This is a genomic window from Planococcus sp. TJ-302 (genome assembly GCF_058268455.1).
In genome coordinates this window covers 1,324,530-1,382,200 of the sequence record NZ_JBZDOI010000001.1, presented here as the reverse complement: position 1 = coordinate 1,382,200, position 57,671 = coordinate 1,324,530, and the positions used below count along the sequence as shown (strand labels likewise).

General features: G+C 45.1%; 51 protein-coding genes (2 of these 51 cut by a window edge). 39 read left to right on the top strand and 12 right to left on the bottom strand.

Annotated features, from left to right (window positions below; all coding sequences use genetic code 11):
• Positions 1-278, bottom strand: the 5' portion of a protein-coding gene (locus tag AC4EHB_RS06910; RefSeq protein WP_490981022.1) for a neutral zinc metallopeptidase. It extends 622 nt beyond the left edge of the window; only the first 278 of its 900 coding nucleotides appear in the window; its start codon is at positions 276-278; its stop codon lies off the left edge, out of view.
• Positions 279-376: 98 nt separating this feature from the next.
• The gene (locus AC4EHB_RS06905; RefSeq protein ID WP_490981021.1) at positions 377-841 is read right to left on the bottom strand and encodes a hypothetical protein; all 465 of its coding nucleotides are present in this window, start codon (positions 839-841) and stop codon (positions 377-379) included.
• A gap of 877 nt (positions 842-1,718) precedes the next feature.
• On the opposite strand from AC4EHB_RS06905, the gene AC4EHB_RS06900 reads away from it, so the two are divergent.
• The 8 genes from AC4EHB_RS06900 to AC4EHB_RS06865 all read left to right on the top strand — a co-directional run bounded on the left by AC4EHB_RS06900 (position 1,719) and on the right by AC4EHB_RS06865 (position 9,723).
• Positions 1,719-1,871 carry a hypothetical protein gene (locus AC4EHB_RS06900; RefSeq protein ID WP_490981020.1) on the top strand — a complete coding sequence of 51 codons (153 nt, stop codon included), beginning with the start codon at positions 1,719-1,721 and terminating at the stop codon, positions 1,869-1,871.
• Between the two features lie 166 nt (positions 1,872-2,037).
• The gene (locus AC4EHB_RS06895) at positions 2,038-2,802 is read left to right on the top strand and encodes an alpha/beta hydrolase (protein WP_490981019.1); all 765 of its coding nucleotides are present in this window, start codon (positions 2,038-2,040) and stop codon (positions 2,800-2,802) included.
• Between the two features lie 329 nt (positions 2,803-3,131).
• Positions 3,132-3,794, top strand: coding sequence for a GntR family transcriptional regulator (locus tag AC4EHB_RS06890; protein ID WP_490974832.1), 663 nt, complete (start codon positions 3,132-3,134; stop codon positions 3,792-3,794).
• Positions 3,795-4,030: 236 nt separating this feature from the next.
• A complete protein-coding gene (locus tag AC4EHB_RS06885) occupies positions 4,031-5,113 on the top strand; it encodes an isocitrate/isopropylmalate dehydrogenase family protein (protein ID WP_490974831.1) in 1,083 nt (360 codons plus the stop codon).
• A 73-nt stretch (positions 5,114-5,186) separates the two neighbouring features.
• Positions 5,187-6,233, top strand: a complete 1,047-nt coding sequence (locus tag AC4EHB_RS06880; RefSeq protein ID WP_490981018.1) for a tripartite tricarboxylate transporter substrate binding protein — start codon at positions 5,187-5,189, stop codon at positions 6,231-6,233.
• Between the two features lie 66 nt (positions 6,234-6,299).
• Positions 6,300-6,761 carry a tripartite tricarboxylate transporter TctB family protein gene (locus AC4EHB_RS06875; RefSeq protein WP_490974829.1) on the top strand — a complete coding sequence of 154 codons (462 nt, stop codon included), beginning with the start codon at positions 6,300-6,302 and terminating at the stop codon, positions 6,759-6,761.
• A 10-nt stretch (positions 6,762-6,771) separates the two neighbouring features.
• Entirely contained in the window at positions 6,772-8,301 is a 1,530-nt protein-coding gene (locus AC4EHB_RS06870) for a tripartite tricarboxylate transporter permease (protein WP_490974828.1), read from the top strand.
• 30 nt (positions 8,302-8,331) lie between these two features.
• On the top strand, positions 8,332-9,723 hold the full coding sequence (locus AC4EHB_RS06865) for an SLC13 family permease (protein ID WP_490974827.1): 1,392 nt from the start codon (positions 8,332-8,334) through the stop codon (positions 9,721-9,723).
• A 478-nt stretch (positions 9,724-10,201) separates the two neighbouring features.
• Here the strand turns inward: AC4EHB_RS06865 and AC4EHB_RS06860 are convergent, their stop codons facing one another.
• On the bottom strand, positions 10,202-11,116 hold the full coding sequence (locus AC4EHB_RS06860; RefSeq protein ID WP_490981017.1) for an iron-hydroxamate ABC transporter substrate-binding protein: 915 nt from the start codon (positions 11,114-11,116) through the stop codon (positions 10,202-10,204).
• A 799-nt stretch (positions 11,117-11,915) separates the two neighbouring features.
• Between AC4EHB_RS06860 and AC4EHB_RS06855 the strand changes: the two genes are divergently transcribed.
• From AC4EHB_RS06855 to galU, 4 genes are all read left to right on the top strand, one after another.
• Positions 11,916-12,317 carry a hypothetical protein gene (locus AC4EHB_RS06855; RefSeq protein ID WP_490974825.1) on the top strand — a complete coding sequence of 134 codons (402 nt, stop codon included), beginning with the start codon at positions 11,916-11,918 and terminating at the stop codon, positions 12,315-12,317.
• Positions 12,318-12,371: 54 nt separating this feature from the next.
• Positions 12,372-12,734, top strand: a complete 363-nt coding sequence (locus AC4EHB_RS06850) for a hypothetical protein (RefSeq protein ID WP_490974824.1) — start codon at positions 12,372-12,374, stop codon at positions 12,732-12,734.
• A gap of 170 nt (positions 12,735-12,904) precedes the next feature.
• The gene (locus AC4EHB_RS06845; RefSeq protein WP_490974823.1) at positions 12,905-13,060 is read left to right on the top strand and encodes a hypothetical protein; all 156 of its coding nucleotides are present in this window, start codon (positions 12,905-12,907) and stop codon (positions 13,058-13,060) included.
• A gap of 434 nt (positions 13,061-13,494) precedes the next feature.
• Positions 13,495-14,373, top strand: a complete 879-nt coding sequence (gene galU, locus AC4EHB_RS06840) for a UTP--glucose-1-phosphate uridylyltransferase GalU (RefSeq protein ID WP_490981016.1) — start codon at positions 13,495-13,497, stop codon at positions 14,371-14,373.
• A 305-nt stretch (positions 14,374-14,678) separates the two neighbouring features.
• Here galU and AC4EHB_RS06835 read toward each other — a convergent pair whose 3' ends face one another.
• Entirely contained in the window at positions 14,679-16,214 is a 1,536-nt protein-coding gene (locus AC4EHB_RS06835; RefSeq protein ID WP_490981015.1) for a glucosyltransferase domain-containing protein, read from the bottom strand.
• A gap of 395 nt (positions 16,215-16,609) precedes the next feature.
• On the opposite strand from AC4EHB_RS06835, the gene AC4EHB_RS06830 reads away from it, so the two are divergent.
• Entirely contained in the window at positions 16,610-17,578 is a 969-nt protein-coding gene (locus AC4EHB_RS06830; protein ID WP_490975632.1) for a glycosyltransferase family 2 protein, read from the top strand.
• A gap of 115 nt (positions 17,579-17,693) precedes the next feature.
• Here AC4EHB_RS06830 and AC4EHB_RS06825 read toward each other — a convergent pair whose 3' ends face one another.
• Positions 17,694-18,086: a GtrA family protein gene (locus AC4EHB_RS06825; RefSeq protein ID WP_490981014.1), complete on the bottom strand. Its 393-nt coding sequence runs from the start codon at positions 18,084-18,086 to the stop codon at positions 17,694-17,696.
• Positions 18,087-18,521: 435 nt separating this feature from the next.
• Here AC4EHB_RS06825 and AC4EHB_RS06820 point away from each other — a divergent pair, with 435 nt between their 5' ends.
• The gene (locus tag AC4EHB_RS06820; protein ID WP_490981013.1) at positions 18,522-19,427 is read left to right on the top strand and encodes an AEC family transporter; all 906 of its coding nucleotides are present in this window, start codon (positions 18,522-18,524) and stop codon (positions 19,425-19,427) included.
• A gap of 56 nt (positions 19,428-19,483) precedes the next feature.
• Here AC4EHB_RS06820 and AC4EHB_RS06815 read toward each other — a convergent pair whose 3' ends face one another.
• Positions 19,484-20,308: an aldo/keto reductase gene (locus AC4EHB_RS06815; protein ID WP_490981012.1), complete on the bottom strand. Its 825-nt coding sequence runs from the start codon at positions 20,306-20,308 to the stop codon at positions 19,484-19,486.
• 226 nt (positions 20,309-20,534) lie between these two features.
• Between AC4EHB_RS06815 and AC4EHB_RS06810 the strand changes: the two genes are divergently transcribed.
• The 3 genes from AC4EHB_RS06810 (at position 20,535) to AC4EHB_RS06800 (ending at position 24,359) form a co-directional block, all read left to right on the top strand.
• Positions 20,535-21,530: a GNAT family N-acetyltransferase gene (locus AC4EHB_RS06810; RefSeq protein WP_490981011.1), complete on the top strand. Its 996-nt coding sequence runs from the start codon at positions 20,535-20,537 to the stop codon at positions 21,528-21,530.
• A 158-nt stretch (positions 21,531-21,688) separates the two neighbouring features.
• On the top strand, positions 21,689-22,666 hold the full coding sequence (locus AC4EHB_RS06805; protein WP_490975631.1) for a N(5)-(carboxyethyl)ornithine synthase: 978 nt from the start codon (positions 21,689-21,691) through the stop codon (positions 22,664-22,666).
• 163 nt (positions 22,667-22,829) lie between these two features.
• Positions 22,830-24,359 carry a glycosyl hydrolase family 28-related protein gene (locus AC4EHB_RS06800; RefSeq protein ID WP_490981010.1) on the top strand — a complete coding sequence of 510 codons (1,530 nt, stop codon included), beginning with the start codon at positions 22,830-22,832 and terminating at the stop codon, positions 24,357-24,359.
• A gap of 55 nt (positions 24,360-24,414) precedes the next feature.
• Here AC4EHB_RS06800 and AC4EHB_RS06795 read toward each other — a convergent pair whose 3' ends face one another.
• Positions 24,415-24,819, bottom strand: a complete 405-nt coding sequence (locus tag AC4EHB_RS06795) for a DUF2512 family protein (RefSeq protein ID WP_490974815.1) — start codon at positions 24,817-24,819, stop codon at positions 24,415-24,417.
• 226 nt (positions 24,820-25,045) lie between these two features.
• Between AC4EHB_RS06795 and AC4EHB_RS06790 the strand changes: the two genes are divergently transcribed.
• The 3 genes from AC4EHB_RS06790 (at position 25,046) to AC4EHB_RS06780 (ending at position 29,460) form a co-directional block, all read left to right on the top strand.
• Positions 25,046-26,581, top strand: coding sequence for a Na/Pi cotransporter family protein (locus AC4EHB_RS06790; RefSeq protein WP_490981009.1), 1,536 nt, complete (start codon positions 25,046-25,048; stop codon positions 26,579-26,581).
• 116 nt (positions 26,582-26,697) lie between these two features.
• Positions 26,698-27,888, top strand: coding sequence for a MalY/PatB family protein (locus AC4EHB_RS06785; RefSeq protein WP_490981008.1), 1,191 nt, complete (start codon positions 26,698-26,700; stop codon positions 27,886-27,888).
• Positions 27,889-28,008: 120 nt separating this feature from the next.
• Complete coding sequence (locus tag AC4EHB_RS06780; protein WP_490981007.1) at positions 28,009-29,460, top strand: amidase family protein; 1,452 nt, start codon at positions 28,009-28,011, stop codon at positions 29,458-29,460.
• Positions 29,461-29,507: 47 nt separating this feature from the next.
• On the opposite strand, the gene AC4EHB_RS06775 is transcribed toward AC4EHB_RS06780, so the two are convergent.
• A complete protein-coding gene (locus AC4EHB_RS06775) occupies positions 29,508-30,866 on the bottom strand; it encodes a hypothetical protein (RefSeq protein WP_490981006.1) in 1,359 nt (452 codons plus the stop codon).
• A 435-nt stretch (positions 30,867-31,301) separates the two neighbouring features.
• Here AC4EHB_RS06775 and AC4EHB_RS06770 point away from each other — a divergent pair, with 435 nt between their 5' ends.
• The 4 genes from AC4EHB_RS06770 to AC4EHB_RS06755 all read left to right on the top strand — a co-directional run bounded on the left by AC4EHB_RS06770 (position 31,302) and on the right by AC4EHB_RS06755 (position 35,748).
• Complete coding sequence (locus AC4EHB_RS06770; RefSeq protein WP_490981005.1) at positions 31,302-32,360, top strand: S-layer homology domain-containing protein; 1,059 nt, start codon at positions 31,302-31,304, stop codon at positions 32,358-32,360.
• 164 nt (positions 32,361-32,524) lie between these two features.
• The gene (locus AC4EHB_RS06765; RefSeq protein WP_490981004.1) at positions 32,525-33,628 is read left to right on the top strand and encodes a D-alanyl-D-alanine carboxypeptidase family protein; all 1,104 of its coding nucleotides are present in this window, start codon (positions 32,525-32,527) and stop codon (positions 33,626-33,628) included.
• Positions 33,629-33,762: 134 nt separating this feature from the next.
• The gene (locus tag AC4EHB_RS06760) at positions 33,763-34,125 is read left to right on the top strand and encodes a hypothetical protein (protein WP_490974804.1); all 363 of its coding nucleotides are present in this window, start codon (positions 33,763-33,765) and stop codon (positions 34,123-34,125) included.
• Between the two features lie 84 nt (positions 34,126-34,209).
• Positions 34,210-35,748 (top strand): right-handed parallel beta-helix repeat-containing protein, encoded by a 1,539-nt coding sequence (locus AC4EHB_RS06755; protein WP_490981003.1) that lies wholly within the window; start codon positions 34,210-34,212, stop codon positions 35,746-35,748.
• Positions 35,749-35,799: 51 nt separating this feature from the next.
• Here AC4EHB_RS06755 and AC4EHB_RS06750 read toward each other — a convergent pair whose 3' ends face one another.
• The gene (locus AC4EHB_RS06750) at positions 35,800-37,521 is read right to left on the bottom strand and encodes a choice-of-anchor I family protein (RefSeq protein ID WP_490981002.1); all 1,722 of its coding nucleotides are present in this window, start codon (positions 37,519-37,521) and stop codon (positions 35,800-35,802) included.
• Between the two features lie 184 nt (positions 37,522-37,705).
• Positions 37,706-39,238, bottom strand: coding sequence for a C40 family peptidase (locus tag AC4EHB_RS06745; RefSeq protein WP_490981001.1), 1,533 nt, complete (start codon positions 39,236-39,238; stop codon positions 37,706-37,708).
• Between the two features lie 866 nt (positions 39,239-40,104).
• On the opposite strand from AC4EHB_RS06745, the gene AC4EHB_RS06740 reads away from it, so the two are divergent.
• The 5 genes from AC4EHB_RS06740 (at position 40,105) to AC4EHB_RS06720 (ending at position 44,283) form a co-directional block, all read left to right on the top strand.
• Entirely contained in the window at positions 40,105-40,794 is a 690-nt protein-coding gene (locus AC4EHB_RS06740; protein WP_490974800.1) for a glycosyltransferase family 2 protein, read from the top strand.
• Between the two features lie 10 nt (positions 40,795-40,804).
• A complete protein-coding gene (locus tag AC4EHB_RS06735; protein ID WP_490974799.1) occupies positions 40,805-41,164 on the top strand; it encodes a DUF2304 domain-containing protein in 360 nt (119 codons plus the stop codon).
• Position 41,165: 1 nt separating this feature from the next.
• Positions 41,166-41,531 carry an EamA family transporter gene (locus tag AC4EHB_RS06730; protein ID WP_490974798.1) on the top strand — a complete coding sequence of 122 codons (366 nt, stop codon included), beginning with the start codon at positions 41,166-41,168 and terminating at the stop codon, positions 41,529-41,531.
• A 31-nt stretch (positions 41,532-41,562) separates the two neighbouring features.
• Entirely contained in the window at positions 41,563-42,867 is a 1,305-nt protein-coding gene (locus tag AC4EHB_RS06725; RefSeq protein ID WP_490981000.1) for a glycosyltransferase family 39 protein, read from the top strand.
• Between the two features lie 342 nt (positions 42,868-43,209).
• Complete coding sequence (locus tag AC4EHB_RS06720) at positions 43,210-44,283, top strand: S-layer homology domain-containing protein (protein ID WP_490980999.1); 1,074 nt, start codon at positions 43,210-43,212, stop codon at positions 44,281-44,283.
• 75 nt (positions 44,284-44,358) lie between these two features.
• Here AC4EHB_RS06720 and AC4EHB_RS06715 read toward each other — a convergent pair whose 3' ends face one another.
• Complete coding sequence (locus AC4EHB_RS06715; RefSeq protein WP_490980998.1) at positions 44,359-45,390, bottom strand: acyltransferase; 1,032 nt, start codon at positions 45,388-45,390, stop codon at positions 44,359-44,361.
• 322 nt (positions 45,391-45,712) lie between these two features.
• On the opposite strand from AC4EHB_RS06715, the gene AC4EHB_RS06710 reads away from it, so the two are divergent.
• The 10 genes from AC4EHB_RS06710 (at position 45,713) to AC4EHB_RS06665 (ending at position 57,422) form a co-directional block, all read left to right on the top strand.
• A complete protein-coding gene (locus AC4EHB_RS06710; protein ID WP_490974794.1) occupies positions 45,713-46,939 on the top strand; it encodes a nucleotide sugar dehydrogenase in 1,227 nt (408 codons plus the stop codon).
• 168 nt (positions 46,940-47,107) lie between these two features.
• A complete protein-coding gene (locus AC4EHB_RS06705; protein WP_490981497.1) occupies positions 47,108-48,568 on the top strand; it encodes an MBOAT family O-acyltransferase in 1,461 nt (486 codons plus the stop codon).
• Between the two features lie 12 nt (positions 48,569-48,580).
• On the top strand, positions 48,581-49,621 hold the full coding sequence (locus AC4EHB_RS06700; RefSeq protein WP_490974793.1) for a hypothetical protein: 1,041 nt from the start codon (positions 48,581-48,583) through the stop codon (positions 49,619-49,621).
• 241 nt (positions 49,622-49,862) lie between these two features.
• Positions 49,863-51,959, top strand: a complete 2,097-nt coding sequence (locus AC4EHB_RS06695) for a S8 family serine peptidase (protein ID WP_490980997.1) — start codon at positions 49,863-49,865, stop codon at positions 51,957-51,959.
• A gap of 205 nt (positions 51,960-52,164) precedes the next feature.
• A complete protein-coding gene (locus tag AC4EHB_RS06690) occupies positions 52,165-52,338 on the top strand; it encodes a hypothetical protein (RefSeq protein WP_490980996.1) in 174 nt (57 codons plus the stop codon).
• Between the two features lie 292 nt (positions 52,339-52,630).
• On the top strand, positions 52,631-53,782 hold the full coding sequence (locus tag AC4EHB_RS06685; protein ID WP_490974790.1) for an HD domain-containing phosphohydrolase: 1,152 nt from the start codon (positions 52,631-52,633) through the stop codon (positions 53,780-53,782).
• On the top strand, positions 53,779-54,123 hold the full coding sequence (locus AC4EHB_RS06680; protein WP_490980995.1) for a DUF3307 domain-containing protein: 345 nt from the start codon (positions 53,779-53,781) through the stop codon (positions 54,121-54,123). The genes AC4EHB_RS06685 and AC4EHB_RS06680 overlap by 4 nt, the downstream gene beginning before the upstream one ends.
• Positions 54,124-54,134: 11 nt before the next feature.
• A complete protein-coding gene (locus AC4EHB_RS06675; protein ID WP_490980994.1) occupies positions 54,135-55,964 on the top strand; it encodes an adenylate/guanylate cyclase domain-containing protein in 1,830 nt (609 codons plus the stop codon).
• Between the two features lie 143 nt (positions 55,965-56,107).
• Positions 56,108-56,599, top strand: coding sequence for a VanZ family protein (locus AC4EHB_RS06670; protein ID WP_490980993.1), 492 nt, complete (start codon positions 56,108-56,110; stop codon positions 56,597-56,599).
• Positions 56,600-56,927: 328 nt separating this feature from the next.
• Positions 56,928-57,422, top strand: a complete 495-nt coding sequence (locus AC4EHB_RS06665; RefSeq protein ID WP_490980992.1) for a hypothetical protein — start codon at positions 56,928-56,930, stop codon at positions 57,420-57,422.
• A 50-nt stretch (positions 57,423-57,472) separates the two neighbouring features.
• Here the strand turns inward: AC4EHB_RS06665 and AC4EHB_RS06660 are convergent, their stop codons facing one another.
• A protein-coding gene (locus AC4EHB_RS06660; RefSeq protein WP_490980991.1) for a DUF6904 family protein crosses the window boundary here: on the bottom strand, positions 57,473-57,671 show its 3' portion. It continues 533 nt past the right edge of the window; 199 of the gene's 732 nt are visible here — the last part of the coding sequence; its start codon lies off the right edge, out of view; it ends in the stop codon at positions 57,473-57,475.

The window sequence follows — 57,671 nt, the reverse complement described above, 5'->3', positions numbered from 1 at the left end:
ATCACGTAAGTCATATAGTCTTCCATGGTGTAAGTGGTGACATCAGTTTCAAAACCCGATCTTAATTCTTCTCCGGGTGCAGCAGGTTCCGCTTTTGGCAAGTTAAATTCTTGCGGTTCTTCGACACTTTCGGTTTTCAATTCCTGCTTGGTGGTAACTGGCTCCCGCGTTTGCGGCTCTTCGGTCATGAGGTATGCAGGGCCTTGAATGGTATTGCATTGTGACAATAACATCATCATGGTGCCGGTAATAAGAATTTTGAAAAACTCATTCAGCATCATGAGCCTCTCCTTTCTTACATGGAGCAATGGTTCTTTGCAGACAATGGATTAGCTGGTTTCTCTATTTAGCAGTGCTCTTTCCTTGATATCGCATGTTAGATGGAGCATGAATTTGCAGCCGGTACCGAATGTACATGGCCATTGCTTTCCCATTTCATCACGTTCAATACCGTATAGGTACCTGAAGGCAAATTGTAGAACGGCATGAAAATCATTTGCCCATGTGTAGTGGCGCTGCGCCAACCTGGGTTTATTCCTTGGTTTAAGCCATAGGGTGTTACGTAAGCATAAGCAGGAAAAGTTTTAGCTTCTCGGACTTTGATAAATAGGGAACCGTTCCATTGATAAAGAACGGGCTTCCAATGGACAACATCATCTTCTCGCCCCCACCACGCAGTTGCGTGATTCGGTGGGAATGCTTTAACGACATATTGGCCTGTATGCTGGATATATTCACAGGAAATCGCGCGCACGGAATGGGGAGGGGTGTTATCTCCATTGTCATGCGCCAAAATAGATGCGGCTGAAAAAGCACCTAATAATATTAGTGTAAGCAGCAAGAGAAATAGGCTCCTTCGGATGAGCTTCATGGGTCGTCACCTTCTTAGTTATATTTTTTCTTCGAAGGGGCAAATAGACAGGATGAATGTATGGAATCAATGGATGTTTTGATTAACGCAGTCCTCCTTCCTCGATAATAATGGGCAGACGGGCAGAATTTCAGCGTGTGCAGGAAAAGTGTCTTGTTTGCCACCAGATGATTATTGGTGTGTAAAGTTAAAGAGCGCAGGGTTCTTATTCAGAAAGAAGCCAGCTTTTCGGGTTGTAGAGCTATGTATAAGACTTTAAGCACATTTATTATACGATTTTATAGATAAAATATCAATAAATTATTTAAAAATTCAGATAATTACTTATGTTGATTTACTGTTTTACTTCCGTTTGTAGCATCAGTAGGGTGGAAGAGTTAATCAAACGTCTGCTTTTTTGTTTTTTGCTGGCTTTGGAAAATATTATGCCCCTCAAGGGAAGTAAATGAAAATATTGGAGATAAAGCTGATTAAGTCTTCGATATTATAGTAGACTCGCATGCTTATTATTGGCAGCAGCTCTACATCTCATTATTTGCTGGTAAGATTTATGAATTCTGTTTTGAAAACGATCCAGTTTGTGTCCTGACATAGAGAGGCAGATAGAATGGCGAAACAAGAAATCCTTCATGAAAGATGTATGGTCTATCGATATGCTTATTATTCTGACTGCGTATAATGTAAGGAGGCCATATGAATAGGATACTGCCTGTAAATGTGCTGCGAACGGCGTGATTTCATTGGCGTTGCGCATATAAAATATGTATTCATCGGATTCAATAGAAATTAAGCCAGTTCGAGCTACCTGGGAGATCTGACTGCTGCGCAAAAATGGATTTACTTGGCCGTGGCCGGCATGCTGCTTTTCGGGGCGAAAGCGGTTGTAGAACTTAATTTTCAGCGCTTGCTGACAGACGGGCGGTTGGCGAAGGCGCCGGTAGTTATTTCAGTGGTTTCGACGGCATGGTTTTTGTATACGATGAATGAATATTTGATGTAGCAGTATTACATGGACTCAAAAGAAACGTGGGGCTTGAGGTAGAGAAAATATTACGCTGAATTTTAAAACCTAGTTGACAAGTTGGTTTTAAATGGTGTCTACTATTAATAACCTTTTACGTTATGCCAAGTTGCTGAATGGAAGGTGGGATGGGAGGGGAAAACAGATGGATAAACAATTGTATCCTGTCATTCAAGGGGCCGAGTCGTTTTTATTGGAAGGCAATAGAGTCGGGGTTTTGATGTGCCACGGCTTTTTAGGGACTCCGCAGAGCATGAGCGATTTGGGTCAGGCGATTGCTGCCCACGGCTATACCGTGTCTTGTCCAAGGCTTCCTGGGCACGGCACGCATTTCAAGGACCTTGAACGCTTTTCCTCAAGCGATTGGTTTGCGCGGGTGGAAAAAGCGTATGCGGAATTAAAAAAAAGCTGTTCTACCATTTTTGTCATAGGGCAATCCATGGGCGGCACCTTGACCTTGGATTTGGCGAGCCGCTACGGTGATATAACCGGCATTATACTGTTGAATCCAGCAATCGATATTCCTGCCTTCGAAGTTTACCGCGAAAAGCCTGCACGCGGCTATGTCGATGAAGGCAAACCGGATATCAAGAAGACAGATGCGGTCGAAATCACGTATAGTGAAGCGCCGATTCGGGCGTATCAAGAATTATTGCGCTACATGGATTCGGTTGAAGGGAAGCTCGGCCGTATCCATTGCCCGGTCGTGGCTTTTCAGTCGCTGGAAGATCACGTCGTCCCGCCGAGCAATACCAATTTTATTTTGGACAAAGTCCAATCAGAGACGAAGCGTAAATACGAGCTGCAAAATTCGTACCATATTGCTTCGATGGACCACGACTTGGAATTCATCATCGAAAAGTCGATTGGGTTTATAACAGAAAGAGTGAGGCTCTCCAAGAAAGTATGAACAACTGCTCTACATACGTGTAAGTGGAATGGATAATTTACTTTCCGGTATGCCGCGCAAAGTTAGGACAAAAATTAATCTTTAAATACATATACCCCATGAAATAGAGCGCACCTTCAATTGAATTGGAAGTGCGTTCTTTTTTCATGGGGTGTTAATGGCAGCATTAAAAGTCCGGAAATAGTCGAGTAAAACCCTTTGCTTTTAAATAGCGTCTCCTATATAGTGACAATAACGGTATACCAAAATGGTTTTTATTTATCTTTTATTGGTGTTATTTAAAGGCACTGAGAGTAGTTTTTATCTATTAAAGAATAGAGGTGAAAAAGATGAAGAAAGATCTTGTATTCAATAATTTACGGGAAACGATTTTAAGCGGCTATTTTCGTCCCGGTGAAAACTTAAGTGAAAGAGAAATTGCTGAAATGTTGGGGGTCAGCCGGACACCTGTCCGGGAAGCTTTTCAACAGCTGGAAAAAGAAGGATTGGTCATTTACACACCCAAAAAAGGGGTCGCCGTCCCATCGTTTTCTTCTCAACAACTAAAAGACCTTTATAGTGTTAGAGAATACATGGAAGGGTTATCCTCGAGATTGCTTGCCGAGAAGCAGGATAAAAGTTTTGTAGAGGAAATGCGGGAAAATGTGAGGCTGGCTTCGAAAGAAGATGATGTAAAAAAACAGTCAGAAATAAACGGACATTTCCATCATTTAATGGCGGATAATACAGAAAATCTCTATTTAATCAGCATATTTCAAAACTTGCATTCAAAAATAAGTTTGATACGTTCTACTTCGCTATCTCATCAAAACCGGCTCAAAACAAATCTCAAAGAGCATTTGCAGATTTGTGATGCTATTGAAAGCGGAGATCCTGATTTAGCGGAACAAGTTGCCAGAGCCCATATCCGAAGCAGTATGAAATCTGCTCTCTCCGTTATAGAAAGCGATTCTCTTATACAACGCATACAGATTGACTATGAAGCAAAATAGAATAATCCTTAAACACTTCCGCCGCAAAATTAGCGCAAAGCTATTATTTGTAGCGGAGGTGTTTTTATTTTGGAGAAATTTCAATATAAATTAATCAGAAAAATCTAAATTGGTGAAAATTTATGTTGTTTTTTATAATTGTTAGGTGTATAACTAAATTATTGGTACACCATAACGGTATACCAAAATGGTGTGCCGCCATAAATTGGTGTGAAAGCAGAGGAGGAGTGGAGTAAATGCAGTATAAACTTGGGGTTTTAAAAGGTGATGACATTGGGCTTGAAGTAGTCCCGGCAGCAGTAAAAGTAATGAAAGAAGCATTGGCCAATTTTCCAGAAGTCGATGTAGAATGGGTGGAATTGCCGATTGGGCATACATCTTATATGGAAAGTGGAGAAACTTTCCCACAGGAGACACAAGACAAGCTGAAAGAATTGACGGGGTGGATCTTAGGACCGATCGGACATATGGCTTATCCGAAAGATGATCCGAAAGCGATCAATCCTCATCCGATTATTCGGAAAGTGTTTGATCTGCACAGCAATGTCCGACCAAGCAAATCATTCAACAATGTCCAATCGATTCATAAAGATGTGGATTTGGTCGTTGTCCGAGAAAACAATGAAGGATTTCAGCCAGATCGAAATATGTTCGCCGGCACAGGTGAATTTATGCCAAATCCAGACTTGGCGATGTCGGTTCGTGTGATTTCAAGAAGAAACTCAACAGCGGTGGCAGAATCTGCGTTTGAGTTGGCGATGCAGAGAAGAAAAAAAGTGACGGCTATCCATAAAGACACCGTATACAAATTGGGATGCGGCTTGTTTGTAGAATGTTGCAGAAATGTAGCAAAAAACTATCCCGAAGTTGAATTTGATGAATTGATTGTAGATTCTGCAGCAGCTGCTTTGGTTATGAAGCCTCAAAAATTCGATGTGCTGGTAACAACGAATATGTTCGGCGACATCTTATCGGATTTAACTTCGGGCCTAGTGGGCGGCTTAGGAATGGCGCCTGGACTTAGCATCGGCAGTGAGTATTCAATGGCACAAGCAACACATGGTTCAGCACCGGATATTGCCGGAAAGCAATTGGCGAATCCTTACGCCATGATTTTGTCAGGGAAAATGCTGCTGGAGTGGTTGGCGATTAAATACGATGACCAAGCAATGCTACAAGCCGCACAAGCGATTGAAAAAGCGGTTTCGGAAGTTATCGTCGAAGGAATTATGACACCTGATATGGGCGGAAGCGCTACTACGGATGAAATGACCGAAGCGATTTGCAATCAGTTGAGCAAGAAAATAACTATCTCTTAAGACAAAAATGTAAGCGTTTACTTTAAAGGGGTTTTATCGTTTTAAAAAATCATACAAAGGGGTGTATAAAATTATGGCATTGAAAAAGTGGTTACCGGTGTTGCTGTCAGTATCTGTGGTTATGGGGTTAAGCGGATGTGGAGAAGAGGCATCAAGCGTGGCTGATGCGGATTCAGGTGAGAAAAGTGGAGAAACGGCTACAGTTGATTTCCCGACACAACCGATAACGGCAGTAGTACCTAACTCAGCGGGTGGTGGCAACGATGCTGCAGCAAGAACATTATCCAAATTAATGTCGCAATTGGAATTGGTTACAGAGCCGATTACGGTGCAAAACAAACCGGGCGGCGGCCAGGCTGTCGGCATGGCTGAATTTGCAACAAAGTACAATAAAGACTCGCATAGCCTTTATGTCGGTTCACCTCCAACGATCATTAATAATCTCAGAAATGAAGGAAACAGCCCTTATGGCTATAAAGATGTGACGCCGTTAGGGATGATTTACAGTGATATTGCGATATTAGCAGTGAAAAAGGATTCGAAATACAAAGATTTAAAATCATTTGTGGCGGATTTGAAAGCAAATCCTGAAGCAATTTCCATCGTCGGCGGATCGGGCCCTGGCTCACAAGATCATTTGACTGTTATGCTGCTTGCAGATAAATCAGGGATCGATCCTAAAAAAGTGAAATATATCGGCTACGATGGCAGCGGGGACGCGTTAACTTCCTTGCTTGGTGAAAATGGCGATGCACTGACAACTGATTTGTCGGGCATTACTGAATTTGTGAAATCCGGAGATGTTCGAATCTTGGCTGTAGCTTCACCGGAGCGGCTAAGCGGTGACTTGGCAGATGTGCCGACTTACACAGAGCAAGGCGTGGATTTAGTCTATTACAACTGGAGAGGAATTTTCGGGCCGAAAGATTTGGATCCAAACATCGTCGGTTTTTGGGATGAGAACTTAAAAGCCTTGACGGAATCACAGGAATTTAAAGATGAAATCGCCGCTAGTGGTTTTGTACCGGGATATTTGGACTCTACAGAATTCGCCACATACTTAGAAGAACAGGAAGTTATGTTTAAAGAGATTTTGGGCAAGCTTGATATGTTGAAATAAAGAGTAGAGAGAAAAAAGGAGAAAGAAATTTCTCCTTTTTGCCTCTTTGAGAAAGGGGGATGTTTTGTGAATAAAAACTTTGACCGCTATGCTGGAGTTCTATTTCTGGCTGTTGCTTCTTTTTTTATCATTGAAAGCCAAAAAATCAATACTGCTTCGTATGGAAGTTCAGTGGGGCCAAATATTTTCCCGCTTGGAATAGGAATTCTTTTGGGCATCTTGAGCCTTCGGCTTATCTATGAAACCTTTAGCTACCAAAAAGACGAAATGGAAAAAGAAAAATTGAATTACAAAAGATTTGGCATTATTTTAGGGGCGGCCGTTCTGTATTGCTTGTTCCTGGAGGATGTGGGCTACACGGTTACGACATTCCTTTTCTTACTAATCGGGTTCCAAGCGATGAAAAAAGGGAAGTTGCTGGCATCCATTGCAATTGCTGCATCATTTTCATTAGGTGTTTTCTTTGTTTTTAATAATTTACTCAATGTCCCTCTCCCATCATCTTCTAGTTGGCTGGGCATACTGTAGGAGGTCATTTATGAATACTTTTGATTTTTTGATGCAAGGCTTTGCCGTAGCGTTTCAATGGCAAAATATTCTTTTCGCTTTTGCAGGCGTGCTGATTGGGACAGCCGTCGGCGTATTGCCAGGTATCGGGCCGATGAACGGAGTTGCGTTGCTTTTACCAGTCACAGCATCTCTGACAGCAGGGTTAAGCCCTGATAATGCGGCGGCTAGTGCGTTGATTTTACTAGCTGGAATTTACTACGGAGCCATGTACGGCGGATCTACTACATCCATCCTCTTGAATACACCTGGAGAGTCGGCATCGGTCATGACGACTTTAGATGGTTACCAGATGGCTAAAAATGGCAGAGCGGGTGCGGCGTTGGCCATTTCGGCCATCGGTTCTTTCGTGGCTGGCATTGTAGCATTGATCGGGTTGATTTTACTGGCAAAACCTTTATCGCTCATTGCCATTCGTTTTGGACCTGCAGAATATTTTGCACTTATGGTGCTGGGCCTGCTTGCGGTAAGCGGACTTGTTGGAAAATCGATGACAAAAGCATTGATGATGATGATGCTTGGGCTAGCTTTAGGAACTGTCGGAATAGATGCGGTTTCGGGTTCCGCTCGTTTCACGTTTGATATTCCGGTTCTGTACTCGGGATTAGCATTCTTGACAATTGCAGTCGGGCTTTTTGCTCTAGGAGAAGTATTTAAAACTACTTTGGAAAAAGACTCGACAGATGCACCGATTGCAAAAATCACGCGGGTAATGCCGACAAAACAAGATATGAAAGATTCTGCTTTCCCAATCGCTCGTTCTTCTGTGCTCGGTTTCTTCATCGGGGTTTTGCCAGGAGCAGGAGCGACAATCGCTTCCTCATTTTCCTATGTAATGGAAAAGAAATTGAGCAAAAATCCAGAGAAGTTTGGGAAAGGTGCGATTGAAGGAGTAGCGGCACCTGAAACGGCCAACAATGCTGCCGCCGGCGGTGCGCTTATTCCGCTTCTGACACTCGGCATTCCGGGTTCTGGAACAACTGCTATTATGATGGGTGCTTTTATCATGTACAATATCCAACCGGGTCCGTTATTGTTTCAAAACCATCCCAACGTCGTATGGGGATTGATCGCCAGTATGTTTGTCGGCAACTTGATGCTGCTGGTTTTAAATATGCCATTGGTTAAAATCTTTGCAAAACTTATCGATACACCGGTCAAGTATCTAATGCCGCTGATCATCGCTTTCTCGGTATTTGGAGTATACGCTGTTCAATTCACTACTTTCGATCTGATGCTTTTACTGGTTGCGGGTGTGTTTGGTTATTTTCTATCGAAAAATGATTTCCCATTGCCTCCATTGGTGTTAGCGCTTGTGCTAGGGCCAATGCTGGAAAATAACTTGATGAGAGCTTTAACTCTTTCAAACGGAGATTATATGATTTTCGTTGAAAAACCGATGGCAGCAGTATTTCTGGTGATTGCTGGCCTATGGCTTGCAGTGCCTTTGTTCTTGAAAAACAAAAACAATAAGATCAAAAAGGCATTGGTTGAGAATTAATGCGCCATCCTTCTTTGGGAAGTGATTAAGTTGTACCAACTCGTATTCGCTTCTTTGAATGTTTTTGCGATTTTGCTGTTTTCTGTTCTGGTTCCTGGACCGCATGCGGAAATGTTAATTATTTTAACGTTTGCGCTTACTGGTTGGAGCATGAAGCTATTGCCTTCTTCTGTTGTTTCACTAGCCATCATTGTTTTGATTCCGATTTTGGGTTTAGGAACATTTGAAGAAAGTTTATCAGGATTCAGTAAACCGTTTGTTTGGTTGTTGGTATCAGCATTCATCTTCGCAGCAGCAATGGAAAAAACAGGAATCGGCAAAAGAGTCGCTTTTAACCTGCTCCATTTTGCAAAAGGCAACACGAAGCGGACCGTCCCTTTTCTGTTTTTGGTGCTGATCGTACTAGGTTTTTTCATCCCTACTGCAGCTGGACGCACTTCGACAATCATTCCGGTTTGTTTGGGAATGATCGGAGTCGTAAAAGACAAACAGCAGGCAATGAATTTTGCCAAAACCATCATGATAGGTGCCACCTTCACATCCGGTTTTATCTGTTGGGCACTTCTGACGGGGTCGAATTCTTCCATTTACGCGGTAGCGGCCATTCAGACGACAATCGGCTATAAATGGAATTATCTCAATTGGCTCGTCTGCAGCTTTCCCATAATGCTTGTCGTGGTCGGGTGTTTGTGGCTTGTATTGAAAAAACTGTTTCCGATAGATGATGAAGCTGTACCAAAAGACGACAGCTTCATCAAAAACGAATTGGCAGCACTCGGGAAAATGACCGCTGCTGAGTTGAGGATCATGGTTTTAGGAATCCTTGTCTTGGTCAGTTGGACGACAGAGCCTTATCACGGTCTTTCAGTGCCGCTGACTGCTTTGATCGGTTCGATCATTACCTGTCTGCCGAAAGTCGGTGTTCAAAAATGGAAAGAGGTATCTCCTGTCATTTCATGGGATGCCGTCATTCTTTTCGGAGCGGGCTTTGCAATTGCTGATGCGATTCAGAGAAATGGAACAGCTTCTTGGCTCGCTATGCAAATAACGGAATTCATCCCGACAGCGAGTCCATTCTGGGCAGCTCTTTTTATCTTGGTCCTGGTCTTGTTCATGCGGTTGGGATTTGCTGAAATGCTGGCTATCACCGCCACCATTTTGCCGATCACGCTAAGCCTTGCAGAAATGTGGCAGATTAATCCGCTGTGGCTTGCTCAGGTTATGCTAATCGCTTGTTCTTTTGGGTTGTTTTTTCCTTTTCAGTCCACATCCAATTTACTTACCTTCAGTTATGGGTATTACACAGAGAAAAACTTACTTCACACCGGATTATTGCTCGCGCCGATGGTGATTGTCATCGTGTTGCTCAGCGCAATGTATTATTGGCCGTTGGTTGGTTTGGATTCTGAATTGCCGAAGTGACAGGCTGGCCTGTAATGTGATTTTCTCTGGAGAGAATCGTTTCATTGACCTCTTTTGAAGCATACTGAAAAACACCTCCATATTGTGGTTGTTACTACATAGCAGTGACCAAAGAGTATGAGACAAGTAAAGACACCTTTCGTTGAAAAACGGGTATGAAAAAACCAGTAAATCAACATGGAGGTGTTTTTTCTGTGGCTACAAGAGCCTGTTATCCAGTAGAAGTCAAAATGAAGGCGATTAAGATGAGGCTGGCCGGGATATCGGTCAAAATCGTCATGGAGTAATTAAATATTAAAAGCTATTCCCAGCCGAAGAATTGGATGAAATGGCACTGGGAAGATGTGCATCATCGGTTGCACCAGCCGATAGGCAACTAGTATAAATACGACAAATAAAAAAGAAAAAAGCCGTTGCCAGGAATCTTTGAGATTCAAGCAACGGCTTTATGCGTCTAGGAAGTTAAAACGATATCAAATTATTTACCCAAAAACCCATCTTCAAAAATCGTCAGTAGGTGATCAAGCGTAATCGGATCGCTATAAGTGGATTCCAAAGTGTTGATTTCAATGACTTGATTGTTTTTGACGGCAGGAATGTTTTTCCAGACATCGGTTTCCATAAAGGAATTGTCCGCGTCCGGGTTTTTGCTCAAGACGACGTAATCTCCAGCAAATTCTGGCAGGACTTCTGTTGAGAAGGTGTAGACGCCGGCTTCAAGAGCGAGCTCTTTTACTTTTTCAGGCATGTTCAAGCCCATTGCTTGGTACAGAATTTCCGTACCGCGGGCGTAATTGTCGCCAAAGACGTAAAATTCCTTGTTGCCGCTTTCGATGACAGAAACCGTAGCTTCGTCGCCGATTTTCGTGCGGATCGCTTCGCCGGCAGTGGCAGCGCGTTCTTTAAAATCATCGACCCATTGCTGCGCTTCGGCTTCTTTGTTGAGGAGTTTACCGATTTCGACTTGCTGGGTGAGGTAATCGAGTTTGCCCCATGTGTAAACGACAGTGGGAGCGATTTCGCTTAGCTTGTCGATGTTCTTCATCTGGGAGCCGGTGATGATCAAATCGGGATCTAGCTCTATGATTTTCTCGAGGTTGTCTTCCGACACGACTTCAACTCCTTCGAGTTGTTCTTGGAAAAGAGGATTGGCATTGGTCCATTCGTCGATGCCGACGATGTTCGCGTCCAAAGCCAATGCGTTAGGGCCGTTCGTCAGCGAGATAACCCGTTGTGGATCTTTTGGAACTTCAACCGGACCAGTTTCTGACTCGTACGTGAAGGTTTCCGAATCTTTTTGGGCTGTGCTGCTTTCGGCTGCAGACTTATCGGTGCCGCAAGCGCCAAGGATCAGCACGGCCAATAATAGGAATGCTATGTATAGATTTTTCAAGATGATGTTCTCCTTTTCTCGGTAGGCTTTTATGGGTGGAGCGGTAGTAAGGGGGTGACAGTAATCAATAATGATAATCATTTTCAATTACTGTCTTTATTAGAGTACGGTTATTGAGAATGATTGTCAATGAGAAAGTGTGAAGGAATGAAGCCAACTCACCAAAGCGGCAAATGTGGGAATGAAGTGGAAGAGAAGTTCGGGTTTGATATGTATTTCTGATCGAAGTATTCTTTCACGCTGGCAGAAGGAGTGAAGATTTTTTGGATTGATGCTGCCATTTTTGGCACATCGATTGAAATTTCTTTTTAAAAACTATTATTTCAAAGTCTTTTTTGCGAAAAGAGTAAGGGCTAGACAGAAGAAGAAGATGCATGAATTTCCACATCTTCTTATCTTTTATCAAAACCAGTTTCATCGTGGTTAAAAGTATATAAGAAAAACAATAAAGATTTCTGAATTAAAAGAATATTCTATAACCCTTTACATATTTTAGCCTATACTATAGGTTTATGGTATTGGTAAACGAAAAAATGATAGTAAATTTTAGTGTGGAACAGAAGAAAATGAGTAGTTTTAGAAAGAATATTACAAAATTTATTTTTGAATAATCTGAATAATTGTTTTCGTTAGTTTATTTTCAGAAAACCAAGTGAATAGAATAGCTCCATTTGAGAAATTCAAATCGCATTTATTTCTATGGGGATAATTGGTTTTTAGAAATAATCATTATGAAAATCGCAGTTAATGGATTGGCACGCCAGCAAATTTGTTGGAGAGAGTGGAAGGGGTGTTTAAAGTGGTAGAAACAGGTTCACAGGCAGTAACTGCTGAGAAAACAATCAAATTTATGGGCACTGAAGTGGAAATGGATACAGAATTTTGGCAGCTCAAAAAGAAACGTATGATTAAATCTCAAAAAAGTCCTGGTATGTGTGTCAACTGGTCACTCGACTTAACAGTTTCTTTTAGATTGCTTCTTGATGTCCAAGAGTCTGTTAATGAGGCTGAAGTCTTTCTTCTTCCCGAAGAACTGCCGATTTTTACACGGGCACTTATCGAGCATCCTATTTTACTTCCCATCAGTTATTCGCAGCAACTTTCAATGGAGCGCGGAATGCATTGCATTCGATTAACATCTCAGGAACCTTTCAAAGATTTTGCTGAACGCCTTTCCGAAGCGCTCCATACACTCGGATAAAAGAAAGGAGCGGGATGTCACACGATAATTGGTGTTTAGAGGAGAGAAGCGAATATGGAACAGATGGAGCATTTGCCTCAAAAATCGGTTGGCTATTTTTTTCTTAGATCCAAAGATGTGCATGTTGAAAATGGAGTTGCTTTCATCACATTCTTTGCTCGCCTGACAAGAGAAACTTCCTTTAAAAAAGAGGGAGTGGAACAGACCCGGATTCAGCCCGTATGGGTGGGCATAGAAGAGGTTTTGATGGGGAACGCATCTGAAAAGGCTAAAGCCATGCCGAACTGCATGCAACGATATGAACTTACACCCAACGTCTTCTATACCGTATATCAGTTATCGAAAAATTGTCCTGCTGAGCTATTTTACATCACGCCCTATCACCTGAAATTCACACACAGGAAATTCATTACTTGAAATCGCATCTTTGATTAGACGAACAGCAGCAAGTGGAATCCATATTAAATCGTTTTTTATTAATCAAATCAGAATTTGAACTAATTGCGCTTTTACTCTGCATGGAAGCAGAAAAGAACGTCTGTATAAATAGAGTGTTGTAAGAAACAATTCTGAGGAGGATGAAACGGATGACTGCTATTATTAAAGAAGAAACAAGAATGGAAGAGCATACTAAAACATATTTGGAAATGTACCAGGAATTCCTGGAAGGCTATAAGCAATTCAAAATGGAAAAAGCGGTTGTATACACTACAACAGCGAAGGGCGAACGTATCGTGGATTGACACTGTGTCGGAGACGAGTCTGTTTGTAAGCTACAATACGCAAAAAAAAAAACCGCTGCCGGGAATCTTTGTGATTCCCGGCAGCGGTTTTCGCATGTACATGGGGAAAGTGGAGGAGTAATGAATGTACACAACGTAGGGAGCATCTCGGGGAAATACGAAAATTATATGGGACTGGAAAAGAGAATAAAGCTGGAATCAATTTTTATATCCATTGTGCTTTAATTATTTCTGGTATTTTCTTTCAAGAGAGCAGCAAGTGAATTGTGCCGTTCCCTGAGAGGAAAAATACGACTTTGATAAATTGTTTTATGATTTAGATGCTCTGTAATTTATAAGTATGCTATAATCATTTCAATTAATGTAAAAATATGTAGATTATTCATGGAGATAAAATCACATTAGATTTTCAAAATTTATAAGTAGGTGAAAAAATGCAAGTAAAGAAAGCAATCATTCCAGCTGCAGGTCTGGGAACACGATTCCTGCCAGCAACAAAAGCAATGCCGAAAGAAATGCTGCCAATCGTAGACAAACCAACCATCCAGTACATAGTGGAAGAAGCGATTGCTTCCGGCATTGAAGATATTATTATTGTGACGGGTAAAGGTAAACGAGCCATTGAAGACCATTTCGATCATGCATTTGAACTGGAAGAAGCATTACGTGAAAAAGGCAAGATGGATATGTTGGACTCCGTTTTGAAAACATCGAAAGTCGAAATTCATTACATTCGCCAAAAGCAGCCACTTGGTCTAGGACATGCCATTTGGTCCGCCCGCAAATTCATCGGTGACGAGCCATTTGCTGTTCTATTAGGCGATGATATTGTAGAGAATGAAGAGCCTTGTTTGGCACAATTGATGCATCAGTTTGACCAGACAGGCAATAGTGTCATTGGTGTTCAGCAGGTAGCACCTAAAGACACCAATCGGTATGGAATTATTGATCCTATTTCAGTCGAAGGCAAGTTAATTGAAGTCAAACGTTTTGTCGAAAAACCGGCCGCCGGAACAGCACCTTCAAACTATGCGATTATGGGTAGATATATCTTAACCCCAGAAATTTTTGATTTCTTAGGGGAGCATCACTTGGGTGCTGGTGGAGAAATCCAGCTTACTGACGCGATCCAGAAACTGAATGAGATCCAGTCAGTGTATGCATATGAATTCGAAGGAAGACGGTTTGATGTCGGTGAGAAGTTTGGATTTATCGAGACGACGATTGAATTTGCGTTAAAGCGCCCAGAGTTGAAAGAACAGTTGCTGGAGTTGTTTGAGAAGAAGCTGCAGGAATCTTATTCGAATAAATAGTAAGGCCTTGAGGACAACTAAATTTAGTTGTCCTTTTTTGCTAGTTGAAAAAAGCTTAGTAGTTGAATATAAAATGTTTTTTTGATTTATAGGAGTGGTTAAATGAAAATCATGGCGAAGATAACCAAGATGTGGAGTTCTTATGAAATGCGCCGCTCTCTGAAAAACGGAATTGAGCGAGCACTTTCTTATAGTTATTCTTGAAGTGAAAATAACAAAAAACTTTACTTAACAACTACATAAAACTGCCTTGCCTTAGTTAAGATAGCTAACAAGGACAAGGCAGTTTACATTGCTACAAAGCTTTATTCGCTTAGCTTAATAATGATAGTGTCTTCGATCAGCTGAACCGAACTGGCTGCTGGCCAAATATCCATCTCATTATATAAGTTGCTTAATTTGATTTTTTCAAGCTCTTCTTCAGTAGCTAAACCATATGAAATCCCGATATAATTTATCATCATTCTCTTGTAATGAGCCGGGTAAGCCAAGAACCTGTTTCCCAGCATGCCGGTCATGTCAGGGACATTTTCCGGAACTTCTGTGGTACCAACATTAGAGTCCATGGATATTCTGCCCAAAACGGCAATTTTCGATGCTTCATTAAACCCATCGGTTTGTTCGATCCTGTAAACTACACGATTCAAAAATGCAGAAGACTTTTCATACTTTAAATTCATATTAAAATATGAAATATTGGCAATCAAGGCGAAATTGAAAATAATAAGCGCCGAAATTAAAACTGTACTCCATGAAATGGCCGGAGAGATTAATTTTTGGCTTGTGTAATTGTCGTAAAAAATAACAGGAAGTAAGTAAAAGCTTATGAGCGTTAGAACCATGAGCATATGATAACTGACGTTAGAAGAAACGAAATATAAACTATAAGCTGCTAAAGGCAAACTAAGTAACAAAATGATCGCAATTAATATCATCGGTATGCGGCGGAAAAGTCTATTATTGAAAACAAACCAGATAAAGCCGATCACAATCAAGGCGAAAACCAAGACATTCAATACCTCAAATAGATTGACGGGCATTTCGGTAACATATCCACGAAAGAAGAATTCTTTGAAGGAATCATTGATCAGTGTCAAGCGTTCGGATAACGTGCTTGAAGTACTGCCGACTTCTTTCAACCCTTGGTAATCTGAAATTTCTCCAGCAAAGAAGTTTGTATATACATAAAATGTAATGCCGTATAATCCCATTCCAATTACCGTTAACGCGATAAATCGGAGAATGTAAACCATTAGTTTTTTAAATGTGACTTGATGGCAAAGGATTTCACTAATTAGAAATACCATGCCTAAAGTTAATAGAAAAGGCAGGTTGGCTTGATATACACCGACACTTAGATAAAAAAGCAACGCACCTGGCAGAAAACCGTATGTATACTTTTTGGTGATCAGTAACGCGAGAATGGTCAATAGCGATGCAACCATATATCCATCAGCTGTAAACATATAAGAAAAAGTTGATGTGACAGTAGGGAAGGTGACGAGCAGACCAGCAGTTAAAATAATAGAAATACTCTTTTTTAAGTTGAATAATTCTGTTAGGGCAACAGTAGCCAGTGCTAAGTATAAAATAGAAAGTGCTCCGTTCACCCATTGCAAATCAAAATATGAACTGATGCCACTAAATGGTGCCAGAAAGAAGCGGCCAAGACCAAATTTCATCTGTGGGCTGTAAATATTGAGTAATCCGTCATGATTTGGTAAAGCGTTCGTAAATATATACACATGCGTTAGGAAACCAATTACAATGGATGCAAAAAAAGCCACTTTCCATTGAGGTTTTATCATTTGGCCCCATTTAAGAATAAGTTGTTCTGGCATCATTTTCTCCTTTTTAAGTAGTAATTTCACTTTCTAAAAAATTGTAAATATCGGTGGATGAAAATTTTTTAATGTTCAAGCCGCTCATGTGTTCAGCATCTTCTTTAAAAAAATTAAACGAGATAAGCGAACGTTCATTTGAGGTAATTCGACGACAGAGCTGCGCATCGTTCAATATCAGGTTGCTTTAAGCGGTCTAATATTTTAACTCGAATTCTTGAAACAACATCAACATCCCTTATGTCTTTCCTTTTTAAAAACCTTTAAAATTATATCATAAAAAAATGTTGTATGGGATTTTTATTCCAATTTATGGAGCGATAGTATGAGTATTTTATCTTTATATGGTATTATAATTACATAAAATATAATATTTACAAAGTGGGTGAATCCAAATAAAGAAATTAATTACAATTCTTATTCCGGCATATAACGAAGAAGAAGTACTGAATCCGCTTCTGCATCGATTAAAAGCTGTCACGTCCAAGTTATCAAATTATCATTTTGAATTTTTATTTGTCAACGATGGAAGTTCCGATCGAACACTTGAAATGTTAAAAAAGTTGGCACTGACGCATTCGGAAATTTCCTATATCAATTTGTCGAGAAATTTTGGCAAGGAAGTCGCCATGTTGGCAGGGTTTGACCATGTCAATGGAGACGCAGTTATTATTATAGACGCAGATTTACAAGATCCTCCTGAACTTATCCCAAAAATGATCCGGTATTGGGAGAAAGGTTATGACGATGTTTTTGCGAAAAGAAATACAAGAGCGGGAGAGACCTGGTTTAAAAAATGGTCATCTAATTCCTATTACAAAATTCTAGAAAAAGTTTCTAATATCCCCATCCAAAATAATACGGGAGATTTCCGGTTATTAGACCGTAAATGTTTAGAGGCGTTGAAACAGATACGCGAATCTCAGCGTTATACGAAAGGCATGTTCAGTTGGATCGGTTTTAATAAAAAGGAATTATTATTTGATAGAGAACCGAGGGCGGCGGGTACTACTAAATGGAATTATCCTAAACTCTTTAACCTAGCCATTGATGGCATAACTTCCTCCACGGTAGCTCCGTTGCGGATTTCTTCATTTTTCGGAATTGTCATTTCTATTTGTGCACTGTTATTCATGCTCTTCATTTTTATCCGGACATTATTATTTGGAGGATCTGTTCCCGGCTATCCTTCATTAATGACAGTCATTTTGTTTTTGGGTGGAATTCAGTTGATATCGTTGGGTATAATCGGAGAATATTTAGGCAAGGTTTTTAATGAAACAAAAAAGCGGCCGGTTTATTTGGTTGATGAATATTATTCGCCGCTTGCTTTAAGAAAAAATGAAAAGCAACGGAATGGGTAATAAATGAAAAGAAGACCGGCTGAGTGAAATCTATGATTTCTCAGCCGGTCTTCTTTTTCAATTACATTCGATTTTTAGCAAAGATTAGTTGTAATCCATCTTTGACATCCGTTGTTCAAGTGCTATGTTCCGGTTTTAATATTTTTTTTGAAATAACAAAGGTAAACGGAATAGCGATCAGAGTGGCGATTAAAGGAGAAATCGTTTCATTTACCCCTAGTAACTCCACAAGCGCATAAATACTTAAAGTAGAAACAAAAATGTTTACCACATAAGTTAAAGGGAACTTTAGAAATTTCATTAAAGAAGGCCGCGATTTATAAGTGAAATACGCATTCAGAAAGAAAGAGCCTACCATGCTAATTAAAAAAGCTGAAATATGAGCTGCTAAATAGCTGATGGAAAAAACATAGAAAAAAAGAAGATATAGAATATAGTAATTGAGCGTGTTGAAGCCACCAACTAATGCAAAACGAAAAACTTCATTGCTTAAAAGTTTACTTACCATAGTATCTTGCTCCAGCCTCTAATAGAATTGTGATAAACACCTTCCTAATGGTGACTGATATCAATGGATTTTGCAAGGGGATAAAAACTTCTGTTTTATAATCTTTCTTGTCTTTTCTATAAACCTGGTATTATCCATCTGCACTTAAAAAGCGTTCTCTGATAGAGAAACGTTCCTTTTATTTATCATGAATAATGCGAATAAAAAGAGTCGTGAATTTTTTCAGCGATTGCCAAGATTTCAAAATGCGGCGGCCTGTGTCAGTCCCTATTGCTTCCGCTTCGTTCCTTTTTAAATACGGATTTTTACAACCTGGAATGTTCCAGCATTTAAAATATCCCTGAAATCTAGTATTCCTCACAACCTTTTTGTAGAATTGACGGATAAGGAAAGAGCGGTGACGCCTTCCTATAATAACAACGGATGTGAATGCAGTTGGTTCTTACTGAAATATTAAATGTGGTGTTGCCGGTATTCCTGTTGCTGGCTGTCGGTTTTATCGTTGGCAAAACGATGTCAATCAATTCGAAGTCGGTGTCGGATTTGTCGATTTACGTCTTCAGCCCCGCACTGTTCTTTTATTCGGTTTCGACTTCCGAGATGGATTTAGACGATTTTGGCCGGATCGTTGTTTTTTCGTTTACGCTGTTTATCATCTTCGCGTTGTTCGTATGGCTAGCGGGCAAGCTTTTCAAATGGGAAGGGGCTTATCAAAACACCTTGATGCTGGCGAGCGGATTTCCGAATGCGGGGAATTACGGACTGCCGATCATCCTCTTTGCATTTGGCGAAGCAGGGCTGGCAATTGGCATCATCTACCTTGTCATGCAATCCTTCTTGATGAATTCGGCAGGAGTGTTCTACGCATCAAACCACCGCCATGCGCCAAAAAAGGACATCTTCCTGACGGTCGTGCGGATGCCGGCGTTTATCGCTATTTTGCTTGCGCTGTTTTTGAAAATTACTGGAATCCCAGTGCCGGCTGCGATTGAAAGCGCGGCGGGCTTGCTTGGGCAGGCGTCAATCCCGGTGATGCTGACGCTTCTTGGCATTACATTGGCATCGGTCCAGCTGAAAAACGTCGCCACGTTTATCGGCACAGCGGTGCTGTTTAAGCTGATTGTGTTTCCTGCGCTTGCATTCGTGCTGGTGCAGCTTTTATATCCGGCAGACACGCTGGAAGCGAAAGTGTTGTTGGTCGCTGCTGCAACACCAACTGCGGCGACAACGACGCTATTGGCCATCAAATTCAATATGAATCCGGATTTGGTGTCGAGTGCAATGTTCATCAGCACATTAGCGAGCATTGTGACGATTCCGATATTGCTGCTGGTGCTGTAACCTCGGCAAGCTAAAAGAAAGCCCATTCCAATTGGAATGGGCTTTCTTTTATGTTACTAGCGTACGTTCATTTCGTTTGGATGTGCGCCTTTGCGGCGGTCTTTGTTCAATGCATGAATTTTTTCCATGTCGTCAGCCGACAGCTCGAAATCGAAGAGCTGGAAGTTTTCGGCAATGCGGGACGGCGTAACGGATTTCGGAATCGCAATGGTGCCGTTCTGCAAATGCCAACGCAGCACGACTTGTGCCGGTGACTTGCTGTGGGCATCGGCAATTTTCATCACAGTTGGGTCCTGCAGCACTTCGCCGCCTTGGTCAAGCGGGCTCCACGCTTCTACGAAAATATCGTGCTGTGCGCAAAATTCCTTCAGCTCAGTCTGTGCCAAGTAAGGATGGCATTCGACTTGGTTCAAGACAGGCGCAACGTCGCATTCTTCAAGCAAGCGCTCAAGGTGTTCGATTTCAAAATTGCAGACGCCGATCGCTTTGACTTTGCCGTCTTTATAAAGCTTTTCAAGCGCTTTATATGTATCGACGTATTGGCCGAAATCCGGCGTTGGCCAGTGGATCAAGTACAGATCAACATAGTCGAGTCCCAAACGTTCCAGGCTTTCCTCGAAAGCGCGCAATGTGCTGTCGTATCCTTGGTCGCTGTTCCACACTTTTGTGGTGATGAACAATTCTTCGCGCGGCACGGAAGATTCCTTCAATGCTTGCCCGACGCCTTGTTCATTTTTGTAAATCATCGCGGTATCAATCGAGCGGTAGCCGGCTTTCAACGCTTCTGTAACCGCATCGGCTGCTTCGTTGTCCGGCACTTGCCAAACCCCATAGCCAAGCTGTGGCATTTTTAATCCATTATTTAACGTTACAAATTCCATTCAGCAGATCCCCTTTTTCAAATAAGTTTACTTGTTCAGTAGATACCCTTCGAAGCAATGCCTTAACCCTTCGGTTTACGAATAAATTCAATGAAAGGAATTATTTTTCCAATTTAACTTCGATTTAACCTACGTTTTCTATTATGAAGTTAACAAACAAACAGGTCACGCAAAGTGATTCCAAAGCGCACGCTCTCTATTTCAACGATGAAAAGGGGTTATGGCAATGGACGATCTACAATTTGCCCAACGTTACGGGCAGCTAGTTGAATCAATAGGCGGCGGCGAAATCGCCGTCTATGAATTCCATAATGAAGTGGGTACGGTGCGCAGCATTTTCCTCAAGCGGGAGATTCCGATTGCCATCGATGCCCAAACTTATTTTGAAGCGGTGACGCCTTGCGCTTATGGCGGCCCCGTTATTTTAGCGTGCAAAGAAGGCCGACGCTGGGAACTCGCCGCTGCGTTTGAGCGGGCGTTCCGTAAGTATTGCCTGGAGCAAAACATCATCAGCGAACAGGTGTATTTCGATCCGGAACTCGGCAATGCGGCTGATTTTGCGGGCTGTTACGAAACGGAATTCATCGGCGAAACCGCGGCGATCGACCTCCGCGTCAAAAATCCGGTTTGCGACGAATTTTCGGAAGGCGGCAAAAAGATGCTGTTCAAAGCGCTTGAATACGGTGTGGATGCGCGTGTGACTGCTGGCCCGTCCAACGCGGCTCGGTTTGCCGAGCTGTATTTATCGCTTGCGGGCCAACAAAATCCGCGAGGCCGTAACTTGGACCGGTACCTGCTCACCAATTGCATCGAAAAGCTGGGGCCGCATCTTGTTGTCACAGAAGCGGTCTTTAAAGAACGCACCATTGCAATGTCCTTGAGTCTTTTTACCGGAGGTGTGCTGCAGCCGGAACTAACTGCGGCGCTGCCGAGCTTCTCCCATCTGTCGCCGGAGCACGTGCTGCAATACGGCCTCACGTGCTGGGGCAAACAACACGGCGCGTCATTTATCCACCTTGGAGGCATCACTCGCGATGATGCGGGCTTCGCTTTGAATGAGCAGTTCAGCCGCAACACGCGCTTTGAGTCTTGGGCCGGCCGGAAAATTTGGAACCAGGAAGCCTATGACAAACTTTTCGCCGCGGTAGAAGGTGTCCCTGGTTTTGAAGGAATGCCGCCGCTTGAATGGCTAACAGCGCCGCTTGGATTCTCTTTCACTTAAAGATAAGGAAGAACATCAATCCGCTGCCACAATAAATAATATCTAAATATGCCTGATTTTCACCGGTCATGGTATGATTTAGAGAGAGGCTGGTTCATGCAGCGGCGTAATTCGCCGTAGCTGCCGTCTGATCGGATTTAAGTTGAAGCGGAGGGTTTATTATTTACACATTAGGATTTGTCATCAGCCATAAAAACAACGAAAAGCGCCGGGCGATTTTGCCGAAGGATATGTCGGGCATCAAGTTCCCTGAACGCTTGTATTTTGAACAAGGCTACGGCGAAGCACTCGGCATAGCGGACGAAGAATACGCTGCACACGGCGTCCATATCGTATCGCGCGAACGCGCATTGGAATGCGAAGCGATCGTCGACGTGAAGCTCGGCGACGCCGATTACTTTGACCAAATCACTGAAGGCAAATTATTGATCGGCTGGGCGCACGCTGTTCAGGACATCCGTTTTACTGACGCAGTGCTTGCAGGCAAGCACACGGTTATCGCGTGGGAAGAAATGTTCGAAGGCGGGCGCTATATTTTCTACCGCAACCGTGAAGTAGCAGGCGAAGCAGCCATTCTGCAAGCTTACCAATATGCCGGCAAAATGCCGTACGAAACGAGAGTCGCGATTCTTGGCAACGGCCATACCGCCAAAGGGGCTATACGCATTCTCCACGGACTTGGCGCGGAAGTTGATGTGTTCGGGCGCAGGCTCGAATCGCTGTTCCGTGAGAAAATGACCGAATACGATGTTCTCGTAAACTGCGTTATGTGGGACACGAAGCGCACAGACCGCATCATCTACAAAGAAGACTTGAAGCGCTTGAAAAAAGGCGCCATGATTGTTGATGTCAGCTGCGATCCGGAACTGGAAATCGAAACGTCACGCCCGTCGACGATCGACAACCCGGTCTACACGGTCGATGGCATCATCCATTACACAGTCGACAACACGCCGGCAATGTTCCCGCACACCGTCACAAAAGTGCTGAGCGAAGGCTTTTGGAGCATGCTCGATGACTTGACGGAAGGCAATTGGTCCGACATGGTCAAAGAAGCAGTCGTCATCGAAAACGGCCGCATTATCGATCACCACATCACCGAGTTCAGAGAAGCACGCGGCTTGTTGGTGAAATGAATCAAAGTAAACTCCCGCACCGGAAATTGGTGCGGGAGTTTTTTGGATAGGATAGGATTGGATTCAAAGCGAGCTATCGCATGGAACAATGTTTTTTTTTATTGTATGTTTTCTGAAAAATAGATAGTCTTATTTTAAGCAAAATCTATTAGGGAGGAATTCCATGGCTTTCAGACCGAAACAACGCAAACTTTTTGGCAACCAACCCAGTCCGGGTAATTTGGATACGCGAAGTGATGTCAGCGCAGTCGACGCAGTTTATAATGTGAAGTCTTTTGGTGCTGGAGGAGACGGGGAAGCGGATGATTGGGGCGCGCTTCAAGATGCAATTGATTTTATCTACGGCAATCCAGGCGGCGGGACATTGTTTTTTCCGCCAGGCCTGTATCGGATCAGCCGGCCGCTTGAAGTGCCGGAAAGGGATTCGGAAAACACCGTTTCCTGGATCGGCCAAAGCCCGAAATCAACAGTGATTGCACCTTCTGCACCGATGCCTTATGTGGTTCGTATGCGGGGAAGCGATGGAATGATCGAAGGCATCAAATTCCGGGGGACGGACCCGATGAACGGTTACGCACAGCACGCCAAAGTCTGTATGCTCGCTACGGATATCCGGAACAAGGCGTTTTCGAATGCGGCGTTTGTCTGGGGAGCGGTCCATGGGCTTCAGATTACAGGGGAAGGCAATAACAATCTATGCGTGTTCGACCGGCTGTGTCAGTTTTCACAGAACGGAATTGTCATTAAAGGCACCGACGCAAGAGGTGAGGCAGATACGGTGACGTTTAAGGATTTCAATCCACAAATGAACGATGTCCACGTCGGCGCTTATTTAAAGATCGGCACCGGCAAAGGTTCGGTCTACCATGTCGATACAGTATGTTCAGGGAGCATTACGGTGTCTCCTGACTTGAAAACTCCTCTCCAGCAGGGAACGGATTATGCAATCCACATCGGCTGTGGCCTCCAAACCGACCGCGGCAGCGACAATAACGTCTACGGCATTTACGACTGCCATTTCGTCGGCAATGCCGGTGCCGGTCTCATGGTGCGCGGGCTGTACGGCCATCACATCCAAGGCGGCAATTTCGATGCGAATGGCATCACCGGCATCCATATCGGTTCCGGCATGATCAATACGACGCCTGCCTATTCCAATACAATCAACCATTCTTACTTCGAGTCAAATGGCTACGCGAATATAATTCTCGACTACCCGTCCGGTTTAACTATTCTTGAGCCGCTGCTTGCGGAACCGGTCGATGGGACAGCGGGTGATATCGACTCGATTACTTCATTGCGCGGCTATTACTTCGATTATGATACAACAAGCATCACTTATAATGGCCGGCACTACGGCTATGTTGCAGAAACGGATTGCGGCAAACCTTTTTCGATGGAAGAAACTTCCCAGGTGGCAATAAACCGTCCTGCCGGCGCAAAGAACCCGGCTGTCATTGGGCTGCCGCCTGCGCCGAAGCATCAATTCAAGGAAAAGCTCGAGATTTTTGTCGAAGACAGCGGCGGCCAGCCGGTGCAGTTGATGTGCGAATATGCTTCCGTCAATAAACAGCCGGGGAACTTGGGGGTATTGGTTCCCGGTGGAGTCGGGTATGTGATTTCAGCTTATTACAGCAAAAAGAGTTCTTCATGGATGGTGTCGCACACGATACCGATAGCTTATGAAAAATAAACCAAAAAAGTCCGATCCAGATTTTCTGGAACGGGCTTTTTAGCAGGCATGGGAGTCAGCGGCTCCGGACAGGAGTGTTGTACCCTGGCATGATGCTGCGGTCGACATATTTGTGGAAAAACCATTCACCGCCGGCAAGGATCAAAGCGGACAACAGCGCAGGCACCAGCAATTCTTCACTTGTGCTGCCAAGAATCCGGCCGATGAGCCAAATCAGCAAGAACGCGACGGTGAAATCAATGAAGGTCGCGATGGAATTGCGCGTTTTCTGGTCGGCTGGATTGCCAGCATGCAGGAAGATAAACAAGTCACCCATAACATAGGACAACGCTGTCAGCGCGAGGCTGATGAGCAGTGTGTCGACGACGGGCACATCAAAAATCCATGCCAGCACAATCAGCAGAACCGCCGTAATCATGACGAATTTTACAATAAAGCCTATCAGCAGTTTCATGTTCATAAACTGGCCTCCTTCGCAATATATTCTTAGTAGGAATTTACCCGTTCTGCAAGAAACTAAGCGGAACTAGAGCGTATAATGGCAACTACATCGCGCCGTGTTGCTCATGTTTTTATTATCATATCAATATTCTTCGTTAAAAAGAAAGAATTTTCAGTTAAAAGTTGTTTTTTTATCACCGGTTTGTTTTACACTAGGGGAGAGGGAACGGCGGGAGGTGAAAGCCATGGAGATGGCGGCTGCGCTTATCGGGGGCATCGGCTTGTTTGTGCTTGGCATGGGAATGATGACAGGGGCGTTGAAAGAGCTGGCGGGCGAGTTCATCAAAGCTTGGATGAATCGAATTGCCGGCGGGACCGGCCGCGCTATTTTTTCCGGCACTCTCATCACCGCCATTATCCAGTCGTCAACAGCAGTGACGCTTTTGACGATCGGCTTTGTCAGCGCGGGCTTGCTGCCGTTCCGGCAATCAATCGGCGTCATCATGGGGGCGAACATCGGCAGTACGAGCACCGGATGGCTGGTGTCGCTCATTGGCTTCAAAGTGGATCTGTTGTCGTGGGCACTGCCGATTGTCGGCATCGGCGTCTTGGCACAGACGGTCTTTAAAAAGCGTCCAGCAGCCTATGGTACAGTCGTTGCGGGATTCGGCCTGTTGTTTCTTGGCGTCGGGGTATTGCAGACGGGCATGGTGGATTTGCAGGCAACAGTGTCGTTCGAAGGCATGACGAACATCTTTTTACTGATCGCTGTCGGCACGTTGATGACGGTCATCATGCAGTCGTCATCGGTCGCAGTTGCGACGACCTTGACAGCCTTGTTTTCTGGTGTCATCGTCTTTGAACAAGCCGTCTATCTGGTCATTGGCCAGAACATCGGCACGACCTTGACGGCAGTATTGGCTGCAATCGGTGCAGGCACTGCAGCGAAACGGGCGGGGCTGACGCACGTGCTGTTCAATCTAGGGACGGCGGTTCTTGCGGTTTTGCTTTCCCCGTTATTGATTTGGACGACACGTGCGCTTAGCACAGCGCTTTTCGGCACATTTGACGCAGCGGTCGGCATCGCGATTTTCCATACGCTGTTCAATGTGCTGGGAGTCGCGGTTTTTGCAGCAGTGCTGCCGTGGTTTGTCCAGCTGCTTGAATGGCTGGTTCCGGACAAAGGCGATCCCTTGCTGCATCATTTGGATGCTCCAGTAGCTGGCATCCCGGAAGTCGCACTCGAAGCGGCGCAGCGCACCATCCAGCTGATTTTAGCGAAGCTGTTCGGACTCGCGCGCGGTGCACTCGCAGACGGCGATACCGATGCAGACCAGATTGCCCATCTGCACGATGCAGCGATGCAAGTTCGTACATTCCTGGCAAAAATCGAAACGATGTCGCCTGTTGTGTTCAACCGCCACGTGCAAATTCTGCACGCGCTCGACCACATCGACCGGCTGCTGCAGGTGCTCAGTGAACCTTCCGCTAATGGCGCGGACCGTCTCCACCCCGGGCTTGCCGAGCGCTGGCTGCCGTTGATGGAAGACGCTGAACAGCGCATTTTGAATGATAAAGCTATGCCGAAACTGATCAAAGAGCTCGGCGAAGCATCAGCGGCGATGGCGAGCCACCGCAAAGTCCGGCGCGATGAATACTTTGTGCGCGCAGCGAAATCCGGCGAAGAGTTGGATCTCGTGCTGAAAAAAGTCGAGGCGCTGTTGTGGTACGACGGCGTGCTCTATCATTTCTGGCGTGCGGTGGCGCGGCTGGGGGGATAACTCGATTTCTCGCTTCTGAATTAATTCCCCCAGCAGGCAAGCCGGAAATCGGGATTTAAGAAAGCATTTGCGTTACGATGGATGGAGAAGCCATTTAAAGGAAAGGGTGTTTATAAATGAACTATAATTTCGATGAGTTTGTTAATAGAAGAGGTACATATTCTTTGAAATGGGACGGAGCAGACATCATCAAGCAGTTCGGCATCACGGATCGCTACGATGAGGATACGATTCCGTTGTTCACGGCGGACATGGATTTGCCGGTGCCGCAGCCGCTCATCGACGCACTGCATAAAACGGTCGATCACCGGATTTTCGGCTATTCGGTATTCCCGGACGAATATTTCCAGGCAATCCAGCATTGGTTCAGCAAGCGCCACGATTGGAAGATCGAGAAAGAACAAATCATTTTCAGCCCAGGCACGGTTCACGCCCTGAATGTTGCGGTAAAAGCGTTCACCAATCCAGGCGACGGCGTCATCATTCAGCGCCCGGTTTATCCACCTTTCACTTCGGCGGTTGAAGGCAACGACCGAAAAGTGGTCAATAACGCATTGATTGCCGACGACAATAATTATTACACGGTGGATTTTGAAGATTTGGAAAACAAGGCGAAGGAAGAAGACACGACAATGTTCATCTTGTGTAACCCGCACAATCCGACTGGACGCGTGTTCACAGAAGATGAGCTAGTGAAGATGGCGGATATTTGCCGCCGCTACAATGTGGTCATTGTCGCGGATGAAATCCATGGGGATTTGGTGCGCAAAGAGCAGACATTCCTGCCGATGGCGAAGGTTGTCGAAGACAGCAGCCACATCATCACATTGACGGCTATCAACAAAACGTTCAATGTCGCCGGCCTGCATTGCACAAATGCCGTTATTACCGACGAACAGCTGCGCGTCAAGTTCAGTACCGAAATGGGCTTCCAACTGTCATCGCCATTCGCGATTGCTGCGTTGATTTCCGTTTACAATGACGGCGACGAATGGCTGGAGCAGCTGAAAGACTATATCGACGGTACAATGCAGTTCACGCAAAAGTTTTTGGCGGAGCATATGCCGAAAGTAAAAACCTTTATTCCAGAAGGTACTTACATCATGTGGCTCGATTTCAGTGGCTACGGCATTTCGGCTGAGGAAATCCACGACCGCATCTACAATAAAGCGAACGTTATCCTCGAAGACGGCACAATGTTTGGGGAAGAAGGCGAGCTGTATCAGCGCATATGCACTCCGTCACCTCGCCCATTGATCAAAGAGGCGTTGGAACGCATTGCGAAGGAATTTGAAGACTTGAAGTGATTGGTTGATCATACCTGCGAATAAAAAATGCTTCAGCAAAGGATATACATTTGCCTGAATGGGGTACACTTTTAAAGTGGACCCCATTCGGGTTTTTTGATAGCAAAAGGAGCTGACAATATGGAAAAAACGACATTTAATATAGAAGAAGCAACGATAGAAAGAATCCAGGAGGCATTTGCCGCAGAGCAATTGACATCAGTGGAGTTGGTCCAGTTGTATCTGGACCGCATCGAACAATTTGACAAGAATGGACCAAAAATCAACTCGGTGCTGACGGTGAATCCCGATGCGCTGAAAATCGCTGAAGAGTTGGACGCTATCCGCGGGCAGGCTGGACAAGGCCCATTATACGGCATCCCGGTGCTAGTGAAAGATAATATCGACACGACGGATGATATGCCGACCACCGCAGGGACCATCGCTCTGCAGGAGAATTACGCAATGGTGGACTCTTTTGTGGCAGCGCAATTGAGAGCGGCTGGTGCGATCATTTTAGGAAAAACCAATTTGAGCGAATGGGCGTATTTCATGGCGGAAAATGGCATAAGCGGTTATAGCGCGCTCGGCGGCCAAGTACAAAATCCATACGGCCGTGGAAAATTTGAAGCAGGACGTGTTGGAGGATCGAGTTCAGGCACTGGCGCAGCGATTGCGTCGAATCTGGCAGCTGCTGGCATCGGTACGGAAACGTCCGGCTCTATTCTCAGCCCGGCGAGTGCCAATTCGATCGTCGGCATTAAACCTACAGTCGGATTAATCAGCCGCACCGGGATCATCCCGATTGCGGAAAGCCAGGATACGGCTGGACCGATGGCGCGCACCGTTGCAGATGCAGCAGTCGTTCTGGGGATTCTTGCCGGCTTTGACAAAGAAGATCCGAAGACGCTTGAAAGTGATGGCAACGCATTGGCGGATTACACGCTGCATCTGCAAAAAGACGCGCTGCGCGGGGCGCGCATCGGTATTGACCGCACATTCCTGAGCGCTGCGGATTCGGAAGAGCGTAAGGTCATGGAAACAGCGATCGCCGACATGGAAGCGCAAGGGGCCATCATCGAAGACGTGTTGATGCCGCGTCCTGAATTCGAATCGGAAGTTTTGTGGTATGAGTTCAAGCGGGGAATCGACAATTACCTCAGCAAAACGCCGGATAAGGTGCCAGTGAAATCGCTTGCCGACGTCATCGAATTCAACAAGCAAGATCCTGAATCCCGGATGATGTTCGGGCAAGCGGAACTGGAAAAAGCGCATGGTTTGACTGATGACCCTACAGACGCCCGCTACATGGAACACCGGGAAACCGATGTGCGCCAGTCGACGGCAGAAGGCATCGACGCCGTCATGGCAGCGCATAATTTGGACGCTTTGCTGTTCGAGAACAACCACGGCGCAGCGATGCCAGCGAAAGCGGGCTACCCATCCATCACAGTGCCTGCAGGGTATACCGGAACAGGCATGCCAGTCGGTGTAACGTTCAGCGGCTTGGCGTGGAGCGAAGCGAAATTAATCAGCCTCGCGTATGCATATGAACAGGCGACGAAAAAGCGCATTGCGCCTGTGTTTGAATAAAAATCATCCCAGCAACAGCCGCTCTCAGAACGTGAGAGCGGCTGTTTTTATTGCCTCAAAAGATACAAAATGACGATGGCCGCATAGCAAATGATCCACAGCATCAATGCGAAACCGGCGTTGTGTTTCAAACTGATTTCAAAGGGACTCTGCCGGCTGAGTGCGGCAAGCAGCAGATTCAGTCCGGAAAACGGCGAGATGAGTGTTGTTGCCATCCAGCTCGCAAGCAGGCCGAGGCTCAAATAGAAATGGTCATCGGCAAACAGCGGCGAATCGCTTAACGTGATTGCCAAGATTGTGGCAGTGATCACAGGATGGAGCCCAAGGAGCGCTGGGATGACCATGAGCGCTAGCATCAAAGGAACCAAGAGTAGGACGCTTGTAATGTTCAAGGCATCGAGCAATGCCACGATCCACTCGTCAGCGCCGTTGTTGAGGAGCGCAGTGCCAAATGCACCAGCGATGATGAACAGCGACAATTCGTTGCCCATGCCAGGAACGCGCGCGTCGAAGAAGGTCTGATAATTGCGGATGAGCTGCTGCCGAGTCGAGAAAAACAGCGACCACACAAATGACATAACGATGGCGACGAGCGGGATGACCGTCAGCACCGACAAACCGGTCGCTTTTTCGCTGACCATGATAATGGCCGTGATCAAGCCCACTATCACAGCGAGTTCGGCAACTTTCTGCTTCGCTCGGTGCAATTTCAAAGGGTCAGGCAGCGGTGTGTTCCGCGGTATAGGTTCCGTAGATTTTCTCTCTAGCAGATAGCCGCAAAGCATGATGAATAAAGTCAGCCCGATGCCGACTGGAAAAAGCTGCGTCCACGTGACATCAAAATACGACAGGACAAGCCCGACCGAGATGAAATAAGGCGACCATAAGAAAGCCAGGACAAATCCGCGCACCATCGCCTTAATCCGCAGTATTGTGTACGGCTGGAATGTTGGCGTATCCGTCAGCTGGTAGAGGATCGGAATAGAGCCGATGTTCATGACGCCTCCGATGCTGCCGGCGGTCAAGGTCGAAAACAGATACAGGTGGTCTGTCTTTTTAATATAGTAGGAAAAAATGACTTCTATGTATGTCAGGTAATTGCCTTGCCGAATCGGAATCGCAAGCAGCGGCACGAAGATGAAAATGGCGAGGACGTTTGCATTCGTCTGCAAGCCGATGAAAAATGCGTACAGGCCATCTTTGCTGATGTCCATTGCGAGTGCCCCGACTGTCAGCATGAGGATCAGCACTTTTGGTACCCGTTTCAAATAAGGGAAAAAAGACAAGAGCGCAATCAATGCAAATAGGCTGACGAACGCAGAAGCATAAGGGAACGGAAAAAAGATGGACACCAAATACGTTCCGCCCATCAAAAGCGTGCTGAGTGGCCGCAAGATCGGTTTCATGTCAGGAACTCCTTCTGTGTTAGGTATCTTCAGTGTGCCAGAAAAAGTGGGAGTCGTCTTTTAAAAGGGCTTTTATTAGTGGAAAACATATTATTGGAGTCGGGAAAGAGGGAAGCTGGGTTAAAAAATTGAAAGGGTTAATGGATTTGGATAAGAATTTTTTTGGAATGTTTTCTAGAAGTGGCATGGGTGATTATAGAGCCTTGATCTGTGATTATCTCTATGAAACCTGTAATTTCAAGGATTCCCGATAAAGCAATATAATGAAAAAAACGCTGTCGGTAATTTTTGAGATCCCAATAGCGGTTTTTGCGTATCTATAAAGAATTGTTACAAATAAATTTTATAAACAGAATATTTAGTAATTTTTATAGATTTTATTAACTTTTTACTGGTAGAATGAAGTAAGAAAATTTTCTGTGGGGGAGTGAGGATTTGAAAAGACTATTGAGTCCATTTGTGATTGCCTTGTCGATGGTGCTGGTCCTTTCAAGCGCCGGTGCCGCCACGGATTTGCCCAGTACCCATTTGTATCATGATGAAATCGATTATTTGATGGATAGGAAAGTTATCATCGCCTACCCAGACGGCACGGTGCGGCCGGACGCGGAGGTAACTCGCGCAGAGGTGGCGGTGATGATTGGCCGTTTGAAAGGATTTGACGGTGACCGCAGCGCGACGCCTTTCACCGATGTGCCAACTGGCCATTACGCGAGCGGATATATCGTCCAAGCGGCGAAAGCAGGCTTGCTGAAAGGGTATCCCGATGGCACGTACCGGCCGAATGCACCCATCATCCGCGCCGATATGGCAGTGATCCTTGACCGGATGTTCAGCCTTGGCGTGCAGTTCGGCGGCTTTGCGGATGTGAAGGAAGACGCGTATTATTTCGAGGCTGTCAGCAAAATGCGGGTGGCGAATATCGATATAGGCCATCCAGACAACACATTCCGTCCGCTTGTCCATGTAACACGCGGCGAGTTCGCAGCATTCCTGGCGCGAGCGCTCGAACCGTGTTTTAAGAATCGGGCGGTGATTCCGCATTCCTACCAGAAAGACAAGACCAAAGCTTTCACTTACCTGCGTCCGGACGGTTCCCGTGAAATCCATCGCTTTATCGATGTGCCGGACAAAGGCGAACTGGAATACGGTTTTATGTGGACGGTCAGGGCAGGAGATGACGTCTACGAATACCAGGAGCTTGAAAGCTACACGATGTTTGCGTTCGGCTACCCATATTCGGAATACAACATCGCGCTCGTTTATCCGGTGAAGGTCGGGCAGAAAATCGTCAATTACCTCGGGGATGAAAAAATCACCAATACCATCACAGCTGTCAACAAAACCGTGAAGACGCGCTACAAGACCTTCACAAACGCGACGGAAGTGACGGCGCCGGATGGGCTGAGGTATTATATGGCGGAAGGCTACTCGACGATCAAGTCAATCGATGCGCAAGGCCAGGTCGTGTTTGAACTGATTGCAGTCGAATAAAAAAAATCCCCTTAACAGAATGCAATTTTGTTAAGGGGGTATTTGTTTTATTGGAAAACGATGGGTGATAAACTAATGAAATAACGCGGTTTGAATTTCTTTGATGAGGAAGTACATAAATGGTTTTAAGCTTTCAGGCACAGAACAGCAAAAGGAGTGGGAAGATGAAATGGACGAAATGGATGATCACAGCGGCATTAGCCTTTTCTGTAACGGCAGCTGTTCCTGCGGATGGATCGGGAAAACAAGGATTCGCATTGGCCGCAGCAGATAAGACACCACCCGCAGCCCCTTCGGTCAATAAAGTGACAGACCAATCAGCGGCAATTAAAGGGAAAGCGGAGTCCGGCGCGAGAGTCGTGGCATATGCAGGCAAGACGAAGCTGGGAGATGCCATTGCAGCAAAAGGCGTATATTCCATCAATATCACGAAGCAAAAAGCCGGTTCGCCACTAGCCGTCTACGCATTGGACGCCGCAAAGAACAAAAGTAAAATCAGCACGGCAAAAGTTGTGGCGAGCGCAGTCAAATATGAAACGACGGACATGTTGAATATGCGGACCGGGGCTTCTGTGAAATATGGCGTTTCGGCTGTAATTCCGAAAGGGAAAACGGTCCAGTACGTCAGCAAGAACGGCTCTTGGTTCAAAGTAGAATACGGCACGAAAACGGGCTGGGTCAATTCCTCGTATTTGAAAAAGCCGGGGGCATCGGATTATCCGGCGCCTTCAGTGAGAACACCGGGAACGTATAAAAGCGGCGTCTTGGTCGTCAACAAGAAATACGGCTTGCCGTCCACCTATAATCCGGGCATTAACGCCATAGCCCTGCGCAGCGCAAACGCCATGCTTGCTGATGCTAAAAAGCAAGGCATTTACTTGCAGGCAATCAGCGCATACCGTTCTTATTCCTACCAGGCGCAATTGTACGCCAATTATGTCTTAAAATACGGCCAGAACGAAGCTGACCGTTTTGCTGCGAAACAGGGATTCAGTGAACACCAAACGGGCTTGGCGTTCGATTTCGGCGGAAAGAACAATAATGCGAACTGGCTTGAAGAGACATTCGGCAATACGAAAGAAGGCAAATGGCTCGCAGCCAATGCGCATAAATACGGCTTTATCCTGCGTTATCCAAAAGGCAAGGAAAACATCACCGGCTATATGTACGAGCCGTGGCATTTCCGCTATATCGGCGATAATATCGCTGCTAAAGTGAAAGCAAGCGGGTTGACGCTCGAAGAATATTTAGGCGTTCAAGGGAAGTAGGAAATTCGGAGGCATGCACGATGCCTCCGAATTTTTTTTATCGTCAGGCCATCCCGGGACTTCACGCTTAAAAATGGTGCTTGGAGGTGGTAAAATAGAAGGACTAAAGAAACAAAGGGAAAGCAGGTGGCGGTATGGAAGGCAGACAGGATTTGGTGTTGCTGCTGGAGGAACACGGAAATTCTTTTGGCATCCGGTTGCTTGACCAAAACGGTTTCGTGTTCAGTGAGAACCGCTTCATGGGCATACCGGCGATTGCGGAGGTGCGGGTGCTCGTCAGCACGCTGACTCATATTTTCGGGAATTTCAACCGCGTCACTTACAGCCGCAATTTTCACTGCGTATGGGATCACAAGGCGCGGCCGGATGCTTTCGGCAAGTTCATGGCGGAATTGTTCGCGACGCATAATCCGGATGGCTGGGACGGCTTCAGCGCATTTCTGGAGAAACAGGAAGCGAAATCGCATGAAGACCCGATGGAAGGCTTGCCTTTTTAATTATCTTAAAAGCAGGATAATTTATGTGAAAATTGAATTAGGTTAAAATGCTCACGAAAAATCGCTTCCAAGGAGAGGACATGAATGGCTTTCGGCTCCAAAAAAAGTAAGTACGGCCTCCAGGCATCGACTGCAAAGAAAATCAAGAAACTCGGCGAGGAAGTGACATTCAGCGAACGGCCGGACCGCACGTTCAACGTCAAAGCATTCGGCGCCAAAGGCAATGGCCAGTCAGACGATTGGCGGGCGCTGCAGCAAGCGATTGCGTTCGCTTACAATAAGCAAGGCGGCGGCACACTGTTTTTCCCGCCTGGACTCTACCGCATCAGCGAACCGCTTGAGGTGCCGGAAGTCGACAGCGATAAGCAGACGATTGTCTCCTGGGTCGGCTACAGCGACCAGAGCACAATCATCGCCCCTTCCAAACCGATGGACTACCTTGTGCGCATGCGTGGCAGCGACGGCGGCATCAAAGGCATCCGCTTCATGGGTTCTGACCCCGCCAATGGCTTTGTCCGCAACGCAAAAGTGTGCATGATTGCAAGCGACATCCGAAACAAGGTTTTTTCAAATACATCGTTCAGCTGGGGCATCGTCCACGGTCTGCAGATCTTGGAGGAAGGCAATAACAACCTGTGCGTTTTCGACCAATCGTGCAAGTTCGAACAAAACGGCAAAGTGCTGACGGGAACTGACGCCCGCGGCTCCGGCAATGATATCACTTTTTCCAGTTTGAATATGGAAAGAGACAATGTCCAAGCCGGGGCATTCATCAAAATCGGCGCCGGGACGGGTTCTGTCTACCATATCGATGAAGTGTCCGGAAGCGGCATCAAAGTGTCGCCAAACCTGAAAAATACGTTCCGTGCAGGCACCGAGTATAAAATGCATATCGGTTCCGGTTTGCAGATCGACCGCGGCAGCGACAACAACGTCTACGGCATCTATGATTGCCATTTCGTCGGCAATGCTGGAGCGGGGCTCGTGCAGCGCGGGCTTTACGGCCACAATATCCAAGGCGGCAACTTCGATTCCAACGGCATTGCGGGCATCCACGTTGGCAGCGGCACGATCAACACCACACCTTCTTATTCAAACACCATTCACCACGCTTATTTCGAAGCGAACGGCTACGCCAACGTTATCTTGGATTACCCTTCAGGATTGTCGATCATTGACCCGCTGCTCGCAAAACCGATTGATGGTACAGGGGGCGGCGTCGATTCTATCACGTCGCTGCGCAATTTGCCGTTCGACTATATGACGACGAGCATCATCTATAACGGCCGAACCTATCAATATGTGCACGCAACAAACGGCAGTTTCACGTTCGGAGCAGAAACGGGTCCGCGCATTTTCGTCAACCAGCCGGCGAATGCGATTGGCCCGGCTGTCATCCGGCTCCCGGCACCTCCTGCCCACGAGTTCGGCGAAGAACTCGAAATTTTCGTAGAAGACAGCGGCGGTTTGCCGGTTCAGCTCGTTAGCGATTTTGCTGAGGTTAATCGGGTCAACGGCCGTTTCGGCATTGAAGTGCCTGCTGGCATCGGCTTTAAAATCAACGTTTTCTACAGCCGGCGCCACCGGTCCTGGATGGTGTCGCACACGACGCCGCTCGTGTAGCGAAAAAACGAACCCGCCTGCAGAGGAGCTGCAGGCGGGTTTGTTGGTTTGTTACCGTCTATTTTTTTGCGGCTTTCCGTATTTATGGCCATCTTCCAAAGAATAAGCGGCTATCGTGCCAGACACTTCATGTGCAGCCAACAGCAGTTCTTGGCCAGTCGGGCTTTCTTCTGCCGGGATGAACGTCATTCCTTCAGGGGCGACATCGCCGCTTTCTTGGGTAACGTCGCCGCCGTTGAATACGCGGCTAGAGAAATAGGTGCTGAATTTAGGCTTGGTAGGCTTCGATAAATCGTAGGCCATGATACCGCCTTGGCGCTCCAGGCCGATAAAGGCGTAAGGGGTGCCATCTACTTCGCCTGTAATGACGCTTTCTGGTTCAGGGCCTTTGTCATCGCTGCGGTTGTCAAATTTGTCTTCTGTGTTCGTAGCATTGAAAGAATCGGGATAGACATCAGCCGCGATTTGTTCGAAATCATCGCCGCTGTCATAAGCGAGTTCCATTGAATCCGAATGCCAGACCGAGAACGAACGGCCGCCGAAACCGTAGATTGCTTCATACTTACCCTTTTCATTTTTCGGTTGGGAAACGGATGTCGTCAGTCGACCTAATTGGCTTTCCTCAAATAATCCGTTTTTCACAAGGCGGTCGAGCTGCTTTTGGTTGGAGCCTTTATACAAACTGGCGTCGAGTTCATATTCTCCCGCCAAGTCCGCCACGCGGGTTTCTTCAGAAAAGCCTTCCCGATCCTGGACGTCGCCTTCATTTGCTGAAAGGATGTAGGTTTCGCCGCGGGATTCAAACGCCGCAATGCCGTCCGGTTGGAACATCGACAGCACCGGCCAGTTGCGGATATCGATCGCGTCGTCTTTGTTCGAAGCGTCAAGTTTGTTGGCAGGAACGGAATAATCTTTCAAGCCGAGGCTTTGCACGGAAACAAATTGATCGCTTTCCAAGTCGAGTTTGGCGATGGCGTTGTTTTCCTGCAAAGCGACATACGCGTGTTCGCCATCTCCGTCAACGGTGATGAATTCGGGTTCCAGGTCTTGGGCGTATGTGCTGTCCGGATGCACTTTGCGGACGTCTTCATCGATGATATCATCCGTGAACGCAGCGGTTGACACATCACTGTCGCTGATCGAACGGATTGGCGACGTGACGTCGATGACGCTGACAGAACCTTCCGGGTTGACGCTGTAATCTTCGCTTGGCTCGCCTTCGTTCGCAACCAGCAATTTACTGCCATCCGGCGTGAACGCCAGCATATCCGGCAGCGCTCCGACGCGGACATGGCTGAGCGGTTCGCCGTCTGTTGACATGAAGACGACAGAGCCGGCATTGGTTTTGTCGGCTGCCGGCGCCGAAACGGCGATATAGCCGCCGTCCGGATGAATCGCGACACTGGTCAAGTCAGATGCTTCGACGCCGAATTCACTGAGAGGGATGCGTTTTAATAGAGGAATGTCCGCAGTTGAATCTTTTTTCAATCCGGACAAGTCGATGATGTCGATTGCGCTCGCTGCACCGTTCACGGAGAAAGCACGGAATGATTTCGCGTCATAAGCCACTATTTCCGTTCCGCCTTCATCAATTTCTGCGCCGCTCGTATAGCGGCCGAGCAAGTTGACTTCCAAGCCCTTATTGCTTTTTTCATAAAGCTTGATGCCATCCACTGATTCCGCCGCGGCATGTACCGAGGGTGGTGAATGGAATAAACTCAGCGACAGCACACCGATCGCCGCTGCAGGAAGCAATTTTTTCATCTTTGCCATATGTAATTCCTCCTCTTCGTTTATAATTCTTCCTCCAGTGTAGCGGCGCATTGTGAAGAAAAGGTGTCGGCATTGTACGAGGATTGTAAATGCCGACAAACAAAAAAACCGGAAATGGCCTTAAAAATGGCCGTTCCGGTTTGTGATGGGCTTGAAGTATTTTTTCGACTTTTGCTGGCGCTGATTAAAAACGTTTGAAGCTATGGAATTTTGGTCCCCAATAAACGTCATTCAAGCTTTTGACTTCTGCTTTCGCTCCGCCAGAATGGACGAACTGGTTGTTGCCGATATAAATGCCGACATGGGAAATGCCAGGGCGGTAAGTGTTAGCGAAAAATACCAAATCTCCAGGCTTCGGAGAAGAGACCGTTGTCGTTTCCGCAAATTGCGTCAATGTTGTACGCGAGACGGATTTGCCGTTTTGCTTGAAAACGTATTGGATAAATCCACTGCAGTCAAAGCCAGCAGGTGTTGTGCCACCGAAACGGTAAGGCACGCCTTTAAGGGATAATGCAGTTGATGTGATCTCTGAAGAGGAAGCAGTAGAGGAGACGCCATTTGATGCTTTCGCCACTGCCGCAGTTGTTTTTGTCAGTAATGCGCCTGAAACCCATCCGACTTTGCCATTGGCTGTCACTTTGAACCACGTGACGCTGCCGACCTTTTTAGAAGCAGACACTTTGACGGTAGTTCCTTTTTTGGCCAACGTAACGATTTTGTAATTCGTGCCTGCATTTGCGCGGACGTTGGAATTGTAAGTTGTTTTGTAAACACCTGAAGCAGCTGCTGTTGCCACTGCCGCTTTGGCGGGTGCTTTAGCCGCAACGGTTGTTTTCGTCAGCAATGCGCTTGAAATCCACCCGATTTTGCCGTTGGCTGTCACTTTGAACCACGTGACGCTGCCAACCTTTTTAGAAGCAGCTACTTTAACAGTAGCGCCTTTTTTGGCCAATGTAACGATTTTGTAATTCGTGCCTGCATTTGCGCGGACGTTGGAGTTGTATTTTGTTTTGTATGTACCTGAAGCAGCTGCTGTTGCCACTGCCGCTTTAGCGGGTGCTTTAGCCGCAACACTTGTTTTCGTCAATAAAGTACCGAGGATCCAGCCGATTTTGCCGTTGGCTGTAACTTTGTACCATATAGCACTGCCGACTTTTTTAGAAGCGGTTGCTTTGACCGTGGCGCCTTTTTTTCCATAAGTAACAATCTTGTAGTTTGTGCCAGCATTTGCCCGAACGTTTGAATTGTATTTTAATTTATACGATCCAGAAACGGCAGTTGTTGCTGAAGCCGCAGAGGCTTTAGGCAAAAGCAATGTGCTTAAGACCCAGCCATGTTTGCCGCTGGCTTTCACTTTATACCAGACTTGGCTGCCGACTTTTTTCTGATGGGTTGCGGTAGCCGCAGCGCCTTTTTTACCGACAGTCAGGATTCTATTTTTTGTGCCTGCATCTGAACGGACATTGGTGTTGTATTTTAACGTATACGAACCAGATTTAGCAGTAGCATAAGAATAAGCGACTTCTGAAACTTTTTGTGAAGCTCCATTTAAATCAATGACTAAATCCCTTTGAGAGTTTTCAAAAGCATAAGCGGTTTCGCTCAATAATAAATTTGGAGCAGCAATGTTTAGCAATTGCTCCGAATGGGTATTATTTGGTAGAGTCGATAATAATAAAGCACTAGCTGATATGATTGTTACCACAGTTTTTCTCATTATAATTCCCCTATCTCTGTAATTATTTCCAGTATTTAATAATTTTTTATCTCTCTTTGTAAACTATATGGAAGTACATATGATTTAACAATGTCATTTTCTTTGCAGTACTGTTACGTTTGTGTGACAACTGGGAGGTATGGCCCTTTTTTGTGTTATCTGATAATTACTAATTGGGTATTTAATCTCGTATATTTAAATAGAATTTCGTGATTATTGTCACTTTTCGTCCCATTCGTCTATAGACTTCTTAAAGAGATAGAATTTTACATGGAAGTTCAAAAGCTCGCAGATGCGAGCTTTTTTTAATTTTGGGGAAAAAGATTTTCTCTTAACAAGCGATGTTTTGCAGGTAACAGGCCCAGTTCCGAACTTATTCCGGACTAATAGAAAAGCATCTCTCCACGATCCAAGTTCAAGAGAGGAAATAGAAAAGCCTCAAGCAGCTGCTGGCTGCTTGAGGCTTTTTTTCGTGCACTTTGCATTTCGCCTCTGCGAAATGCAATCCATCTGAGGGTTTGGAAAGAAGGTTCTCAAGTTATCCGGCATTGTCTGAGGCTCATCTTGCACTAGCCAGAAGATAACAGGCACTATTCCGGTTTTATCCGGCACTAGCCGAGAAGCTGTTCTCCATGATTGCAAAGTTCAAAAGCGGAATATGAAAGCTTTTTGTTTTTGGAAAATCGAGATTCGTATATTCTGCGCATTTAAATGAAAAAATGTAAAAAAAGGAATAGAAATACAGATTTAAATCACATGAATTTAACATATTAAGGCAAGATTTGATGGTAATTGAAGTAAATTTTATGTATTATGAATAAGTTCATGGTATTTACATTATCTATTGCTAGTAGGGAGGTTTAAAGTTGTCTGTAAAAGTAATTGTCATAATTCCTGCCTATAATGAAGAAGACTCGATTGTACAAACTGTGAAAAATATCAAAGCTGCTACACTCGTAGATTATATCGTCGTCAATGATGGCTCTACGGACAAAACCCGTGTATTGCTTGATGAAAATAGATTTAATCACATGGATTTGCCTATTAATCTGGGGATTGGCGGAGCCATGCAAACAGGTTATCAATATGCGCTCGACCACGGCTATGACTACGCAATCCAACTTGATGCAGATGGCCAGCATAATCCTGATGATTTGCTGAGTTTGATTGAAGAAATCAGGGAGACGGATTATGACATGGTCATCGGCTCGCGGTTCGTAGAGAAAAGTGCATACAGAGGCAGTTTGACGCGGAGGATTGGGATTTATTATTTTTATCAATTCATCTACCTTTTAACCGGAATGAAAATTACCGATCCGACATCGGGTTACCGCATCGTCAATCGGAAAGTCATCGAATCGTTCACGAAGTATTACCCAACTGATTATCCAGAAGTGGAAGTGCTGGTGAATTTGGCTAGAAGGAATTTTAAAATAAAAGAAATCAAAGTTGAAATGAACCAGCGCCAAGGCGGCAAGTCATCGATTACGCCGAAAAAATCAATTTATTATATGTTCAAAGTGACGTATATTTCACTGGTACGGTCAGTGTTTTAGGAGGTTATTTATGGTTCAGGGAATTTCTATCATAGTGGCCATTCTGTTTCTGGCTCAAGTGCTTTTTTATACATCCAAAAACAAACTGCAGGATCAGCAAGCGCTTCTTTGGTTGATCTTGTCTTTTAGCGGGTTAATGATTGCCTTATTTTTGCCTGTAATGGACACAGTCGCGCAGTGGTTGGGGATTGAATACATGCCGTCACTCATTTTCGTACTTGCATTTTTAATTATTCTTACCATGCTCGTGTTTCAAACGACAACCATTACCAAGCAACAGACGCAGATCAAACAAATTGCACAGCAGCTCTCCTACACGATGAAATATTTAGATGAGATTCAGGAAGAGATAAAAAAAGGGGAGAATTAGCATGTTGGTTAACTATATACTCATTTTGCTGAATACACTGATCCTCGTTTCAGGCCAGTTTTTATGGAAATTTGGCATGGTCAACAAGGAAAGCAGTTTTTCTTCAATAGGGGAAATCATCAAATTGATGTTTTCCCCATACATATTAACAGGACTGACAATGTACGGTTTTGCGACGGTCCTGTGGCTCTTCATCTTGACGCGCGTTCCTTTGAGCGTTGCCTATCCTTTGCAAAGCCTGGCTTATGTCTTTGCGGTATTTGGCGCATTTTATATTTTCAATGAACCCCTGTCCCCCATGAAAATCATCGGGGTGTTATTGATTATGATCGGTGTTTCTTTTATCGGTTTTTCTTCGGCTGCTTAATCATGACTTGGAAAGTATGTGAACTCTATCAATGAATAAAAAACTTTTCGAACTGATCAAATCAAATTATTGGCTAGCGCTTATTTTAGTCGTTGGGTTTTTATTGCGCCTTGGCGTGATTGTCAAATACGGAAGTGATTTATCACTCGACAGCGATGATATGGGTTATGTGAACAGTGCTTTGACATTGCTCGAAACGGGTATGCTGACGTATCACCAAACGGACATGCCAACTGTCCACATTATGCCAGGACAGACGTTTCTGCTGGCATTTATTTTTCTTTTGTTCGGCAAAGGAAGCTTCGGCATTTTAATAGGAAAATTAATTTTTATTATTTTTGGTACGATCAATCTATTCATGGTCTATAAGATCGGGAAGATTATCGGCAATAAATTCATCGGCTTGTTATCAGCTGCGATGCTCGCTGTTTTCATTCCGCAAATCCTGACGGATAATCTGTTCATCACAGAGGCGCCTTTCATGTTTGCGCTGTTTCTGCTTGTCTATTATTCGATTAAGCTTGCAAATGAACCAAGCAACTGGAAATACTTCTTTATTTTGATGTTGTCTTATTTAGCCGTTATTATGTTCAAAGCTACGTTCGCGCTTTATCCAGTTCTGCTCCTGCTTTACTTTATCTTGAAAAAGTATCCGATAAAAATTGGGCTCAAGCAGTTTGCTGTGGCAGCGATCATGCTGTTACTCATACTTGGTCCATGGTGGGCAAGAAATTATGTGCATTTCGGAGATTTCATCCCGCTGACTGGGGGAGGGGGAAACCCCTTGCTTTTGGGAACTTATCAAGGGGCGGGCATAAATTACGGAGAGCCTTATCAAGAAGAGTTCGAAAAGATTAAGGAACAATACAAAGACCAGAATGCATACTATCGTTTGCTTGCACAAGATGAACTTGCTAAAGAACGGATAAGCATCTGGTGGGCTGACGACAGAGAATCATTTTTAAGAACCTATTTGAAATTAAAACCGAAGATCCAATGGGAGAAGCAGTTTTATTGGATAGAAATCTACGGTTTTTCCAAGTCGGTGATCAATAACATTCACCAGCATATTGTCGATTGGGCACTTTTGTCTTTGTTCGCGTTATTGTTCATGCGGCATCGCTGGAAAGAGTATGTCCTGCTTATCAGCATCATTGTCTACAATACGGGCCTCAACTCGATTTATTTTGCATTCCCGCGATACAACCAGCCACTTATGTTCATCTTGTTTATTGGAATCGCGACAGCAATGTATGTGATTTCTAAACTCATAATGAAAGTATATGCATATTTTCAAAATCGAAAAGGCAAATTCAATTCGATTTCGAATGAATAAAACAAAAGAATATGGATTCCTTAAAACGAACTTAGAAATTTGAGATAGGTTTGTGTAATCATTTGGGCTGTCCAATAAGTTGAATAACAGACTTATTGGACAGCCCTTTTTTCTAACGTAGCGCAGAGGGAATTCTATTGCTCCTGTCCCTGTCTCTGCATCGCTGGGCTAGCTTCGTCGCAAAGGAGGTGCCCCAAATTACGTTTGGGGCACCTCCTTTCTTATGGTATTCAGGAAATAAACTTTAAAATAATCTGAATAATTAGACATTTATGTAGCTTTGACAGTTGCGAATGGGGTAAAATGGAGACAAGAAAGACTTATGATCAGAGGGGTGACAAAGTGAAAAAATTATTGGCTCCTATCGCAATTGTCTTGGCATTATTTCTGGTGGTCTCAAGCGTTCAGGCTGCTCCAGACCTGTCAAAAAAACACCAGTATTATGATGAAATTCAGTATTTGATAAAAGAAGGCATCATGAAAGAAGGGAGCGGCGGGAAAATCCGTCCGAACGCGCTCATTACCCGGGCAGAAGCGGCGGTGATGATCGGGCGGATGAAAGGCCTGGATGGCCGGAAAAAAGACACGCCATTCAAGGATGTAAAGAAAAAATATTATGCGAGCGGCTTCATCGCGGGAGTCGCGAAAGCAGGTTATTTGAAGGGATATAAAGACGGTACGTTCAGACCGGAAGGAACTGTCAACCGTGGGGAAGCATCGCTGATCATTTCGCGTGCGTTCGAACTGCCGTTCACGTTTAATACAAAGTTCAAAGATGTTCAGCCAAATACTGCATTGGCTGAAGGGGTTGCAAAAGCGCTCGCAGCCAATATAACGACAGGCTATAAAGACGGCACATTCCGCCCGAAAACGAAGATGACGCGCGGAGAATTTGCAGCTTTCATGGCGCGGGCCATGGAGCCGAAATTCAAAAATGATGCCGTGATCAAGCATTCATACCAAAAAGACAAAACAAAGGTTTATACGTATGTGCGGTCAAACGGCTCGACAGAAGTCCACCGTTTCAAGGATGTGCCTGACCGAGACGGCTTGAAATTCGGCTTTATGTGGACAGTGAAAGCCGATGGGGAAGTCTATAATTACATGGAATTTGAGGATTATCATTTATTCGCTTTCGCTTATCCGTATTCTGAATACGATCTGGCCCTCGCGTATCCTGTCAAAGTGGGCAAAAAATTCACGACCGGCATGGGTGATGAAACGAATGTCAATACGATCACCGCTGTCAATAAAACAGTGAAAACGCGTTATAAAACATTTACCAATGCCACCGAAGTGACCACGAAAACCGGTTTTAAATATTATATGGCACCAGGGTTCTCAACGATAAAATCCGTTGATGAAAAAGGCCGGGTGGTTTTTGAATTGGTGAGTGTTAAGAAACAAACGAAATAGCTGGTGTAAAACATAAGAAAAGACTTCGCGCCGTTTCCGAATAGGAAGCGGCGCGAAGTCTTTTTTGCGTAATTTTTAAGGGGTTAAATTTTTTATTACCGGTATTTTCTTCATGATCAAGACAATTACAGTACTGATCACCACTGTTACCAGGACCCGGTAAGGGATGGCGATGGCTGCATGGGAATTAGTCAGCCAAAATTGCGGAAGAAAATCCGCGAAGAATTTGAGGACCATCATATGCACCAGGTAAATACCGAAGCTGGCGGTGTTTAACAGGTTTGGAACAGCAGGAAGCTTTTGGCCGTTGAAAATTTTACTGTGCTTGAACAATACGAATAATCCGATGCTCACTAGCACAACATTTGGTGAATGGTAGCCGTACCAGAATGACTGGAACGCTCCGTCCGCTCTGACGGTCAAGAAATACGTAGCGGCGAAAGTCGACAGCAATCCGGCGACGAGACCGAAGTACAGAAACTTGCGCAACCACAGCGGAAGTTCGTACGTCAGTAAATAATAGCCCAGAATGTAATATCCGACGTAATCAGTGACGAAAAACAGCTCCATGTTAAAAGTGATGCTGAACATATTTTCGAGTACGCGCGAAATGACAGATGCATAAAACCACAGAGCGAGAAAATAAGTCAAATCCTTTTGTGTGGCATTCTTCAGCATCAGCTTGATCAACGGACTGACAAGCGTTAGGCCGAGCAGCATGTAAATAAACCAGAAATGGACAGAAATGCCGTTATTCAAGAACCTTGAAACAAATTGTATCGGATTCAATTCAACTCTGCCTTGGATAAAGTAAAACAAGTAATACAGGATGCTCCAACCAAGAAGGGGAATGAAAATCTTGCTGATCCGTTTTACCAAGAAAGATTTGTAGGTATACTCGCGCTGGTCGCTCAAAATCAAGGCGCCGCTGATCATCACAAAAATAGGGACACTCCAGCGGGTGAAGGATTCAAAGAAATTTGCAGCGAGCCAAGAAGACTTGCCGTCGAAATAATTGGCAGTGATAAACATGGCGGAAATATGGATGGTCACTACAGCAATCGTTGCCAGGACCCGCAGCCAATCAAAAAACAAAAAGCGTTTCACAGCTTTTACCTTCTCTCTTGTTTCATAGTTTTTCGGTGAAATTCAGTTATAATTTAAAACACTGCAGTAATTCTATATGAATGATTAAAATATTGTCAACTGCTGTTTTAGAAGGGGAAGTTGACATAAAAATCAGGCTTATCATCGCTTATACAAACTATGCTATAATATGTGAGGCTTGCAAAAAATCAAAAACAGCATTACAGTCGAATAATCGGTCTATGCAAAGCGAAAATCAGGCAACAATTTGGACTTTCAGCTTCAACATTTTATCAATCTGTCTCATTAGAGACCCATATAGCAGTAGAAGGAGAGAAAACACATGTCATTAGTAAACGTGATCGGGCTTGGCTATATTGGCCTGCCAACAGCATTGATGCTGGCAAAAAGTGGAGTTCAAGTAGTAGGAACAGATTTGAACCAAAAATTGGTGGATTCATTGAACCAAGGCAAATTGACGTTCCAAGAAGAAGGATTGGAAGAACTGTTCCAAGCGGCATTGGCAAACGGTGTGACTTTCAGCACGGAATACCAAAAAGCCGATACGTACATTTTGGCTGTACCGACTCCTTATATAGAAGAAAACAAAAAACTTGATCCGAAATACGTTATTTCAGCCGTCAATAATGTGCTTGATGTATGCGACAAAGGAGCATCGATTATTGTTGAGTCGACGATTTCACCAGGGACGATCGACCGCCACATCCGCCCGATCATTGAACAAAGAGGCTTTACCATCGGGGAAGACGTGCATTTGCTGCATGCTCCTGAACGCATCATTCCTGGGAATATGATTTATGAACTTGAACATAATTCCCGTACGATTGGTGCAGACAGCCCGGAAATCGCTGAAAAAGCAAAAGCGATTTACGAAAGTTTCTGCCAGTCGGAAATCGTCTTGACGGATATCCGTTCAGCGGAAATGTCGAAAGTTATTGAAAATACGTACCGCGATGTCAATATCGCATTCGCGAACGAGCTGGCGAAAATTTGCCGCACGGATAATATCGATGTGTACGAAATTATCAAAATCGCCAATAAGCACCCGCGCGTCAACATCCTGCAGCCAGGGCCAGGCGTCGGCGGACATTGCATCTCGGTCGATCCATGGTTCCTAGTGGGAGACTATCCGGATTTGACGAACTTGATCTTAGCTGCCCGCAAAATCAACGACTCGATGCCGACGCACGTTTTGGGGCGCATCCGTGACATCATGAAAGAAAACAACATCAGCGACCTTTCGAAAGTCGGCCTTTACGGCTTGGCGTATAAAGAAAACGTTGACGACACGCGTGAAAGCCCGACGCTGCAATTATTGGAGATTTTGGATGAACATTTGGCGTTCGGCGTAAAAGTGTTTGACCCGTTTGTCAAAGAACAGATGGTCGATAACCAATACATGGGCTTCGATGAATTCATGAATGACATTGAGGTGCTTGTCGTGATGGTGGGGCATGACCACATCAAAGAAAATATGCCAACGATTCAAGACAAGCTCGTGTTGGATACGAAAAACATCTGCACATTCGAAGGCGCATATAAACTGTAAATTGGAAAGGCCAGACTGTCGAGAAATTCTCGGCAGTTTTTTCTTTTTGTAGAATTAAAAAATCATGGATAGTCGACTTTTAGCATAAAAAAAGGACTCATTGACGAATGGGAAATTTATGAATATAATATGAAGGTTGTTAAATTTTGTAGAATATAGGTGACTCAAGTGCTTTTCAATTCCATTGAATTTCTTTTGTTTTTCTTGCCGATTGTGTTCTTTCTTTATTTCGGCTTACATAAATTAAGGCTGCATAAAGTGGCGTTATTCGCATTATTTGCTTCGTCATTGCTGTTTTACGGTTTCTGGAATCCAATTTATTTGGGGTTGATTGTCGGTTCCATGTTGTTCAATTTTATCTTCGGAATGTTAATGAACCGAAAAGATGAAATAGAAGAGCGCAAAACATTATTGTCGCTTGGAATCATTGGAAACGTCTTGTTGTTGGGGTATTTCAAGTACTATGACTTTTTCGCGGAAAACGTGAATTGGGTGTTTGATGCAAATCTTCCATTAAAGAATTTTTTGCTGCCATTGGCAATCAGTTTTTTTACATTCCAACAAATTGCATACCTGATTGATACATATCGCGGGGAAACGAAGCAGTATTCTTTCATGACTTACGCCTTGTTTGTCACCTTTTTCCCGCAATTGATCGCGGGCCCGATTGTCCAGCATTATGAACTTATTCCACAGTTCCAGGACAAATCGAAGTATCGCATTCAAGGTCATCACATTGTGCAAGGTATCTTCATCTTCTGTATAGGCCTCTCTAAAAAGGTGGGGATTGCGGACACTTTCGCAATCTGGGCAAATGATGGATTTGCGCAAGTCGAAACACTGACATTTGTGGAAGCGTGGATTACCTCGTTATCTTATACACTGCAATTGTATTTTGACTTTAGCGGATACTGCGACATGGCCATCGGCTTAGCGTTATTATTCAACTTCCAATTGCCGGTGAATTTCTTTTCTCCATATAAAGCCCGAAACATTCAGGATTTCTGGAAACGTTGGCACATGACATTAAATCGTTTTTTAACGCATTATTTGTATTTTCCGCTTGGCGGCAGCAAAAAAGGTGCAGTTCGGACTTATATCAATATCGGTATTATTTTTCTCGTGAGCGGCATTTGGCACGGCGCAGGCTGGACGTTCATCATCTGGGGGATGCTCCATGGGCTAGCTTCCATCATTGTCCGATTATGGGGTAAAACAAAAATCAAGCTGCCATACCTAGTGTCCTGGCTCTTGACCTTTTTCTTTGTCAATTTCGCTTGGATTTACTTCAGAGCGGAAAGTGTAGGGCAGGCAAATGCATTGATCGAAAAAATGTTTACGTTAGACAATAACATTCAACAAAACCTTTCAGAGCCATTAGCGTTTGCTGAGAGCTGGGCGACTTTAGAGATTTTCACTTTGCCTTTGTTGGCAGATCCAGCGTTTGTAATTCCGTTTATCCTGCTGTTTTTGGCAGCGGCGTTTCTTCTGCCGAATTCCATCCAGCTGCTGGAGGATTTTCAGCCGAAAGTTTCAACTTTGATGTTGGCCAATGCATGCATCATCTCAGTCATGTTTGTTACGTATGTATTGCATAAGAATAGTGAATTTTTATACTTTAACTTTTAGGAGTGCCTGCAATTGAGTTATAAGAAATGGTTTCAAATGTTTATAATTAGCATGGGAGTTGTATTTATACCGGTATTCGGCTTGATGGGCTTCAATTTTTATATTGATCCGTACTGGAACTTCCAGCATGCTCATGCCAATAATGATTACCAGAACGGTTTTGAAGAGCGTCTTCAAAAAACCAATTTGCTGGCAAACGAGTCAACGGAATTCGAATCACTTTTGATTGGTACAAGCCGTGTTACATATATGAATACAGATGCTTTCCAAGAAGATGAGGTATTCAACTACGGCTTGAGTTCGCTTCATGTTAAAGAGTATAGGGACTATATCGCTTACGCTAAAGAAAAGAATGGCGGAGAGCTGAAAAACATTTATATGGAAGCACCGTTCAATGCGTATAATGCTAACAGTGATGTTGCGCGTGATATGCCGGAAAGCTATATTGAGCAAGCGGAAGACCGGATCTTGGATTATACATCATTGTTTTCAAAAGATACACTGGAAAAATCACTTAAGAATTACGAGACTTCAAAAATCAATCATTACCCGTTGCAGCGCGCATACACGCGCGACAACCAAGTCATAACAACCTACGGAAATGCAAAGCTAGAAAAAGCAAAGATTGCTTTTAAAGAGCGGTACGATAAATCAGATTATAAAACTGAGTTGAATTACATGGATTCCTTTAAACAGGAATTACAAAATATCAAGCGAGACAATCCAACTGCGAATTTTGTCGTTTTTTCGGAAGTTGCGCACGAAGCCCGCCTGAAAGTCTATTTGAAAAATCCGAATTTTTTTAACGCGTATGAACGATCCGTAAGGGAAATCATCGAAGTCTTTGGCAGTTATACGGCTTTTCTGATTCCAAGTGAATGGACGCAAAAAGATGAAAACTGGATGGATTTATTCCATTACTACCCTGAAGTCGGGGATGGTATGATTCGCGCGATGGAAACCGGTGAAGGCGAAGGAACTTATTACATGAAAGTCGATAAAGAAAATATTGACGAATATTTTGAACAGCTGACTGTATGGATAAATAGTTAAGGCAAACTATGAAATTTCAGCAAATACTAAATACCTACGATTCACTACTTTGAAGAAAAGTGCTGAGGCGTAGGCGTTTTTTAAAATCTTCGCTATAAATTTTATGCATATTCATCAGAAAGTAGACAAAAGTTCACTTTTGCACTAGAGCTTGATGGGAATTTGATATAAACTGAGTCAAAGAGGTAAAAAAAAGAAAAAATTTACGAATGAAATTCAAGGGCTGGAAGGAGAATGCTTAGTGAAGAAAATACTGTCGGCGTTATCCGTTTTGATGCTCTTTTCCGTTACTGAAAAAATGGCGTTTGCAAACGATGATAATTTATCCGCAACCGCGCAAGAAAAAACAGATCAAGTCATTATTACTTTAAAAGAAGACGCCAGCATCAATCTGAAGAATTCCGATACGGTTTCCAGTGACCCGCAAGGCAATGGCCAGCTGGTTTCGGTGGAAGTTCCGGAAGACCAAACAGTCGATGCGTTTATCGAAGAATTGGAAAAACATGCCGATATTCAGCATGCAGAACCCGATTATTTGGTGCAGCTGAATTATAGTCCGAATGATCCGCATGTCAGTACATCGCAATACCATCATCAAAAAGTGGAAACAGCGTTGGCTTGGGACAAAACTCGCGGTTCGGGCGATGTCGTCATCGCCGTCATCGATGACGGCATCGACGTGACCCATCCGGAATTGAAAAACCAAATCATCAAGCCGTTTGATACAGTTAAAGAAAACAGCACCATCCGTGTCGGTGTTCACGGCACGCATGTGGCGGGCATTATCGGAAGTTCGATGAACAATAACATCGGCGGCTCCGGAATTGCCCCGGATACAAAAATCATGCCGATCAACGTGTTCAGCGGAGAGTTTGCTTATACGTCTGAAATCATCCAAGGCATCTACCACGCGGTGGATCAAGGTGCAGATATCATCAATATGAGTCTGGGCGGCTATGCGTACAGCAACGCATTAAATACCGCGATTCAAGATGCCCATAAAAAAGGCATCGTGCTTATAGCGGCAGCCGGAAATGAAAGAGTCGAAAATCCTTATTATCCGGCTTCCTATGCAAACGTCATTTCAGTCGGGTCGACAACATCTTTGGATAAAGTTTCTAATTTCTCGAATTACGGCAAATTTATTGATATTGCCGCACCGGGAAGTAATATTTACTCCACCTTGCCGAAAAGCACTTACGGCGTCATGAACGGCACGTCCATGGCTGCGCCAATGGTTACAGGCGTCGCGGCGCTCATCAAAGGCAGCGAACCGGCATTGAGTAATATTGAAATTGAAAACCGGCTATATGCCACAGCTGATGACCTCGGCGTAACTGGAAAAGATCCGTTTTATGGCCACGGCCGCGTCAATGCCCGAAAAGCGTTGATGATTGATTTTCTTCCGGTGCCTTATGTCTCTGGCGTGTTTCAATACTCCACGGCTGTTAAAGGAACCACTGCAGCCCTTGCAACCGTAACAGTCAAATCTGGCAGCGCCATCCTGGCTCAAGGGTTGGCGGACAGCGAAGGCCGATTTAAAGTCACGATTCCCAAACAGCCCATCGGCACCAAATTGCTCGTTTTCAGCACAAATGAAGCAGGGACTGTCAGCAAGAACAAAGAAGTGATTGTCAAAGACGGACTCGCGCCAAGCGTACCGACCGTCAATCCGGTGTCATCCGTTTCAACCAGCATTACCGGTAAAGCAGAAGCGAACGCAAAAGTATTCGCATATATTGGAACTCAGAAAATTGGCGAAGCGGTTGCCACAGCTGGCGCGTTTACGATTCCTATCGCCAAGCAAAAACCTGGAGCGACGATATCCATTTACGCAGTCGATGCTGCGAAAAATAAAAGCGCAAGTGCCACAGTGAAAGTTGCGGACAAAACAGCACCGGCGATTCCAACAGTCAATGCCGTGAAATCCACTTCGCTCGCAATCACCGGCAAGGCGGAATCCAATGCAAAAGTTTATGCTTATGCCGGCAAAGTAAAGCTGGGAGAAGCGGTTGCGATAAGCGGCGCGTATTCCATTAAAATTGCCAAGCAAAAAGCGGGCACTTCGATTGCGGTATATGCCGTAGACGCTGCAAACAATAAAGGTACGGCAAAAATAGTAAAAGTCGCTACGGCTTCAACAACGGTCGTTGCGACGAAATATACGACAACTTCCGCTGTTAATATGCGCAGCGGAGCGTCGTTGAATAACAGCGTGGTTATGGTCGTGCCAAAAGGCAAGACCGTCACATATGTGAAAAAGAGCGGCTCCTGGTACATGGTCAAATATGGCACGAAAAGCGGTTGGATATATAATAGCTTTTTGAAAAAGAGTTGATTTGTACGCAACAGCCAATTCAGATAAAAATCCCCCGAATTGCCCGGGGGATTTTTTTTGTTGAAACGGGCAGTATAGCCAAAAAAAGTTGATGGTTTTTCTTTATGGGTATTAACGTTTAGGGAGCATCAGCCGATATAAGATTTAAAGCCTATAATGCAATAAACAGGGTGTGAGCATAATTATGATTAGACAGAAGACTCATATGGCTACAAAAGAGGCGATCAGGAACCTGCAAACGGATGCGGCTTCACCCACGCAAGAACTTGGGCGGCTAATAGAAAAGTTGGACGGAGGCGATAAAGTGGTCGCTCAGAACACCTTGCAGAATATGCGCAATTTACAGGAAAGGCAGAGCCTGGCGCAAGGGCGCTTCTAGGAAATGGAGCTGTTTTTCCACAATTGAGCAGAGAGCTTCGACAGCATCTTGACGGCACCGTTCAATATCGACAATCACCAGCAGCTGAAAATCCGCGAATTTAACACATCGTACTCGAGCCTGTATTATAGGCACCATTTTCAAGGCTTGAAGGGAACTTTATTAGCAGACTTGCAATGAATAATTTTACAATATTTTACATAAATAAATTTATAATAATCATGTTACAATAGTGGTAAGGACATGATACCCATGACTTTTTAATCGCAAAATACGCCATTGGAGGCATCACATGCAAGAAACAATGGAATTGGAACAACGGATTCAAGAGCTGATGAGCCTCTTAGAGGCCTTTAAGCAATTGAATTCCAATATAGAGATTGAAGATGTGTTTCAAGACATTCTGTTGCAGATGGTTAATGTACTAGGCGCAGAAGCGGGCACATTATGGGTGTTCAATACCGGCCGTGAAGTGATTACGGCAGTGGCTGCACACGGCGAATCGGCTTCGAAGATTCTCGATTTCGAGATGGCAAAGGGCGAAGGGATTGTCGGACAAGTCGTCGAGAGCGGCGTTGAGCAATTGATCAACGACGCTGCGGTGCATCCTAAATGGGCAAACCGTGTCGATTCGACAAGTGGTTTTGTCACGAAGTCGATGATCACGGTGCCGCTTGCAGCGAAAGGCAATGTGCTCGGCGCGCTGCAGCTGTTGAACAAAACAGGCGGCGGGCTGTTTTCCACGCAGGATATGCGCATTGCGCTCGCTCTCGCCAGCCAGTCTGCGCTCGCGCTGCATAACAGCCAGATGTTCGACGAAGTGTCGCGCATGCTGCTGAGTATGATACGCACGCTGGCGAAAATTCTGGATGCGCGCGATCCTTACACGGCAGGGCATTCAGAGCGTGTGGCCCGGTATTCAATGGCGATTGCACAGCGCACCGGCATGGATGCCCATGAATGCGAAGAACTTTACAAAGCGGCATTGCTCCACGATATCGGAAAAATCGGCATCGCTGACGATGTTCTGAGGAAACCTTCAAAGCTTACGCAGAAGGAGTACGAGGATATTAAGCTCCACACGGTTATCGGAGCGGGCATCCTGTCCAATATGGAACCGAAAGCAGCGATGGCCAAAGCGATTGCAACGGCGCGTTCCCATCACGAGCGGCTCGATGGTTCCGGCTATCCGGATGCTTTAAAAGGCGACGACATCCCGTTGTTCGCACGCATTGTCGGCATCGCGGATGCATTCGATGCGATGACGACAGCTCGCTCGTACAGCAAAGGCTTACCGTTGCGGGAAGCGGCAGCGGAATTGATTCGCTGCAGAGATACGTTATTCGATGCAGCGTTGGTGGATGCTTTTATAGAAGTCTTGGAAGAAAGCGATTACCAAGTTGGGAAGGGATTTGGTGACATTACAAGGGGTTATGGATTATGACGAAATTCGAATATTTATTGATAGGCCATTTAATCGGCGATTTTCTGCTGCAGACGAGCTGGATGGCGCAGCATAAGGCGACGCGTTGGCTGCCGCTCTTGGTGCACGTCACGGTTTATACGATCATTGTCGGCTCCATGGGAGCCGCAGCGGGCGGCTTATCGATGCTGGCGATGGCGCTAATTTTTTTCAGCCATATCGTGTTGGACCGCAGGACCTTTGTGGAGTTCTGGGTCAAGCATGTCCAGACCGTCAAGGACAATGAACAGCCATGGCTGCTGATCATGGCGGACCAGATTTTCCACATTATCGTGCTGGCGATCGCCATCGCCATCTCATAGGAGCAACCAACATGGAATTAAAAGCAAGAACTTATACCGCAGAAAAAGAATACCCAGTCTCGAAGGAAACCGCGTGGGGTCTGCTCGCAGACAATAACCGCATGAACCGCTATATCGGTCTGTTTCCCGTTGTCTTCAGCGGTGTGACGCAAGAAGAGCAAGGCATTTTCTTCCGTAACGCCAAAGCGAAAGCGTTTGGCGTCGTGCCGATCCGTTGGCAGGAATACCCGTTCGAATGGCGGGAGCATGAAAGCTACCAGGTCGAACGGCGCTACTTGGATGGTCCGATGAAAAATTATTCATTCGGCATCGAATTTCTGGACAGTGCTTCGGGCAATCCGGAACACACACTTATCCGGGTGACGGGGAAATTCGTTCCGCGCAACATACTCGGCATTGCTGCAATTGCGCTGATTGCTGCGCCGTCTGTGAAAAAGACCATTGGTTATATGGATGATTTCCTATTATCTGGCGCGAAAGAAGTGTTCCAGGCGCCGCAGAAATCGCTGGACCACAAAGTCAACACGCAGGAATTGGAGCGGCTGGAAGGCATTCTTCGGAAATACCCGGTGGACGGCGAACTTGTCGGCTTGCTGCGGCGCTATTTGGAAGAGCAAGGCGACCATGACGTCGCCCATATCGAAACACACGCCGTGGCACAGCAATGGAACGAAGATCCGGACAAGGTGCTCCGGGTCCTGTTGTATGCCGCAAAAGCTGGCATGCTAGACCTCAGCTGGAATTTAATATGCCCGAATTGCCGGGTATCGAAAGAGCAGATGGGTTCGCTCGAGCAATTGCAGCCGGACTTCCACTGCGATTTATGCGGCGTCGTCTACGATGCGAACTTCGATCAGTTTGTCGAACTGCATTTCTCTGTTCATCCATCGATCCGCAAAGCGTACGCGGAAGTATTTTGCGTCGGCGCGCCGATGATCACGCCGCACGTTAAAGTCCAGAAAGTGCTGAAGCGCGGCGAGGCGGCAGAAATTGCAGTTCCTTCCATAGAAAGCCATTTGCGCTTGCGCGTGCTGCAAGCCAATGCCATAGCGGATATCTCGCTTGCGGGAGACGCTGGGGAAATATCCTACGATGGCGCTAAATGGTCGGCTGCCGCAGTGGCATACAGCACAGCTATCCGGATGCGCAACGACAGCGTTAATGACATTGTCGTCGCATTGGAAGAAACTGCGTGGAAAAAAGATACGGTAACGGCTGCGAAAGTGACAGCACTGCAGGAGTTCCGCGACTTGTTTTCATCGGAAGTCCTGTCGCCTGGGCAAAACATCGGCATCGGGCACGTGACAATCTTGTTCACCGATCTTGTCGGCTCGACATCGCTGTATGAAACAGTCGGAGATTCCAGCGCATACGGGCAGGTACGGAACCATTTCGACTTTTTGTCGCAGCGCATTTCCAAAAATTCCGGCTGCATTGTCAAGACGATTGGCGACGCGGTCATGGCCGTATTCCATCTGCCAGCGGACGGTTTGAAAGCTGCGCTCCAAATCCAGCGCGACATCGCTGAGTTCAACAACAGCGCCAAAGAGGATTTCACCCTGCGTGTCGGGCTGTTCAGCGGTCCGGCCATTGCAGTCAACTCGAACGGAAGGCTCGACTATTTCGGGCGCACCGTCAATATCTCGGCGCGGATCCAAGCGCAGGGGCATGGGGGCGACATCGTCTTTGGCCAGGAATATGTTGAACAAGCGCAGTTGAAAAGCCTGCTGAACAACGCAGACTTAGACTGTGAGCGTTTTTCGGCCAAGCTTAAAGGCATCGAAGGGCAAATGGAATTGATTCGAGTGAAATACAGCAAGGCAGTTGTGCATGATTATTAAAAGATTCGTTTCCGCAAGTCCTGGTGCATAATGCCGGACTTGTTTTTTTATGGATTTTCTCTTTTCGGGACATTTAAGGCGTGCTATACTAATATTTGGTGAAAAATAACAAAAAAATAGTAACTAGAAAAGGAATAATGATTATGAATACTTCTAAAGCACTTTCGTGGACCATAGTCCTTTTTTGGATGGCCCTCATCTTCGGATTCTCGCATCAGCCTGCAACTGTTTCAAGCGGCATGAGTTCCGGGATTACAGAAACCATTTTAAATGCGATTTCCCAAATTTCTTCAGAAGCGTCAATCGATACGGATGCTCTGCATACATTCGTCAGAAAGAATGCCCACTTCTTGGTTTATATGGTATTAGGTGTATTGGTGTTTCGCGCGCTGCTCAAAAGCAGCGTACGCGGCTATCGGGGGGCCCTTGCAGCTTTGGTGATCTGCGCACTTTATGCAATGTCGGACGAATTCCACCAATTATTTATCCCGGGCCGCAGCGGTGAACTTCGTGATGTGCTCATCGACAGCACTGGTGCATTTGTTGGAATCAGCTTAGCCTTAGGGTTAACCGAATGGCGAAAGGCGAAAAACTGGGCTGGCACAAAGGCGAGACCCCAGGAAGCGGGTCGCTAATCCGAAAAAAGCACGCCAATTCGCAGGATTTGCAATCTGTTGATGCGAGTTGGAGAAGCTGTTTTTCTGGTATTTTTATTTTGATAGGATATTGGATGTGTGGTAAAAAGGAATATTTTAAAGGTTTGAATCGTAGAATGCTTTTATGGTTTAAGTACTTCAGCATTATATTTAAGGGAGAATGAAAATGAAATCAACAGAAATTCACAGGCAATCAATACAGGGAAAAGCTTTTTGGGTTGTGCTTTTACTCTTTTCTTGCCTAGTAATAGCCGGATGTTCACAAAAAGGAACCGCAGAAAAAACTGGAGTTTCGGAGGTGGAACCGGTGGATGAAAAAAATAAAAAAGCAATCCAGTCGGTCATCGAAAAAGAATTCAATGCTCCTGATGAAGAATACAAGAAATTGAGATACGCAGCGATGGAAAGTCTTGATGCCGTCGCGAATCAAGAAGAATCCGCTGTTTATAAGAAAACGCCTGTCTATAAAGCTTACGCTGATTATATGGAAAAGACGTACGCATCTTATTTTACTGAAAACGGCTACGCCAACTTCCTGAATATAAACCCTGCTTTTATGTATAGCATCTATGAGGGACCCTATAAACTCAGCGCTTCGGATATAAAAATCAATGCCAGTGAAAACGAATCCACATTATACAATTTCAGTTTTCAAGTAGCGTTTCAAGATGAAAGCAGCGAAAGGAGCCAGTACAAATTCGAAGGAAAAGCGATTGTTCCGGAAGAGGGAAAAATCGGAGAAATTGAATTTCTGGACAAAGAAGGCTTAAAGGAAAAATTGAATGGAGCAAATGCAAATTAAAACCGTTGATCCAGCTTTGGATCAACGGTTTTTCAGATGCGATTATTCCATTACCATTCAAAGTCCTCAGGATAACCCTCTTTATATCGCAGCTCGGAAACGTGGACTTGCAGGCCTTCTGCCAAATCGATGAAATCGGAACGGAAGGCAAAATACAGCGAATCGAGTTCGCAAATGCGTTTTGCCATGATGCTGATGTTTTCTTTGCGCCTTGCAGGCGGCAGCCGGAGAAAATGGATATTCAATCGG

Coding starts and splice junctions, on each gene's coding strand:
- AC4EHB_RS06895 (WP_490981019.1), top strand. CDS start 2,038: ATGGATAAACAATTGTATCCTGTCATTCAAGGGGCCGAGTCGTTTTTA.
- AC4EHB_RS06890 (WP_490974832.1), top strand. CDS start 3,132: ATGAAGAAAGATCTTGTATTCAATAATTTACGGGAAACGATTTTAAGC.
- AC4EHB_RS06885 (WP_490974831.1), top strand. CDS start 4,031: ATGCAGTATAAACTTGGGGTTTTAAAAGGTGATGACATTGGGCTTGAA.
- AC4EHB_RS06880 (WP_490981018.1), top strand. CDS start 5,187: ATGGCATTGAAAAAGTGGTTACCGGTGTTGCTGTCAGTATCTGTGGTT.
- AC4EHB_RS06870 (WP_490974828.1), top strand. CDS start 6,772: ATGAATACTTTTGATTTTTTGATGCAAGGCTTTGCCGTAGCGTTTCAA.
- AC4EHB_RS06850 (WP_490974824.1), top strand. CDS start 12,372: ATGGAACAGATGGAGCATTTGCCTCAAAAATCGGTTGGCTATTTTTTT.
- AC4EHB_RS06845 (WP_490974823.1), top strand. CDS start 12,905: ATGACTGCTATTATTAAAGAAGAAACAAGAATGGAAGAGCATACTAAA.
- galU (WP_490981016.1), top strand. CDS start 13,495: ATGCAAGTAAAGAAAGCAATCATTCCAGCTGCAGGTCTGGGAACACGA.
- AC4EHB_RS06835 (WP_490981015.1), bottom strand. CDS start 16,214: ATGCCAGAACAACTTATTCTTAAATGGGGCCAAATGATAAAACCTCAA.
- AC4EHB_RS06825 (WP_490981014.1), bottom strand. CDS start 18,086: ATGGTAAGTAAACTTTTAAGCAATGAAGTTTTTCGTTTTGCATTAGTT.
- AC4EHB_RS06815 (WP_490981012.1), bottom strand. CDS start 20,308: ATGGAATTTGTAACGTTAAATAATGGATTAAAAATGCCACAGCTTGGC.
- AC4EHB_RS06810 (WP_490981011.1), top strand. CDS start 20,535: ATGGACGATCTACAATTTGCCCAACGTTACGGGCAGCTAGTTGAATCA.
- AC4EHB_RS06800 (WP_490981010.1), top strand. CDS start 22,830: ATGGCTTTCAGACCGAAACAACGCAAACTTTTTGGCAACCAACCCAGT.
- AC4EHB_RS06795 (WP_490974815.1), bottom strand. CDS start 24,819: ATGAACATGAAACTGCTGATAGGCTTTATTGTAAAATTCGTCATGATT.
- AC4EHB_RS06790 (WP_490981009.1), top strand. CDS start 25,046: ATGGAGATGGCGGCTGCGCTTATCGGGGGCATCGGCTTGTTTGTGCTT.
- AC4EHB_RS06785 (WP_490981008.1), top strand. CDS start 26,698: ATGAACTATAATTTCGATGAGTTTGTTAATAGAAGAGGTACATATTCT.
- AC4EHB_RS06780 (WP_490981007.1), top strand. CDS start 28,009: ATGGAAAAAACGACATTTAATATAGAAGAAGCAACGATAGAAAGAATC.
- AC4EHB_RS06775 (WP_490981006.1), bottom strand. CDS start 30,866: ATGAAACCGATCTTGCGGCCACTCAGCACGCTTTTGATGGGCGGAACG.
- AC4EHB_RS06765 (WP_490981004.1), top strand. CDS start 32,525: ATGAAATGGACGAAATGGATGATCACAGCGGCATTAGCCTTTTCTGTA.
- AC4EHB_RS06760 (WP_490974804.1), top strand. CDS start 33,763: ATGGAAGGCAGACAGGATTTGGTGTTGCTGCTGGAGGAACACGGAAAT.
- AC4EHB_RS06755 (WP_490981003.1), top strand. CDS start 34,210: ATGGCTTTCGGCTCCAAAAAAAGTAAGTACGGCCTCCAGGCATCGACT.
- AC4EHB_RS06750 (WP_490981002.1), bottom strand. CDS start 37,521: ATGGCAAAGATGAAAAAATTGCTTCCTGCAGCGGCGATCGGTGTGCTG.
- AC4EHB_RS06745 (WP_490981001.1), bottom strand. CDS start 39,238: ATGAGAAAAACTGTGGTAACAATCATATCAGCTAGTGCTTTATTATTA.
- AC4EHB_RS06735 (WP_490974799.1), top strand. CDS start 40,805: ATGGTTCAGGGAATTTCTATCATAGTGGCCATTCTGTTTCTGGCTCAA.
- AC4EHB_RS06730 (WP_490974798.1), top strand. CDS start 41,166: ATGTTGGTTAACTATATACTCATTTTGCTGAATACACTGATCCTCGTT.
- AC4EHB_RS06725 (WP_490981000.1), top strand. CDS start 41,563: ATGAATAAAAAACTTTTCGAACTGATCAAATCAAATTATTGGCTAGCG.
- AC4EHB_RS06710 (WP_490974794.1), top strand. CDS start 45,713: ATGTCATTAGTAAACGTGATCGGGCTTGGCTATATTGGCCTGCCAACA.
- AC4EHB_RS06690 (WP_490980996.1), top strand. CDS start 52,165: ATGGCTACAAAAGAGGCGATCAGGAACCTGCAAACGGATGCGGCTTCA.
- AC4EHB_RS06685 (WP_490974790.1), top strand. CDS start 52,631: ATGCAAGAAACAATGGAATTGGAACAACGGATTCAAGAGCTGATGAGC.
- AC4EHB_RS06680 (WP_490980995.1), top strand. CDS start 53,779: ATGACGAAATTCGAATATTTATTGATAGGCCATTTAATCGGCGATTTT.
- AC4EHB_RS06675 (WP_490980994.1), top strand. CDS start 54,135: ATGGAATTAAAAGCAAGAACTTATACCGCAGAAAAAGAATACCCAGTC.
- AC4EHB_RS06670 (WP_490980993.1), top strand. CDS start 56,108: ATGAATACTTCTAAAGCACTTTCGTGGACCATAGTCCTTTTTTGGATG.